Raw genomic sequence first — 55545 nt, 5'->3', positions numbered from 1 at the left:
CTGCCGTCCGGCGGCGGACTCAGCCGGGTCATGGCCCTCAGCGACAGCTCGGGCACCTGCCGGACCACCGAGGGCAAGGTGGTCTGGTTCACCCGCTACGCCGAGGCCCCGCGCACCGCGGCCCTGCTCCCCAGGGCCCCGCTGCCCGGCGTCCGCGCCGCGCGCACCGTCCCCCTGGCGGCGCTCGGGTAACCGCCCCTCCGGAGCGGACCGCCCCACCCGGCCGACGCGGAACGTGCCCCGCGGCACGCATGATCCGCGTCGGCCGGGTACGCGCGGGGGAGGGGAGGGCCGCGTTGCGCGCACCCGCGCGGCGCGGCACGGTCGACGTACCGGAGCATCACGCAAGGAGGCCACTGCCATGCCCATCGCGACGGTCAACCCCGCGAACGGCGAACTGATCAGGTCCTACGACGCCCTCGGCGAGGAGGAGACCGAGCGCCGGATCGCCGCGGCCGCCGACACCTTCCGCCTGTACCGCACCACCTCCTTCGAGCAGCGCGCCGCCTGGCTGAACCGGGCCGCCGACCTGCTCGACGAGGACCGCGACACCATCGCCCGCACCATGACCGTCGAGATGGGCAAGCCCGTCACGGCGGCCCGCGCGGAAGCCGCCAAGTGCGCCAAGGCGATGCGCTGGTACGCCGCGCACGCCGAAGGACTCCTCGCGGACGAGCATCCCGACCCCGACGACGTGCACGACTCCGGCGCCGCGCGCGCCCTGGTCCGCTACCGCCCGCTCGGTGCGGTCCTCGCCGTGATGCCGTGGAACTTCCCGCTCTGGCAGGTCGTGCGGTTCGCCGCCCCCGCGCTGATGGCGGGCAACACCGCGCTCCTCAAGCACGCGTCGAACGTGCCGCAGACCGCCCTCTACCTGGAGGACCTCTTCCACCGCGCCGGATTCCCGGCGGGCTGCTTCCGTGCCCTGCTGATCGGCTCGGGCGCCGTCGAGACCGTCCTGCGCGACCCCCGGATCGCCGCCGCCACCCTCACCGGCAGCGAACCGGCGGGCCGGGCCGTCGCCGCCACGGCCGGTGACGAGGTGAAGAAGACCGTGCTGGAGCTGGGCGGCAGCGACCCCTACCTCGTGCTTCCCTCGGCGGAGGTGGCGAAGGCCGCCGCCACCGCCGTCACCGCACGCGTCCAGAACAACGGCCAGTCCTGCATCGCCGCCAAGCGGTTCATCGTCCATGCCGACGTGTACGACGAGTTCGCGGAGGCGTTCACCGCCGGGATGCGCGCCCTGACCGTCGGCGACCCGCTGGAGGAGGCCACCGACATCGGGCCGCTCTCCACCGAACAGGGCCGCGCCGACCTGGAGGAACTCGTCGACGACGCCCTCGGGCGCGGGGCCGAGGCGCTGTGCGGCGGGCGCCGGCCCGACAAGCTGGGCGGGGGTCTGGAGAACGGCTGGTTCTACGAGCCCACCGTGCTGGCGGGCATCACGACCGCGATGCGCGTCCACCGCGAGGAGACCTTCGGACCGGTCGCCACCCTCTACCGGGTCGCCGGCCTGGACGAGGCGATCCACCTGGCCAACGACACCCCCTTCGGCCTCAGCTCCAACGTCTGGACCCGCGACGCGGGCGAACAGGAGCGCTGCGCCCGCGACCTGGAGGCGGGCGGCGTCTTCTTCAACGGGATGACCGCCTCGCACCCGGCCCTGCCCTTCGGCGGGATCAAGCGCTCCGGTTACGGCCGGGAGCTGGCCGGGCACGGTATCCGCGAGTTCTGCAACGCCACCACGCTCTGGTACGGGCCCGAAGCGTCCTGACGGCGTTTCCCGACGGGACGGCCCGGTGCCGCCCGCCCTTCCCGTCGGGTCGGCCCTTCCCGTCGGGGCGGCTCAGTAGCGCAGCGCCGCGGCGATCCGCCCGTGGTCCGTCAGCGAGCCGTCCTCGACGAACACCACGTCGGCCCCGGCGTCCAGGGCGGATTCGACGAGTTCGTCGACGATGTCCTCGCGGACCCGGTCGTCGGTGCTGCGGGTGGTCCCCTCGTCCACCGGCTCCAGATGCTCGTCGGTGACCCGGACGACCGTCCGGAAGTGCTCCTCCACGGCCACCAGGCCCGCCCGGCCCTCCCGGACGGCGGCCCACACCTCGTCCAGCCCGCCCGCGAAGGCGTGCGCGCCGCGTGCGCGGTCCAGCCGGGACGCGACCTCGGCGGCCGCCTGCCGGGCGCCCTCCGCGAGGGCGGGGCCCAGCTCCCGGAGCACTTCGGCGGGCGGCAGGTCGGCCGGCGCCCCCTTGGTCACGCGCCCGGCGGCCGCACCGGAGGCGGTACCGACCTCGTCCAGCAGGGCGAGGGCCGGTGCGAGGCCCATCAGGTACAGCGGACGCGGATCGTCGGCGAGCACCGTACGCAGCCTCTCGTCCACGTCCCGGAAGAAGGTGCGGGTCTCCTCGTCGCTGAAGGTGCTCGGGGTGTCGCCGATCCGCTCCTCGCGCTGCGGGTTCGGCGGCTCCTGCGGGGCGGTCAGCGGGAAGCCGCCCGTCTCCTCCGGCCGGATGCCGTCCCGCGTGCCGAGCCACAGGGTCGCGTGGTCGGCGGCCAGGGTGAGCACCCGGAACGGCCGGGTCTGGGCCTTCGCCGCGACCAGGTTGCGGGTGAGGAAGCTGTCGCTGAACACCACCCGCTCGGGGGCGACGCGCGGCAGCCGCCAGATCTGGTACTCCTCGGTGGTGGCGAGGACGAGCAGGGAGTCCAGCGCCCCGCGCGGATCGACCTCGGCCGCCGCCCGCTCCAACTGGGCCCGGAGCGCGGCCCGGACCTCCCTGCCGACCCGGGGGTCGGCCTCCAGACGGTGGGACGCCTCCGCGACGAGGTTCCGCAGACGCACCGGGTCCTGGGCGTTCTCCGGGGCCGTGCGGTGGGTCGGCATGGTGAGGGACAGGACCGGATAGGGCCGGGGCGTCCGCAGCTCGCGCAGCACGTCGGCGGTCAGGGCGTCCGTGTCCATCGTCGCTCCCAGGGCTCGGCCCGCTCCCGTGTGAAGCGGATACCTCAACGAGTCAATTCATACCTTTTGATCCTAATATGGGCGAGTTGGTGATCACGGATTGCGGAGGTGCGCGCGATGTCCACGCTCACGGTGTGGAAGTTCCGGACGGCCGACGGGGCGGACGACGTCGAGGAGGCGCTGAAGTCCCTCCAGAAGGAGGGGCTGGTCACGATCCTCGACGCCGCGGTGGTCAGTTGGCCCGAGGACCGGGCCAAGCCCCGGACCAGGCAGCTGCTCAACCTCGTCGGCGCCGGAGCCCTCAGCGGCACCTTCTGGGGCATGCTCTTCGGGCTGATCTTCCTGATGCCTCTGCTGGGAGCCGCGATCGGCGCGGCCGCCGGTGCGCTCGGCGGGAAGCTGGCGGACGTCGGTATCGACGACGAGTTCATCGCCGAGATCAAGGAGAAGGTGACCCCCGGCACGTCGGCACTGTTCCTGCTCACCCGGGACGAGGTGCCCGACCGGATCAGCGCCCGGCTCCCCGGCGACGGAGCCGAACTGCTGCACAGCAACCTCGACACCGAGCGCGAGGCGAAGCTCCGCGACATCTTCGGCGACGAGACGGCGTGAGCGGGCGGGCGCCCGAGCACACCCCGGCCCATCTCCCTCCCTTGCGTCTCCTCTCTTCTCCTCCCCTTCCCTGATTGGACGGACCGTCCGTGACAGCGAACCTCCCCGCGCGCACCCTGGCCCCCGTCGTGGCGGTCGTCCTCCTGGCCGTCGGCGCGGCGGCCTGCGGCTCCGACACCCAGCGGCGCGGGCACCGACCGGGGCGTGCGCACCCTCACCCCCGAGTCGCACGGGCCGGGCGAGGCGCACGCGTCGCCCGAGACGAGCGCGTCGCCGTCGCAGTCCGCGAGCCCGCGCACCCAGCGGAGCTTCGCCGCCTCGGTCTCCGCCGAGTCCGAACGCGTACGGCAGGAGGCCGCGAAGCGGCTCGACGGCGTCGGGGGCCGGGGGAACGCGGTCGCCGACGTCTCCGTCAGCGGCCTGCCGGTGACCGCCTCCGAGGAGGTCCGCAGCGCGCGGGTCCGGGTCACCAACTCCACCTCCAGGCCCGCGTTCTACGCCGTGAAGGTGGAGTTCGTCGGCGCGGACGACCAGGTGCTCGACACGGTCGTCGTGGGCGTCGAGGACGCGCCGCCGGACCGCACGGTCGACGTGCAGGCCAACAGCCGCAAGGCCGCCGGGGTGAAGAGCACCCCGCGGGTCGCCCAGGCCGAGCGCGGCTGAGGGAGGACGTCCCATGAGCGCGGCCGACGCGGTGACCGACTCCCTCCAGAATCTGCGCGCCCAGTTCGCCGGCGTACGGGAGGGCAGACCGGCGGACTACATCCCCCAGCTCGCCCTCGCCGACCCCGACGCCTTCGGGCTCGCCCTGGTCAGCATGGACGGCCACCGCTACAGCGCGGGTGAGGCGGAGGTCCCCTTCACCCTCCAGTCCGTCTCCAAACCGTTCATCTACGCCCTCGCGCTGTCCCTGCTCGGCCTCGACGAGGTGAGCCGCTGGGTGGGCGCCGAACCGAGCGGCGAGGCCTTCAACGCCATCAGCCTGGAACCCGGCACGGGCCGCCCCGCCAACGCCATGGTCAACGCGGGCGCGATCGTCACCACCGCACTGATCCCCGACGCCCCCGGCGACGACGCCTTCCGCCGCATCCTGCACTGCCTCGGCCGCTTCGCCGGACGCGAACTGGACGTGGACGAGGAGGTGTTCCGCTCCGAGTCGGTGACCGGGGACCGCAACCGGGCGCTGGCGTACCTGATCCGCTCCACCGGCACCATGCCCGTGGACCCGGTGCTCGCGGTCGACCGCTACTTCCGGCAGTGCGCGATCCGCGTCACCGCGCTCGACCTCGCCACGATGGCCGCGACGCTCGCCTACGGGGGAGTGAACCCGGTCACCGGCGAGCAGGTCGTCTCCGCCGAGGTCGCCGCCCGGGTGCTCGCCGTCATGGCGACCTGCGGCATGTACGACGGCTCCGGCGACTGGCTGCTGCGGGTGGGGCTGCCCGCCAAGAGCGGGGTGTCCGGCGGCCTCATCGCGGTGGGTCCCGCCCGCTTCGGGGTGGCGACGTACAGCCCGCCGCTGGACTCCACCGGCGGATCGGTCCGCGGCCACGCGGCGCTGGAGACGATGTCGCGGCGCTACGGGCTCCACCTCATGCTCAACCCCGCGCTCCCCGGGTCCACCGTCACCCTCGTCACGACCGCGGACGACCTGCCCTCCGCGCCCTCGGCGGGGCACGAGCGGGTCCTGCACGAACAGGTCGGTGTGGTCGTCGCCCAGGGGTCCATCGACTTCACGGCCGCCGAGCGCGTGCTGTACGCGCTGGACGAGTCCGGCCCGGACGGCGGCCCGGTCGTCCTCGACCTGCACGACGTCACGTCCGTCGACTCCGTCGCCCTGGCGATGCTGCTCACCGGGCTGGCCCGCCTCGTCAACGACGGGCGGCGCGCGGCGGTCGTCGACCCGAACGGCCTGCTGGGCGCGATGGAGCTGGTACGGGAGCGGACCGGCCAGGACCTGCCACGCCACGCCACCCGCGTCGAGGCGGTGGAGGGCAGCGCGCGGGCCCTGGCCGGGGAGGGCTGAGGGCAGGGGACTACCAGATGGCGTCGACCCACTCCGGGTGGTCGATGAACGGGTTCCGGTTGTGCTGGAACTGGTCGAATATGACGTCGTTGCGGCGCTTTTCGAAGGTGTCCGGCGGGTCCTCCTGGCTCCACTGCTTGAGGACGGACAGCTTGCCCATCTTCGGCGCGGAGCCGTTGTTGACCTGGTCGTTGGGTTCGAGGTCGGCGAAGGAGTCGTTGCCCTCGTAGCGGACGGCCATGTAGAGGATCATGCGGGCCACATCGCCCTTGACCGCGTCGCGCGGCTCGAAGGAGTCGCCGTCGGTGAAGTTGCCGGGAGCGCCGCCCACCGCGCTCCCGCCGCTGTCGAAGTCCTTGTTGCCCCGGGCGGAGTTGACCTGGACGTCCTCCGGCCGCAGATGGTGGATGTCGGTGCCCGGACCCGTGGAGGTGCCGAAGTCGCCGTGCGACTTGGCCCAGACGTGCTCCCGGTTCCACTGGCCCGAGCCGCCGCCGTTGTCGTTCTTGGACTGCGAGCGCCCGGTGTACAGCAGGATCACGTTGGACGTGTTCGCGGGGTCCTGGTCCGTGGCCTTCAGCGCGTCCCACACCTGGCCGTAGGAGAGCCTGGTCTGGTCGCTGATGATCGTGTGCAGGGCCGCCTTCAGCTCCTCGCCGGTCTTGCCGACGGCGTCCTGGTAGTAGGTGTCGTCGAGGGCGGCGGAGGTGGCGGTGTACGGGGCCGGGGCGGGGGCCCCGGCCGCCGGCGCGGCGGCCGCGGTGCCCGCGAGCACGGTGGCGGCGGCAGCCACGGCCAGCAGCGGACGCGCGGAGAACGAATGACGACGGGACATGTGGGGTGTCCTCTCCGGAACGCGGGCGCCGCGACGAGACCCTGCGGGGTGTCCTCACGGCGGCCTGGCGGGAAGTGGTCGCCGGGAGCGTCGCACACGCAGCGTGCCGTAGGTGTGAACAGCGTGTACCCATCATGTGCAAGTCAAGAATCGGACTCCGCGGCCCGCCATGCCCTCGGATGCGGCCGGGTACCCGCCGGGCGAGAATGACCGAAAGGACGAGGAGGAGGCGGCATGAGCGAAGAGTCCGAATCCCTGGCCGGGCCCCTGGCCGAAGAGCAGGCGCGCGGGGTCACGCCCGACCGGCTGCTGCACACCGGGGCGAGCGACGAGCCGACCCCCGAGGACGTGGTGCTCGCGTCCGGCCGGGACGTGACGCCCGAGACGCTGGAGTGGGCGCGGCGCAAGCTGGCGGAGGAAGGCCGGTCGGCCCTGGACCGGCGCCTGCCCTGACCGGGGCCCGCGGCGGCCCCGTCCGCACGGTTCCGGGAACGGGCCGCGGGAGAGCGGCGGGCGCGCGGTTCGCGCAGGTGGAGGCGGCCGAAGGGGCCGGGAGCGGGGTGGGGCGCGCCCGGCCCCCTCGGCTAGCCTGAGCCCCCTATGAACCGCTTGACGATCCCCCAGGGCACGTTCGACCTGGCCCGCTTCCCCGATGACCCGCGCGACCCGCTCCGCGCGTGGGACGCCGCGGACGCCTACCTGCTGAGGCACCTGGCGGACCCCGGGACGGGCCCTCTCGGCCTCGCGGGCACGGTCGCCGTGCTCGGAGACCGGTGGGGCGCCCTCACCACCGCCCTCGCCGGACACCGGCCCGTCCAGATCACCGACTCCTCCCTGGCCCGGCGCGCCACCCTCGCCAACCTCGCGCGCAACGGCCTGGACGCGGACACCGTACGGCTGCTGTCCTCCCGCGACACCCCTCCGGACCGGATCGACGTCCTGCTGGTCCGGGTGCCCAAGTCGCTGGCGTTCCTGGAGGACCAGCTGCACCGGATCGCCCCCGCCGTCCACCCCGGCACCGTCGTCATCGGCACCGGCATGGTCAAGGAGATCCACACCTCCACCCTGAAACTCTTCGAGCGGATCATCGGCCCCACCCGCACCTCCCTCGCGGTCGGCAAGGCGCGGCTCATCTTCTGCGCGCCCGACCCCGCCCTACCGCCTGCGCCGAGCCCCTGGCCCCTGCGCTACGCGCTGCCCGCCGACGTCGGCCCCGCCTCCGGGCGGACGGTCGTCAACCACGCCGGGATCTTCTGCGCCGACCGCCTCGACATCGGCACCCGCTTCTTCCTCAAGCACCTCCCGGTCCCCGAGGGCTCCGCCCGCGTCGTCGACCTGGGCTGCGGAAACGGGGTCCTCGGCCTCTCCGCCGCGATCGCCGCTCCCGGGGCGCACATCACCTTCACCGACGAGTCCTACGGCGCCGTCGCCTCCGCCGAGGAGACCTTCGGCGAGAGCGCACCGGAGGGGGCGAGCGCCGACTTCCTGGTCGGTGACGGGCTCGACGGCCTCGCCCCGGGCAGTGTGGACCTGGTGCTGAACAACCCGCCGTTCCACTCCCACCTGGCGACCACCGGCGCGACCGCCCGCAGGATGTTCACCGGGGCGCGCACCGCGCTGCGCCAGGGCGGCGAGCTCTGGGTCGTCGGCAACCGGCACCTCTCCTACCACACCCACCTGCGCCGGATCTTCGGCAACTGCGTCACCGTCGCCGGTGACCCGAAGTTCGTGGTCCTGCGGGCCGTCAAACGCTGACGCCCCACCAGGGCCTCCCCGGCCCTTCCAGATTCTTGCAACACGTTCTACTGTGTGCGCCGCCGGACACGGGCGACGCGGAAGCGAGACTCTGGAGGGGCCGTGCACCTCGAATACACGCGTGAGCAGCAGCAGTTGCGCGCCGAACTACGGACGTACTTCGCGGCCCTGGTGCCCGACAACGCCTACGCCCGCTACGCGCGCCCCGCGGCGCAGAAGCGCTTCTACCGCGAGACGGTGCGCAGACTGGGCGCCGACGGCTGGCTGGGCGTCGGCTGGCCGAAGGAGTACGGCGGCCGGGGGCTGACCCCGATGGAACAGTTCATCTTCTTCGACGAGGCCGCCCAGGCCGGCGTACCCCTGCCGCTGATGGCCCTGAACACCGTCGGCCCCACGATCATGCGCTACGGCACCGACGAGCAGAAGGCCCACTTCCTCCCCGGCATCCTCGCCGGGGAGATCGACTTCGCGATCGGCTACAGCGAACCGGACGCGGGCACCGACCTCGCCGCGCTCAAGACCCGCGCGGTGCGCGACGGGGACGAGTACGTCGTCGACGGACAGAAGGTCTGGACCACCAACGGCGACACCGCCGACTGGGTCTGGCTCGCCGTGCGCACCGACCCCGGCGCCCCGCCGCACCAGGGCATCACCCTGCTGCTCGTCCCCACCAGCGATCCCGGCTACTCCTGCACCCTGATCAACACCCTGGCCTCGCACGACACCACCGCCAGCTACTACGAGAACATCCGGGTCCCGGTCTCCCGCCGCGTCGGCGAGGAGAACAAGGGCTGGCGGCTCATCACCAACCAGCTCAACCACGAACGCGTCACCCTCGCCGCCCACGGCACGATGGCGGTCCGCGCCCTGCACGACGTCCAGCGCTGGGCCGCCGACACCAAGCTCACCGACGGCCGCCGGGTCATCGACCTCGGCTGGGTCCGCACACTCCTGGCCCGCGTCCACGCCCGCCTCGACGCGATGAAACTGCTCAACTGGCAGATGGTCACCGCCCTCCAGGACGGCACCCTCACCCCCCAAGACGCCTCCGCCGTCAAGGTCTACGGCTCCGAGGCCCGCCGCGACGCCTACGCCTGGCTGATGGAGGCCGTCGGGTCGGCGGGCGCACTGAAGGAGGGCTCGGCGGGCGCGGTACTCCACGGCGAACTGGAACGCGGCTACCGCTCCGCCGTGATCTTCACCTTCGGCGGCGGCAACAACGAGATCCAGCGCGAGATCATCTCCTGGATCGGCCTGGGGATGCCCCGCGTGAGGCGGTGACCTGCGCGGCCGGGCCCCGCCCGCCCGGCCGCCGGGAGAGAGGGATTAGGGTCGGGCGTGACCGCCGAGCCGGTCCCCACCGTCCCCCTGAGCGTCCCATCCCCGAGGAGCCCGTGCGTTGTCGCCCCCATCCGGCCTGGTCGCGGGCATGGAACGCCATCAGGTCGCCTTCTACGTCGGGGCCCTGGCAGCGGGCGGGGCGCTGGGCCTGGCCGCACCCGGGGCCGGGCCGGGGCTGGAACACGCGATCAACCCCGTCCTGGCGGCCCTGCTGTTCGTGACGTTCCTCCAGGTGCCCGCCGCCGAACTGGTCCGCTCGCTCAGGGCCGGACGTTTCCTTGCGGCCGCGTTGGTGGTGAACTTCGTGGTCGTACCGCTGGTGGTGGCGGCCATGTTCGCCCTCCTCCCGGACGACGAGGCCGTACGGATCGGGGTGCTGCTGGTGCTGCTGACCCCCTGCGTCGACTACGTGATCGTCTTCTCCGGCCTGGCGGGCGGCAGCGCGCAGCGCCTCCTCGCCGCGACGCCGCTGCTCCTGATCGCGCAGATGGTCCTGCTGCCCGGCTATCTGTTCCTGTTTCTGGGACCGGAGCTGACCGACGTCGTGGAGGCGGGCCCGTTCGTCGAGGCGTTCGTCGTCCTGATCGTCGTCCCGCTCGCCCTCGCGTGGCTCACCCAGGCGTGGGCCGCCCGCCGCCCGGCCGGGCGCCGGACCGCCGACGCGGCCGGCACCGCGATGGTGCCGCTGATGTGCGCCACGCTGCTCACCGTGGTCGCCTCCCAGGTGCCGGGGCTCGGCGACGCCGGGGACCTGTCCGACATCGCCGGAGTGGTGCCGTTCTACGCGGCCTTCCTCGTGGTGATGGCCTTCGCCGGGCTCGCGGTCGCCCGCCTCTTCCGCCTCGGCGCCCACGACAGCCGGGCCATCGTGTTCACCGGCGCGACCCGCAACTCCCTGGTCGTCCTGCCGCTCGCCCTGGCCCTTCCCGACCGGCTCGCGGTCGCTGCGGTCGTCGTGGTCACCCAGACACTGGTCGAGGTGATCGGCATGGTGGTCTACGTCCGCGCCGTCCCGAGGCTCGTCCCGCTCCGCGACTGACCCGCGCGCACCGCCGCGAGATCCGGTCGCCGCGCCCGGCGAGCGCGGTGTCCGGCACCTGGCGGGTGCCGGACCCGGGTTCGCGCCGCCCCGCCGCGTACCGGCTCCGCCGTGAGGCGGCCATACTGGACGGGCCGGGGAGGGCGCGAAGGCGGAGCGCGAGCGGCGGGACTACGGGGGCGGGACACGGCAGATGGCGGACACCAGGCTGATCCAGAGCCGGTACCGGCTGCTCGAACTCATCGGACGCGGCGGCATGGGCGAGGTGTGGCGGGCCCGCGACGAGTCGCTGGGCCGCCAGGTCGCCGTCAAGTGCCTCAAGCCCCTGGGGCCCCAGCACGACCAGGCCTTCACCCGCGTCCTGCGCGAACGCTTCCGCCGCGAGGCCCGGGTCGCCGCCTCCCTCCAGCACCGGGGCGTCACCGTCGTCCACGACTTCGGCGAACACGACGGGGTGCTGTACCTCGTGATGGAACTGCTCGACGGGCAGAACCTGAGCCAGCTCCTGGAGGAGAACGAGCAGCACCCGCTGCCCGTCGACCATGTCGTCGACATCGCGGAACAGGTCGCCGACGCGCTCGGCTACACCCACCGTCAGGGCATCGTCCACCGCGATCTGAAGCCCGCCAACATCATGCGGCTGACCGACGGCACGGTGAAGATCTGCGACTTCGGCATCGCCCGCCTCGGCCGCGACATCGGCATGTCCTCCCGCCTCACCACCACCGGCATCGCCATGGGCACCCCGCACTACATGTCCCCGGAACAGATCAGCGGCAAGGAGGTCGACCACCGCAGCGACCTCTACTCCCTGGGCTGTGTGCTGTACGAGATCGCCACCGGGGTACCGCCGTTCGACCAGGAGGACGCCTGGGGCGTCCTCGTCGGCCACCGCGACACCCCGCCGCGACCCCCGCGCACCCACCGCGCCGAGCTGCCCCGCTTCCTCGACCGCGTCGTCCTCGACCTGCTCGCCAAGACCCCCGACGAGCGCCCCGCCGACGCGGGAGACCTGCGCCGCCGCATCGTCCTCGGCCGCAGCGGCGAACAGCCCGTCCCCGGGCCGCTCACCTTCGATACGGGCGTCGCGCGCGAAGCCGCCCTTCCCGCCTGGACCCGCACCATGACCCCCGGGCGCCGGGCCGCGTCCCCCGCGCGCCGGGGCGCCGGGCCGCTCGGCCCGGAAGCGGGTCTGACGGGGCGGTGGACCGCGGCGAGGGCGCACGGGGAGCCCGGCCCGGTCACCACGGAGCCCACCACGGAGCCGGAGGAGGGAGAGGGCGGGACGGGTGCGGTGGGGGTCGCCCTCGGCCGGACGGGGCGGGCCGAGGAGGCCTTGCGCGCGTTCGGCCAGGCCGCCGCGGGCCGCGCACGCACCCTGGGCCCCGACCACCCGGAGACGCTCGCCGCCCGGGAGGAGACCGCGAACGCCCTCGGACAGCTCGGCCGGCACACCGAGGCCCACCAGGTGTACGAGGCCCTGCTCGCCGTTCACGAGCGCACCCTGGGCCCCGACCACCCCGACACCCTGCGCTGCCGCCACAACCTGGCGTACAACCTCGGCCGGCTTGGACGGCCCGAGGAGGCCTGGCGGGCGGCCCGCGAGGTCGCCGAGGCCCGTGCCCGGCTGCTCGGCCCGCTGCACCCCGACACGCTCGCGACCCGCTGCGAAGCGGCCCACGCCCTGGGCGCTCTGGGCCGTCACGCGGAGGCGCTGGAGACCTACCAGGACGTGGCGCACGCCCGCGCCTCCGCCCTCGGGGACGACCATCCCGACACCTTCGCCGCCCGCTACGAGACCGGCATCAGCCTCGGCCGCCTCGGCCGCCACGCCGAGGCCCTGGAGCTGTACCGGTCGCTGGTGGAGGACCGCACCCGCACCGCGGGAGCGGCCGATCCGGAGACCCTGCGCGCCCGCCACGGCCTCGGGGTCAATCTGGGGCGGATGGGCCGCTGGGAGGAGGCGCTGTCCCAGGCCCGCCAGGTCTGCGCCCTGCGGGAGCGCACCCTGGGCCCCGACCACCCGGACACCGTGGTCAGCCGCCGGGAGGTCGCCGTGGGCCTGGGCTGGCTCGGCAGGTGGGACGACGCCCTCGTCGCCTACCGTCAGGTCGCCGAGGCCCACAGCCGCGCGCTGGGCCCCGGGCACCCCCGGACGCTGGCCGCCCGCAACGACGAGGCGCACTGCCTGGAGCGCCTCGGGCGCTCCCCGGAGGCCGCCGAACTGCACCGCTCCCTCGCCGCCCACCGAGCCCGCAACGCCGCCCCGCCCGGCTGAACCGGCCGACGCCTCGCGGCGCGTGCCGCGACCCGTTGCCCGGCGTGCGTGTCCCGGCCGGTGCGGCTGTCCCTGGCCGCGGCGGCGGGCGGCGTGTTACGAAGGTGCATGCCCGCACCCCGCTCCGCCTCGCCCCAGGTCCCCGCAGGCCGGTCGCCCGCACACGACCGCTACGACGCCGTCATCGTCGGCGGCGGTCACAACGGTCTGGTGGCCGCCGCCTACCTCGCCCGTGCCGGACAGTCCGTCCTCGTCCTGGAGCGCCTCGGCACCACCGGGGGAGCGGCGGTCTCGACCCGCCCCTTCGCCGGGGTCGACGCCCGGCTCTCGCGCTACTCGTATCTGGTGTCCCTGCTGCCGGGCAAGATCGTCCGCGATCTGGGCCTGGACTTCGCCGTACGCAAGCGGAACTTCTCCTCCTACACTCCCGCCGTGCGCGACGGACGCCCCACCGGGCTGCTCGTCGCGGGGGAGGGCACCCGGGAGTCCTTCGCCGCGCTCACCGGCGGCGAGCGCGAGTACGCGGCCTGGCAGCGGTTCTACGGCATGACACGGCACGTCGCGGAGCGGGTCTTCCCCACGCTCACCGAGCCGCTGCCCGCCCGGGACGCGCTGCGCCGGCGGATCGACGACGCCGAGGCCTGGCGGACGCTCTTCGAGGAGCCCATCGGTGTGGCCGTCGAGGAGAACTTCACCGACGACCTGGTGCGCGGGGTCGTCCTCACCGACGCCCTGATCGGCACGTTCGCCGACGCGCACGACCCGTCCCTGGTCCAGAACCGGTGCTTCCTCTACCACGTGATCGGCGGTGGCAGCGGCGACTGGGACGTCCCCGTGGGCGGCATGGGCGCGCTCACCGACGCGCTGGCCGGGGCCGCCCGCGCGGCGGGCGCGGAGATCCGCGTACGGCACGAGGCGACCCGTATCGAGACCGACGGCGCCCGCGCCGAGGTCACCGTCTCCACGCCGGACGGCGAGCGCACCGTCGCCGCCCGCCGGGTGCTGGTGAACGCCTCCCCGCAGGCCCTGGCCGCCCTCCTCGGCGACACCCCGCCGCCGCCCGCCGAGGGCGCCCAGCTCAAGGTGAACATGCTGCTCACCCGGCTGCCCCGGCTCCGCGACCGGGCCGTCGACCCCCGGCAGGCCTTCGCCGGTACGTTCCACATCGCGGAGGGGTACGGGCAGCTGGCCGACGCCTACCGCCAGGCGTCGGCGGGACGGCTCCCCGCGGCCCCGCCGTCCGAGATCTACTGCCACTCGCTGACCGACCCCTCGATCCTCGGCCCCGAACTGGCCGCGCGCGGCTACCAGACCCTGACCCTGTTCGGCCTGCACACCCCGGCCCGGCTGTTCGCCGCCGACAACGACACGGCGCGTTCGGCGCTCCTGAGGGCGACCCTCGCGGAGCTGGACGCCCACCTGGAGGAGCCGGTCACCGACTGCCTGGCCCTCGACGAGAACGGCGAGCCCTGCATCGAGGCGAGGACCCCGCTCGACCTGGAACGGGACCTGCGGCTGCCCGGCGGCCACATCTTCCACCGCGACCTCTCCTTCCCGTACGCGGCGGAGGGCACCGGGCGGTGGGGCGTGGAGACCGCGCACGCAGGCGTCCTGCTGTGCGGGGCGGGCGCGGTGCGCGGCGGCGGGGTCAGCGGGGTCCCCGGGCACAACGCGGCGATGGCGGCGCTGGGGCGCTGAACGGAGGCGGGCCCGAGGCGCCGGGCCGCCGCGCCGCACGGGCCCGCGCCGCACGGGCCGCGTCGCGTCCCCGGTGCGGCGCGATGGCCGACGGGACCGTTCAGTCCGCCGACCGCACCCAGCCCGCCGCCTCGATCCGCCCGGCGTCCCGGGGCCGTTCCGCGTCGAAGACTGTACGGCCCCCGTCCTGCACCCGCAGGGCGTCCACGTACGCACCCCGGCCCACGTAGCGTTCGTCGGTGGTACAGCGCCAGCGCAGCCGGACCTTCCGGCCCCGCCAGGGCGACAGGTCCGCCTCCAGCCGGTGCCAGACGCGGCCGGACCAGCCGGAGACCGAACCCGTCGGGTGCGGCTGGGGGTCGGGGCGGTGGTGGCCGGGGCCCGGCCGGGAGGTGGTGAACGGCACGGGGCGCCAGTCCCCGCCGCCGGTCCCCTCCGACACCTCCAGGAAGAGGTGGTCGACGGCCGGTTCGGTGTCCCACCACAGCGCGCAGTCCAGCCGGGCCCGGTCGGAGCCCAGGCGCAGGGCGGGAAGCGTCAGGGTGGCGGTGGACGCGCTCGCCATCCCGGAGAACCAGGCCGTGCGCCCCCGCTCGGGCCGGACCGGGACGGCGCGGGCCAGCTGGTTCGCCGTCGCCACTCGGGGAGCGCTGCCCGTGCGCCAGTTCCGCACCGGGTGCACGGAGTTGCCGAGCACGACGAGGAAGGTGTCGGTCGACGGGTCGAGCACCAGGCTGGTACCGGTGAACCCGGTGTGGCCCGCGGTGCGGGGTGTGGCCATCGCCCCCATGTACCAGTGCTGGTAGAGCTCGAAGCCCAGGCCGTGCTCGTCGCCGGGGAAGGCGGTGTTGAAGTCGGTGAAGAGCAGGTCGACCGATTTCTCGGAGAGGACGCGGGCACGGCCGTAGACCCCGCCGTTGAGCAGTGTCCGGGCCAGCACCGCGAGGTCCCAGGCACAGGAGAACACCCCGGCGTGGCCCGCCACTCCGCCGAAGCCGAAGGCGTTCTCGTCGTGGACCTCGCCCCACACCAGACCGCGGTCCAGTCCCGACCAGGGCGGCCGGGAGTCCTCCGTCGCCGCGATCCTCGGTTTCCAGGAGGCGGGCGGGTTGTAGCGGGTGCGGCGCATCCCGAGCGGGGCGGTGATCTCGTCGTGGAGGAGGGCGTCCAGCGGGCGGCCGGTGAGCTTCTCCAGGATCAGCTGGAGCGAGATGAGGTTGAGGTCGGAGTAGAGGTAGGCGGTGCCCGGGGCGGACACCGGGACCTCGTCCCACAGCATCCGGAGCTTGCCCTCCCGGGTCGGCTCCTCGTACAGCGGAATCCAGGAGCGGAACCCCGAGGTGTGCGTGAGCAGCTGACGGACCGTGATGTCCTGCTTGCCGCCGCCGGTGAACTCCGGGAGGTACGACAGGACCGTCGCCTCCAGCGCCAGCGCGCCCCGCTCGATCTGCTGCACCGCCAGGATCGACGTGAACAGCTTGGAGATCGAGGCCAGGTCGAAGACGGTGTCCTCGGCCATCGCGATCTGCCGGTCCGGCGGGAACTCCACCCCGGTGTCGGTCTTCTCGTCGTACGACGCGTAGCGCACCGCCTTGCCGATGGGCCGGTGCAGTGCCACCGTGCCGCCCCGCCCGGCGAGCAGCACCGCGCCCGCGTACCAGGGGTGCTCGGGGGAGTCGGCGAGATACGTCTCGGCCTCCCGCACCAGGTGGTCCAGCGGGCCCTGGAGCAGTCCGGCGCGGGCGGCGCTGCCGCGTCGCAGCGTCGGCCGGTGCGCCCCTGGTCCCATACCCGCTCCCGCTTCCGTGCCCGCCGCGCCGTCCGCCGTGCCGCCGGCCGCTCCCGGGCGGACCCCGCCCGCCGCGGCCGCGAGCGGGAGGGGCGTCAGCGCGAGCGCCCCGCCCAGAGCCAGTATCCCGCCGCCCAGCCGACGGCGGCCGATCCCGCCCGTCGTCGGTACGCCACCGCTCGCTGCCCCGGTCATCCGCGACCCCTTCCCGCGTGAAAGTAACTTCCGGGCGTTCGTCGAACGCTGAAAGTTCCTGCCGTCGCCCGAGGTTACTGTCACCTCCGCCCTCCCGTACGCCTCCCGGCCCGCAAAGAATCTGACGTTCCATCAGAAAGTCTCTTCCCTCCGCCACGCCGCTGCGGCATCCTGCCGCCCATGGAGACCGAGCTGAGCCGGCGCCTGGGCATCGAGCACGCGATCTTCGGCTTCACGCCGTTCCCCGAGGTCGCCGCCGCCATCACCAGAGCCGGGGGGTTCGGCGTGCTCGGGGCCGTTCGCTACACCGCGCCGGACGACCTCGCCCGCGACCTCGACCGGCTGCACGAGCACGCCGACGGCAAGCCCTACGGCCTCGACGTGGTCATGCCCGCCCGGAAGGTCGAAGGGGTCACCGAGGCGGACGTCGAGGCGATGATCCCCGAGGAGCACCGCGGCTTCGTCCAGGACCTCCTCACCCGCCACGGCGTCCCCGAACTCGCCGAGGGGGAGGTGTCCGGCTGGCGCATCACCGGCTGGATGGAGGAGGTCGCCCGGAGCCAGCTCGACGTGGCCTTCGACTACCCGGTCAAGCTGCTGGCCAACGCCCTCGGTTCCCCGCCCGCCGACGTCGTCCGACGGGCCCACGGCCACGGGGTCCTCGTCGCCGCGCTGGCCGGGAGCGCCCACCACGCCCGCCGCCACGCGGAGGCCGGCATCGACGTCGTCGTCGCCCAGGGGTACGAGGCGGGCGGCCACACCGGGGAGATCGGCTCCATGGTGCTGGTGCCCGAAGTGGTCGAGGCCGTCGCCCCGTTGCCCGTGCTCGCCGCCGGAGGCATCGGCAGCGGGGAACAGGTCGCCGCCGGGCTCGCCCTCGGCGCCCAGGGCGTCTGGCTCGGCTCGCTCTGGCTGACCACCGAGGAGGCCGACCTGCACTCGCGCGCCCTCACCGCGAAGCTCCTCGCGGCGGAGTCCGGCGACACCGTCCGCTCCCGCGCCCTCACCGGCAAGCCCGCACGCCAGCTCCGTACCGCGTGGACGGACGCCTGGGACGACCCGGCCGGACCCGGCACCCTGCCGATGCCGCTCCAGGGGCTGCTGGTCGCCGAGGCCGTGTCCCGCATCCAGAAGTACGAGGTCGGGGAGCTGCTGGGCACGCCCGTCGGGCAGATCGTCGGCCGGATGACCAGCGAACGCAGCGTCCGGGCCGTCGTCGACGACCTCACCCGCGGCTTCGAACGGGCCGTCACCCGCATCAACCGCATCGCCGGAAGGAGCGCCACATGAACCAGCCGCCGAACGGATTCTGGGCCCAGGCCGCCGCCGACCCCGGCCGCACCGTCCTGATCGCCCCGGACGGCGAGGAGTGGAGCGCGGGCCGCCTGCACGCCGACGTCAACCGCATGGTCCACGGGCTGCGCGCGGCGGGGCTGCGCGAGGGGGACGCGTTCGCCGTCGTGCTGCCCAACGGCGTCGAACTCCTCACCGCCTACCTCGCCGCGTCCCAGGCCGGTCTCTACCTGGTCCCCGTCAACCACCACCTGGTCGGCCCCGAGATCGCCTGGATCGTCGCCGACTCCGGTGCCCGGGTGCTGATCGCCCACGAGCGGTTCGCCTCCGCCGCGACCGCCGCCGCCGACGAGGCGGAGCTGCCGGTGAGCCACCGCTACGGAGTGGGCGCCGTCCACGGCGGCCGCCCCTACGCCGAACTCCTCGACGGGCATCCGGGCACCCCGCCGCCGGACCGCTCCCTCGGCTGGGTCATGAACTACACCTCGGGCACCACCGGCCGCCCGCGGGGCATCCGCCGCCCGCTGCCCGGCAAGGAACCCGAGGAGACCTATCTCGGCGGATTCCTCGGCATCTTCGGCATCCGGCCCTTCGACGGCAACACCCACCTGGTCTGCTCGCCGCTCTACCACACCGCCGTGCTCCAGTTCGCGGGCGCCGCCCTGCACATCGGCCACCCGCTCGTCCTGATGGACGGCTGGAACCCCGAGGAGATGCTGCGCCTCATCGAGGCGCACCGGTGCACCCACACCCACATGGTCCCCACCCAGTTCCACCGGCTGCTCGCGCTGCCCGAGGAGGTCAGGGCCCGCTACGACGTCTCCTCCATGCGGCACGCCATCCACGGGGCGGCCCCCTGCCCCGACCACGTGAAACGGGCCATGATCGAGTGGTGGGGGAGCTGTGTCGAGGAGTACTACGCGGCGAGCGAGGGCGGCGGGGCGTTCGCCACCGCCGAGGACTGGCTGAAGAAGCCCGGCACCGTCGGCAAGGCCTGGCCGATCAGCGAACTGGCCGTCTTCGACGACGACGGCGACCGCCTCCCGCCGGGCGAACTGGGCACCGTCTACATGAAGATGAGCACCGGAGGCTTCAGCTACCACAAGGACGAGGACAAGACCCGCAAGAACCGCATCGGTGACTTCTTCACCGTGGGCGACCTCGGCGTGCTGGACGCGGACGGCTATCTCTTCCTCCGCGACCGCAAGATCGACATGATCATCGCGGGCGGTGTCAACATCTACCCCGCCGAGATCGAATCCGCCCTGCTCACCCACCCCGCCGTCGCGGACGCGGCCGCCTTCGGCGTCCCGCACGCCGACCGGGGCGAGGAGGTCAAGGCCGTGGTGGAGCCGGCCGAGGGCCACGAACCGGGCGACGCGCTCGCCGCCGGGATCCTGGCCCACTGCGCGGAGCGGCTCGCCGGGTACAAACGGCCGCGCTCCCTCGACTTCATCGCCACCATGCCCCGCGACCCCAACGGCAAGCTCTACAAACGGCGCCTGCGCGAACCGTACTGGGAGGGCCACCAGCGGCACCTTTAGCCACAGCACGGGTCCGGGCGGCCCGCCTCCTCCCCCTCCGCCCGCGCTCCTGCGTCCTTCCTCCTTCCGTACGGGCCATGGGCCTGCCGTACGCGCTCCGCCGCTCCTCCCGGGCCTTCCCGGCCCGCTGCCTCGGCAGCCGGGGTACCGCCCGGCGGTGTGCGGGGGAATGGTGAGGGGTTGGCGCACGGCCTCCCGGGTCCCGGCCGAGCGGCGGATACTCGTGGGCTGCGACGTGGCGCCCGCCAACCGGCGTGTGCCGAAAGCGAGATGGGAGACCGATCGAGAATGAAGACACTCATGTCGCGCAGAGTCCGGGTGGGCGCGCTCGCCCTCTCCGCCGCTGTGGCCCTGTCTCTCGGCGCCCTGGTTCCCACCGGCGCGACGGCGGCCCCGACGCTCGCCGACGAGATCCCGCACCCCATGAAGGCGGGCCCCACCTCGGTCGCCTACGTCGAGGTGAACAACCACAGCATGACGAACGTCGGCAAGTACACGCTGTCCAACGGCGACAACGTCTTCGACGTGGCCGTGATCTTCGCCGCCAACATCAACTACGACACCGGTGCGAAGAAGGCCACCCTGCACTTCAACGAGAACGTGCAGCGCGTCCTCGACAACGCCGCCACCGAGATCCGCCCGCTCCAGAACAAGGGCATCAAGGTCGTCCTCTCCGTCCTCGGCAACCACCAGGGCGCCGGCTTCGCCAACTTCCCGTCCCAGCAGGCGGCCGCGGACTACGCCGAACTGCTCTCGGACGCCGTGAACCGGTACGGGCTCGACGGCATCGACTTCGACGACGAGTACGCCGAGTACGGCAAGAACGGCACCGGCCAGCCCAATGACAGCTCCTTCGTCCACCTGGTGACAGCGCTGCGCGCCAACCTGCCTGACAAGATCATCAGCCTCTACAACATCGGCCCGGCCGCCGCCCGCCTCTCCTACGGCGGCGTGGACCTGTCCACCAAGTTCACCTACGCCTGGAACCCGTACTACGGCAGCTGGCAGGTGCCCCGTATCGGCCTGCCCAAGTCGCAGCTCTCTCCCGCCGCCGTCCACATCGGCGCGACCTCACCGAGCACGGTCACCGGCCTGGCCCGCCGTACCGTCACCGAGGGCTACGGCGTCTTCCTGACCTACAACCTCGACGGCAGCGACCGCAGCGCCGACGTCTCCGCCTTCACCAGGGAGCTCTACGGCCAGGACGCGGTCTACAAGCCGTAGCCGCGCCGCGCCCGCGACCGAGTCCGTGTCCGTGTCCGTGTCCCGCCGTCGTGTCGAACCCGGCGGCGGGATCCACGGGAACCGGCCGGGCCCGGGGTCCGTGCGGCGGGAAGCTTCACGGGAGCGGATGCCGTGCACGGCCCGATCCGGACGAGGTGACGGCGGGCCTCATCACGGACGTCGTCCGGCAGTTCACTCCACCGGGGCCGACGCCGTCCGGAGCGCGGGACGCAGTTCGTCCAGGACCGCCCGCACCGCCGCCCGTGGCGGCGTGCCGCGCCGGAGCGCCGCGGTGATGGTGCGGGAGACGGGGGTCGCGAGCTCTCTGGTGGCCACCTGATAGCGGGTCGTGTGCGCGGCCAGCGCGGGCAGCAGTGCGACCGCGAGACCGGCCTCGACATGTTGCAGGGTCAGGGTGTAGTTGCTGAACCGGCCCACGATCCGGGGCTCGAAGCGCGCCTGGCGGCACAGTCGCAGCGCCAGGTTGGCCATGTAGGACTGCGGGATGTCGAAGGCCCACGGTTCGTCGGCGAACGCCGCGAGATCCACCGGCCCGCGTCCGGCGGCCGGATGCCTGGGCGGCAGCACCAGCAGGACCGGGTCGGAGTCCAGGGGGACGAGGTCCAGGTCGGGGCCGAGGGGCAGTTCGCCGAAGTCCGTGGTGGTGATGACGAGGTCGGCGTCACCGACGCGCAGGGCCGGGACGCTCTGGTGCGGTTCCAGTTCCATGAGCTGGACCTGAAGATGGGGATGGCGGGACGCGAGCCGCTGCGCGGCGGGCAGGGCCATGGTGTGTACGGCGCTCTGGAAGGCGCCCAGCCGTACGAGGCCGGAGGGCTCCTCGCCGAAGCCGCGAAGCTCCGCCTCCACACTGTCCATGTGGTCCAGGAGCGCCCGCGCCCGCTGCGCGAGGATCACTCCGGCCGAGGTCAGCCGGACCCGGCGCCCGGTGCGCTCGATCAGCTGGGTCCGGGTCTCGCTCTCCAGTACGGAGAGCTGCTGGGACACGCTGGACGGGCTCAGGCTGGCTGCCTGGGCCACCGCCCTCACGGTGCCGAGGGTGTCCAGCTGCGTGAGCAGCCGCAGCCTCCAGGGATTCATCACCTCGCCAGCCTAGGCCGCGATCCCTATGTGCCCTGTGCGGCTCCGCCGAACAGGAGAGCAGGAAATGTTTGATGGACGCGGCGCTCGCCGCCGCCCTACCGTCGCCGGCATGGCTATCCCGACATCCGCCACAGAGTCCGACGCCCGCACCTTCTGGGCGCACGCCGACCAGCATCTGGTCCGTTACGGAGGAAGCTTCACCCGCGAGATCATCGAGCGCGCCTCGGGGAGCTTCGTGTACAGCGCGGAGGGCAGGAAGATCCTCGACTTCACCTCGGGGCAGATGAGCGCGATCCTCGGGCACTCCCACCCGGCCATCGTGGAGACGGTGCACCAGCAGGTGGCCACCCTCGACCACCTGTACAGCGGGATGCTCAGCCGTCCGGTCGTGGACCTGGCGCGGCGGCTGGCCGAGTCCCTGCCCGCGCCGCTGGAGAAGGCGCTGCTGCTGACCACGGGCGCGGAGTCGAACGAGGCCGCGATCCGGATGGCCAAGCTGGTCACCGGCGGACACGAGATCGTTTCCTTCGCCCGGTCCTGGCACGGCATGACCCAGGCCGCCGCGTCCGCCACCTACAGCGCGGGCCGCAGGGGCTACGGGCCGTCGGCTCCCGGCAACTTCGCCATCCCGGTGCCCAACGCCTACCGCCCCGACTTCACCACGCCCGAAGGCGTCCTCGACTGGCGCCGCCAGCTCGACCTCGCCTTCGACCTCATCGACGCCCAGTCCACCGGCAGCCTGGCCGCCTGTCTCGTGGAGCCCGTGCTCAGCTCCGGCGGCGTGATCGACCTTCCGCCCGGCTATCTCGCGGCGCTGAAGGAGAAGTGCCGGGAGCGCGGGATGCTGCTGATCCTCGACGAGGCCCAGACCGGCCTGTGCCGTACCGGGACCTGGTACGCCTTCGAGCGGGACGGGGTCGTCCCCGACATCCTGACGGTCTCCAAGACCCTGGGCGCGGGGCTGCCTCTCGCCGCGGTGATCACCAGCGCCGAGATCGAACAGGAGGCGTACGACCGCGGTTTCCTGTTCTTCACCACCCATGTGTCCGATCCGCTGGTGGCCGCCGTCGGGCTGACGGTGCTCGACGTCCTCGCGCGGGAGCGTCTCGACGAGCGGGCCCGGGACCTCGGGAGTCATCTGCGCGGGGGGCTCGAGGAGCTGATGACGCGCCATCAGGTCATCGGCGACATCCGCGGACGCGGTCTGCTCATGGGCCTGGAACTGGTCACCGACCGGGGGACGAAGCAGAGCCCGGACGAGCTGGGAGCCCGTGTGACCCGTCGCTGTCTCGAACTGGGTCTCCACATGAACATCGTGCAACTGCCCGGCATGGGCGGTGTGTTCCGCATCGCGCCACCGCTGACCGCGACCGAGGAGGAACTGTCCCTCGGCCTGTCCATCCTGGACACCGCCATCGGTGAGGTGAGCCCGGCCGGCTGACCCGGGTTCCACGGGTCCTCACGAGCGCGACGCCCCGGCCCCGGCCGCCCGCCCCGACGGGCCACCCGGCGGCCGGGACTCGGCGGCCGGCGACTTAGGGGACCGACGCCCACAGCGGCCCAGGAGGCGGCTGCTCAGAGCCGCCCCGCCGCCACGATCCGCCGCAGGAACCGGCGGGTCCGCTCCTCGCGGGGCGCGCCGAACACCTCCTCGGGAGTGCCGCGCTCCAGCACCACCCCCGCGTCCAGGAAGCACACCTGGTCGGCGACCTCCCGGGCGAAGGCCATCTCGTGCGTGGCGATGACCATCGTCATGCCCTCGTCCTTCACCTCCCGCACCAGGCCCAGCACCTCGCCCACCAGCTCCGGGTCCAGGGCCGCCGTGATCTCGTCCAGGAGCAGCAGCCGGGGCCGTACCGCCAGGGCCCGGACGATCGCCGCGCGCTGCTGCTGCCCGCCGCTGAGCCGGTCGGGGTACTCGTCCGACTTCGCCCCGAGCCCCAGCCGCTCCAGCAGCTCCCGGGCCTCCTCCTCGGCCCGGGACCGGGACAGGCCGTGGACACGGCGCGGGGCCAGCGTGATGTTCTCCAGGACCGTCAGATGCGGGAAGAGGTTGTACGCCTGAAACACCACCCCGATCCGGCGGCGCACCGCGTCCGCGTCGGCCCGGGGGTCCGTGATCTCCTCGCCGTCCAGCCAGATCGCCCCGTCGTCCACCTCCTCCAGCAGATTGGCGCACCGCAGCAGTGTCGACTTCCCCGACCCGGAGGCCCCGATCAGGGCGGTCACCGAGTGCGGGGCGACCTCCAGGTCCACGTCCCGCAGTACCAGTGACGTACCGAAGGACTTGCGGACCGCCTCCATCCGCAGCACCGCGGCCGCCTGCGCCGCCGTACTCATACCAGTCCTCCCTGCGCCCGCCGACGGTCCATCCGGGCCGTCACCCAGTCGGTCAGCCGGGTCATCGGGATGGTCAGCGCGACGAAGACCAGGCCCGCGACGACGTACGGCGTGTAGTTGAAGTCCTTGCTGGCGATGATCTGCGCCGCGTACACCGCGTCCACGGCCCCGGCGATGGAGACCAGACCGGTGTCCTTCTGGAGCGACACCAGGTCGTTGAGGAGCGGCGGCACGACCCGGCGCACCGCCTGCGGCAGAACGACGAAACGCAGCGCCTGCCCGCTGCTCAGCCCCAGCGAACGCGCCGCGGCCCGCTGCGAGGGGTGCACGGACTCGATGCCCGCCCGGAAGACCTCCGCGACGTACGCCGAGTAGGTCAGCACCAGCGCGGCGCCGCCCAGCAGTACCGGGTCGGTGGTGACCCCCTCCAGGCGCAGCGCCGGCACCCCGAACACCACCATGAGCAGGCAGATGATGAGCGGCAGCCCCCGGAAGAAGTCCGTGTAGGCGGTGGCCAGCGCGCGGACCGGGAAGAACACCGGGCCGCGCAGGGTGCGCGCCACCGCCAGCAGCAGACCGGACACCAGCACCGCCGCGCCGCACACCGCCAGCAGCCGCAGGTTCAGCCACAGCCCCTCCAGCACCTGCGGAAGGGCGACGCGCGCGTAGTGGGCGGAGAAGAACGTCTCCTTGGTACGCGGCCACCCCGGTGAGCCGGTGATGAGCGCGAACAGCACCACGCCCACGACCAGGGTGCTGGCCGCAGCGATCGCGGTGGCCCGCCGGGTACGGGCCCGGCGGTGGCGTTCGCGGGCGAGACGGCGCTCGGAAGGTCTGTAGCCGTCCTCGACGGCGGGGGTCTGGTCCGCCGTCACTTGAGGACCGGGGCGTCGACGGCGTCGGAGAGCCACTTCTTCTCCAGGGCGGCCAGCGTGCCGTCCTTCCGCAGCGCGTCCACCGCCCCGCTCACGCAGGAGACGAGCGTGCTCTGCTTGTCCAGGACCAGACCGAACTGCTCGGGCTTCGCGGCGGAGCCGGGGAACTGGCCCACCACCTCGGCCTCGGGCACCTCGGCTCCGGTGATGTAGAACGCGGTCGGCAGGTCCACCACGATGGCGTCCACCTGGCCGGTCTTCAGCGCCGTCTTCGCGAAGTCGTTGCGCTGGTAGACGGCGGGCCGCTCGGCCGGCTTCACCAGGTCCTCGATGAAGTCCAGGCTGGTGGTCCCGACCTGGGCGCCCAGCTTCACGTCCTTGAGGTCGGCCACGCTCCTCGCCCGCGCCGCCTTGGACGACGCGAGCGCGACGACGGCCTGGCGGACGTCGTAGTAACCGGACGAGAAGGCCACGGCCCTCTTCCGCTCCTCGCTGATGGAGACCTGGTTGATGTCGAAGTCGAACTTCTTCGCCCCGGGCGCGAACGCGCTGTTGAACGGCGTGTGCTGCCAGAGGACCGCGTCGCGGGCGTACCCGAGCTCCTCGGCCACCGCGTACGCCACCGCCGACTCGAAGCCCTTCCCGTTGGACGGCTCGTCGTCGGCGAACCAGGGCGCGTAGGCGGGCTTGTCGGTGCCGACGGTCAGCTTCCCGGGCACCTCGGTGGGGAGCGTGCCCGACGTGCAGGACCCGGACGCACCGGCCTCGCCGGACGCCCCCTTCTCCTCCGCTTGCGGGGCGCACCCCGTCAGGGCGGCGCAGAGGGCGAGAGCGGAGCAGGCGGCGGTGACCAGGGAACGGCTGACGAGAGGCATAGCGGGAGACTGGCAGCGCCCGGGGCGTTCTGTCGAGATTTTCCGGCGGCTGTCCGCATCGTGGGAACGGGTGTTGCGGCGGTGTGAACAGCGACGCCCCTCAGGGCCGGGGGACAGCGCGCTCACCGTGCTCCCGGTCCGGACCGGGATGGTGCGCTCACCGCGTTCCCGTCCGGACCGCGCGCTCACCGCGTCCCGGGCTCCCGCAGGTCCACGATGCGGCGGATCTTGCCCACCGAACGCTCCAGCGACTCCGGGTCCACGATCTCCACGCCGACCGACACCCCGATCCCGTCCTTGACCGCCGCCGCGATGTCCACAGCCGCCTTCTCCCGGTCGGCGGCCGTCGCGTCGCCCCGCGCCTCCGCCCGTACCGTCAGCGCGTCGAGCCGCCCCTGCCGGGTCAGCCGGAGCTGGAAGTGCGGGGCGAGACCGGGTGTCCGCAGCACGATCTCCTCGATCTGGGTGGGGAACAGGTTCACCCCGCGCAGGATGACCATGTCGTCGCTGCGGCCGGTCACCTTCGCCATCCGCCGGAAGGTCCGGGCCGTGCCCGGCAGCAGCCGGGTCAGGTCCCGGGTGCGGTAGCGGATCACCGGCATGGCCTCCTTGGTCAGCGAGGTGAAGACCAGCTCCCCCTCCTCGCCGTCCGGCAGCACCTCGCCCGTGAGGGGGTCCACGACCTCCGGGTAGAAGTGGTCCTCCCAGATGTGCGGCCCGTCCTTCGTCTCCACGCACTCCTGCGCGACGCCGGGGCCGATCACCTCGGAGAGCCCGTAGATGTCGACCGCGTCGATGGCGAACCGGTCCTCGATCTCGCGGCGCATGGCGTCCGTCCACGGCTCCGCACCGAAGATCCCCACCTGGAGGGAGGTGGACCGGGGGTCCACGCCCTGCCGCTCGAACTCGTCCAGCAGCGTCAGCATGTAGGACGGGGTGATCATGATGATCTCGGGCCGGAAGTCCTGGATCAGCCGCACCTGGCGCGCCGTCATCCCGCCGGAGGCCGGGATCACCGTGCACCCCAGCCGCTCCGCCCCGTAGTGCGCCCCGAGACCGCCGGTGAACAGCCCGTATCCGTAGGCCACATGGACCTTGTGGCCGGGGCGCCCGCCCGCCGCCCTGATCGACCGCGCGACCACGTCGGCCCAGGTGTCCAGATCCCGTTCGGTGTAGCCGACGACGGTCGGACGCCCCGTCGTCCCGCTGGACGCGTGGATGCGGCGGACGTCCCGCTCCGGCACGGCGAACATCCCGAAGGGGTAGTTGTCCCGCAGATCGGCCTTCGTGGTGAACGGGAAGCGCGCCAGGTCCCCCAGCGTGCGGCAGTCCTCGGCCCGCAGCCCCGCACGGTCGAACGCCGCACGGTAGAAGGGGACGTTGGTGTACGCGTGGTGGAGCGTCGTCCGCAGCCGCTCCAGCTGCAAGGCTTCCAGTCCGTCCCGGCCCAGCCGTTCCGCCGCGTCCAGCATGGCCGTCATCGGGGCCCCTTCCCTCCGCGTCGATGGGCGATCGGGCGACCACCGGACACCCGGGGCCGAACGATCATTCGGTGGATCTTCCTGGGAGCAGTAATTCAGCCGGCCGGGGCCGCTGGCAAGAGGCGCGCGCGGAGCGCGGACGGCCCGCTCCGAACCGCCCACGCGTCAGCCCGCCGCGAAGCCCGGTGCGGACGCAGCCGACTGCCTGTTTGGATGGCCCCATGCCGATCTTCTCCGCGTACGACACGACCCCGCTCGCCTGCCACCTGGTGGGGGAGGGCGAACCGCTGATCTGTCTGCCCGGCGGGCCGATGCGGGCGAGCGCGTACCTCGGTGACCTCGGGGGCCTCGCCGCCCGGCGGCAGCTCGTCCTGCTCGACCTGCGCGGCACCGGTGACTCCGGCGCACCCGACGACCCCGCCGCCTACCGCTGCGACCGGCTCGTCGACGACGTGGAGGCGCTGCGCGCCCACCTGGGACTCGACCGGATCGACGTGCTCGCCCACTCGGCGGGCGCCGACCTCGCCCTGCTGTACGCCGCCCGCCACCCGGACCGGCTGCGCACCCTGACCCTCGTCACCCCCAGCGCCCGGGCCGTGGGGGTCGAGGCCACCGACCAGGACCTGCGCGAGGCGGCCGAGCTGCGCCGGGACGAGCCCTGGTACCCGCAGGCGCGGTCCGCGCAGGAGGCGCTTCTGGCCGGAGGGCCGTTCGCCGAGCTGTGGCCCCGGGTCCGGCCGCTCATGTACGGCCGCTGGGACGAGACGGCCCAGGCGCACGCGGCGGCCTCCGCCGGACAGACCAACGCCGAGGCCCGGGGGCACTACGCGGCGGCGGGCGCCTTCGACCCCGCCGCCACGACCGCCGCCCTGCGCGAACTGGCCGTACCGGTGCTGGTGCTGGCCGGGGAGTACGACGGCCACCCGAGCCCGGACCGGGCGGCCGAGCTGGCCGCGCTCCTCCCGCTCGCCGAATTCACCGTCCAGCGCGGCGCGGGCCACTTCCCGTGGCTGGACGACCCCGGCGTCTTCGCCCGTACCGTCGAGGCGTTCCTGGCGGAGCTCCGCTCGTTCGGCCTCTCCTGAGGGGCCGGCGCGCGAGGTGAGCGGGCGGACCGCGCGCCGCCCTCAGCCGTCGGTGCCCGCCGCCACCGTCCTCGCCCACCGGTAGTCCGCCTTGCCGCTGGGCGAGCGCCGGATCTCCTCGGTGAGGACCAGGGCGCGCGGGACCTTGTACCCGGCGAGCCGGGTCCGGCAGTGCGACTGGAGGGCATCGAGGTCCAACGCGGGAGCGTCAGGCCGGAGTTGGACGACGGCGGCGACCCGGCTGCCCCACCGCTCGTCGGGAACGCCCGCGACCAGCACGTCATAGACGTCCGGATGGGACTTCACCGCCTGCTCGACCTCCTCCGGATACACCTTCTCGCCCCCGGTGTTGATGCACTGCGAGCCCCGGCCGAGCACGGTGACGACGCCGTCCGCGTCCACGGTCGCCATGTCACCCAGCAGCACCCACCGCTCCTCACCCTTGCGGAAGAAGGTCTCGGCGGTCCTGGCCGCGTCGTTGTAGTAGCCGAGAGGTACGTGGCCCCGCTGCGCGATGCGGCCCGGCCGGCCGGGGGAGACCGGCTCGTGGGTCACCGGATCGACCACGGCCGTACGGGCGTTGACCTGCACCCGGAAGCCCCTCTCGGGCCCCGCGTCGGCGGTCGCCGTGCCGTTGAAGCCGGACTCGGAGGAGCCGAAGTTGTTCAGCAGCGTCACCGTCGGTACGAGCGCCTGGAACTCCGCCCGCACCGAGTCCGACATGATCGCCCCGGAGCTGGAGACGGAGAAGAGCGACGAGCAGTCCGTCCCGGCGAGCGGCCCGTTGAGACAGTCGATCAGCGGACGCAGCATCGCGTCGCCCACCAGCGAGACGCTGGTGACCTTCTCCCGCTCGATGGTCCGCAGCACCTCCTCGGCCACGAACTTGCGGTGGATGACCACGCGCTGGCCGAAGTTGAAGCCGATGAAGGCGGTCAGGGTGGAGGTGCCGTGCATCAGCGGGGGGGTGGGGAAGAAGGTGATGCCGTCGCCGCCCGCGGCGACCCGCTCGGCCAGCTCCCGCGGACGTCCCACCGGGTCCCCGGTGGGCGCCCCGCCGCCGAGTCCCGAGAAGAACAGGTCCTCCTGACGCCACATCACGCCCTTGGGCATACCGGTCGTGCCTCCGGTGTAGATGATGAACTGGTCGTCCGCCGAGCGCGGCGCGAAGCCGCGGTGCGGGGAGCCGGACTCCTCGGCCTCGGCGAACGGCACGGCCCCGGGCCCGGGAGCGGGCCGCCGCGGTGCCGCCCCCACCCGGATCAGATGGCGCAGCCCCGGGGCCCGCGGGGCGGCCACCGCCACCCGCTCGTCGAACTCGCCGTCGAAGACCAGCGCCGCGAGGTCCGCGTCCCGGTAGAGATAGACCAGCTCATCGGCCACATAGCGGTAGTTGACGTTCACCGGGACGACCCGGGCCTTGAGCGCGCCCAGGACCGTCTGGAGGTACTCCACCCCGTTGTAGAGGTGCAGCCCCAGGTGCTCGCCCGGCCGCACGCCCGCGTCGATGAGGTGGTGGGCGATCCGGTTGGCCGCGCTGTCCAGCTCCGCGTAGGTCAGCCGTCGCTCCGCGCCCGTACCGGGGTGGTCGATGTACAGGAGTGCCTCGCGGTCGGGCACCACGTCCACGACCGACTCGAACAGGTCGGCAAGGTTGTACTCCACCGTTCCTCCTGACCCCGGACGACTGGTGACTCGGCCGTCATTAGAGCGCCGGAGGGCACAGGTGGGAAGAGGCGGCGCCCAAGGAATCTGACTGACTGTCAGAAAACTATTGAACTGCGTCCCGGGCTCCTGCAACCTGTTCCAGGTCTGGACGACAGGAGGCGGTCATGAGCGGTACGGAACACCTCACCGTGCGGCGCGAAGGCGCCACACTGGTGCTCACCCTCGACAGACCACGGGCCAGGAACGCTCTCTCGCTGCCGATGCTCGTCGGCCTCTACGACGGCTGGAGGGAGGCGGACGAGGACGACACGATCAGATCCGTCGTCCTGACCGGCGCGGGCGGCGCGTTCTGCGCGGGCATGGACCTCAAGGCGCTCGCGGGCGACGGGATGGAGGGCGAGGAGTACCGGGAGCGGATGACCGCCGACCCGGACCTGCACTGGAAGGCGATGCTGCGCCACCACCGCCCCCGCAAACCGGTGATCGCCGCCGTCGAGGGACCCTGCGTCGCGGGCGGCACGGAGATCCTCCAGGGCACCGACATCCGCATCGCCGGGGCCACCGCCACCTTCGGACTCTTCGAGGTCCGCCGCGGCCTCTTCCCCATCGGCGGTTCCACCGTCCGGCTGCCCCGCCAGATCCCCCGCACCCACGCCCTGGAAATGCTCCTCACCGGCCGCCCGTACACCGCCCAGGAAGCCGCGGCCGTCGGACTCGTCGGCCGGGTCGTCCCGGAAGGCACCGCGCTGGAGGAAGCCCTCACCGTCGCCGAGCGCGTCAACGCCTGCGGGCCGCTCGCCGTCGAGGCCGTCAAGGCCTCCGTCTACGAGGGCGCCGAACTCACCGAGAGCGAGGCCCTGGCCGCCGAACTGAAGCGCGGCCGACCCGTGTTCGCCACCGAGGACGCCAAGGAGGGCGCCCGCGCCTTCGCGGAGAAACGCCCGCCCGTCTACCGACGCGCATAGAAGTGCGGGCGCACAGCACCCCGACCCGACCCGGCAGTCCTTGCCCGCCTGCGGTGCCTGCCGGGCCGCGGCAGTCCCGAACCAAGGAGGCAGCAGCCATGCCCGACGTCCTCAGCGCCCCGCTGGTGGTCGAATTCCCCTTCACCCGCTCCCTCGGGCCCGTCCAGAGCGCCTTCCTCACGGGACTGCGCGAACGCACCGTCCTCGGCGTCCGCACCGACGACGGCACGGTCCTCGTCCCGCCCGTCGAATACGACCCCGTCACCGCGAACGAACTGCGGGAGCTGGTCGAGGTCGCCCCCACCGGGACCGTCACCACCTGGTCCTGGAACCCGTCGCCGCGCCCCTACCAGCCGCTGGACACCCCCTTCGCCTGGGTGCTCGTCCGCCTCGACGGTGCGGACACCGCGCTCCTGCACGCCCTGGACGCGCCCGGCCCGGACGCCGTGCGCACCGGGATGCGCGTCCGTGTCCGCTGGGCCGCGCGACGCACCGGCGCCATCACCGACATCGCCTGCTTCGAACCGTACGAGGGCGAGCCCGGCCCCGCCGAACCCGTCCCGCACACAGGGGAGTTCACCGAACCGGTCACCGGCGTCGTGGTCCCCGCCCGGCTCGACTACGTCCACACCCCAGGCCGCGCCCAGAGCGCCTACCTCAAGACCCTGGAGGAGCGCCGCACCGTCGGCGAGCGCTGCCCGTCCTGCCGCAAGGTCTACGTGCCCCCGCGCGGGGCCTGCCCCACCTGCGGGGTCGCCACCGCCGAACAGGTCGAGGTCGGCCCGCGCGGCACCGTCACCACGTTCTGCATCGTCAACATCAAGGCCTCCCACACGGCGAACCTGGACATCGAAGTCCCCTACGTCTACGCCCACATCGCCCTCGACGGCGCGGACCTCGCCCTGCACGGCCGCATCGCCGGGATCCCCTACGACCAGGTGCGCATGGGCCTGCGCGTCGAGCCCGTCTGGGCCGCTCCCGGTGAGGGAGCCCGCCACGTGGACCACTACCGGCCCACCGGGGAGTCCGACGCCGACTACGACACGTACAAGGAGCTGGTGTAGATGCGGGACGTGGCGATCGTCGCCTTCGCCCAGAGCGCGCACCGGCGGCGCACCGACGAACTCTCCGAGGTCGACCTGCTGATGCCGGTCCTCCACGAGGTGCTGGGCGCGACCGGCCTGAAGGCCAACCAGATCGGATTCACCTGCTCCGGCTCCGCCGACTACCTCGCCGGGCGGGCCTTCTCCTTCACCATGGCGCTCGACGGGGTCGGCGCCCACCCGCCGATCTCCGAGTCCCACGTCGAGATGGACGGGGCCTGGGCGCTGTACGAGGCGTGGGTGAAGATCCTCACCGGCGAGGCGGACACCGCCCTCGTCTACTCCTACGGCAAGTCCTCGCCCGGCCAGGTCCGCGACGTCCTCACCCGGCAGCTCGACCCCTACTACCTCGCCCCGCTCTGGCCGGACTCCGTCTCCCTCGCCGCGCTCCAGGCCCAGGCCCTCATCGACGCGGGGGCCACCGACGAAGGAGCCCTCGCCGAGGTCGCCGCCCGCAACCGTGAGGCCGCCGCCGGCAACCCCCGCGCCCAGCTCACCGGCGACGTGCCCGCGGGCGACTACCTCGTGCATCCGCTGCGTACCGGCGACTGCCCGCCCATCGGGGACGGCGCCGCCGCCGTGATCCTCGCCGCCGGGGACACCGCCCGCGCCCTGTGCGCGCGGCCCGCCTGGATCCGGGGCATCGACCACCGCATCGAGGCCCACAGCCTCGGCGTCCGCGACCTCACCGACAGCCCCTCTGCCCGGCTCGCCGCCGAGCGCGCCGGAGCCTTCGAGGGGCCCGTCGACACCGCGGAGCTGCACGCCCCGTTCACCTCGCAGGAGGTCGTCCTGCGCAGGGCCCTGCGGCTCGGGGACGACGTCGTCGTCAATCCCTCCGGCGGGGCGCTCGCCGCCAACCCGATCATGGCCGCCGGACTCATCCGGCTCGGTGAGGCCGCCGCCCGCATCCACCGCGGCGCGTCCGACCGGGCGCTGGCCCACGCCACCTCCGGCCCCTGCCTGCAACAGAACCTGGTCGCCGTCCTGGAAGGGGAGAGCGCTCATGCCTAAGGAGCCCGTCGCCGTCGTCGGCATCGGCCAGACCAAGCACGTCGCAGCCCGGCGCGACGTCTCCATCGCCGGACTCGTCCGCGAGGCCGCCGTCCGTGCCCTGGCGGACGCCGCGCTGACCTGGAGCGACGTCGACGCCGTCGTCATCGGCAAGGCCCCCGACTTCTTCGAGGGCGTCATGATGCCGGAGCTCTACCTCGCCGACGCCCTCGGCGCCGTCGGAAAGCCGATGCTCCGCGTCCACACCGCCGGCTCGGTCGGCGGCTCCACCGCGCTCGTCGCGGCGGGCCTGGTCGCGGCGCGCGTCCACCGCACCGTCCTCACCCTCGCCTTCGAGAAGCAGTCCGAGTCCAACGCCATGTGGGGCCTTTCCCTGCCCGTCCCCTTCCAGCAGCCGCTGCTGGCCGGCGCGGGCGGCTTCTTCGCCCCGCACGTGCGCGCCTACATCCGCCGCACCGGCGCCCCCGGCACGGTCGGCTCCCTCGTCGCCTACAAGGACCGCCGCAACGCGCTGAAGAACCCCTACGCGCACCTCCACGACCACGACATCACGCTGGAGAAGGTCCAGTCCTCGCCCATGCTCTGGGACCCGGTCCGCTACTCCGAGACCTGCCCCTCGTCCGACGGGGCCTGCGCGATGGTCCTCACCGACCGGGCCGGGGCGGCCCGCGCCCCGCACCGGCCCGCCTGGGTGCTCGGCGGAGCGATGCGCAGCGAGCCGACGCTGTTCGCGGGCAAGGACTTCGTCTCCCCGCGCGCCGGCCAGGACTGCGCCGCCGACGTCTACCGCCAGGCCGGGATCACCGACCCGCGCCGGGAGATCGACGCCGCCGAGATCTACGTACCGTTCTCCTGGTACGAGCCGATGTGGCTGGAGAACCTCGGCTTCGCCGACGAGGGCGAGGGGTGGAAGCTCACCGAGGCGGGCGTCACCGAACTCGACGGCGACCTGCCGGTCAACCCCTCCGGCGGGGTGCTCTCCACCAACCCCATCGGCGCGTCCGGCATGATCCGCTTCGCGGAGGCCGCCCTCCAGGTGCGGGGCACGGCCGGGGAGCACCAGGTCGAGGGGGCCGCCCGCGCGCTTGGGCACGCCTACGGGGGAGGGGCGCAGTTCTTCGCCATGTGGGTGGTGGGCGCCGAGCCGCCGGCCGGCTGAGTCCGGTGCCCCGGCCCCCGGGATGCGCTTCTCAGGGCCACAGCAGTCGGCGTTCCCAGCCGTCCCGCGTCGCGTGGTAGCTCAGCCGGGTGTGGTCGCGGTTCCGGTCGCCCTGCCAGAACTCCACGCTGGTGGGCCGCACCCGCTGGAGCCTCCAGCCCGGCGGTACGAGACCGGGGTCCCGCTGGACGCGCCCGGCCGCCTCCCGGACGGCCCTCTCCCGCTCGACGGGGTCCTCCAGCGGGGTGCTCTGCCGCCCGAGCAGCGACTCGGCCCTGGCCCGTGGGCCCCGGGCCAGGAAGTCGGCCGCGCTCTCCTCGGGGCTCGCGGCCGTCACCGGGCCGCGCACCCGGACCTGCCGGGCGAGCGGGGACCAGTAGAAGGTCAGCGCGGCGAACGGCCGCTGCGCCAGATCACGGCCCTTGACGCCGCCCGCGTCCGAGGCGAACGCCCAGCCCTCGGCGGAGACGTCCTTGAGGATCAGGGTGCGGGCTGTCGGATCGCCGTCCGCGCCCGCCGTCGACAGCGTCATCGCATGTGGTTCGCGGACCCCCGACCGCAGGGCGTGCAGGAGCCACTGGGTGAAGAGATCCACGGGGGAGTCCGGTGCGTCCTTCGGGTCGAAGGAGGGCAGCTCCCCGTCGAACACCTCGATGCCGCGCAGGAGTTGCCGCAGGCCGTCCATGGGATCCCCCTACCTCGTTCTAATGTTTATGGCCGAGATGAACATTAGTCCATCGCTGTGCGCCGCCGACCCGGGCCCGGCTCGGCGGCGTGAGCCCGGACACGTACCATGGCTGCATGTCCTTCCTCCGCCGCCGTAGCGCCGCCACACCCGCGGGCCCGGACTTCGACGTCCTGGCCATGGACCCGGGGGACTGGCCCGGCAACCTCGGCGCCGGTCTGCTCCCCGCCCCCGACGGCAGCTGCCAGGGCGTCTTCCTCCGCTACGACCTGTACGGCGGCCGCGGCCCCGCCATGATCATCGGCAACCTCCCGGCCGGATCGCCCGCCAGGGAGACCGAGGAGGGGCAGGTCCCCTTCGAGGTGGCCCAGCTGCTGCTCGCCCTGGAGAACGACGAGCCGGTCGAGGTCGTCAGCTCCGAGGACGTCCCCGTGATGCAGGGCGACAACCTGCTCATCGTCCACCGCGTCAAGCTCTCCGAGAGCCGGATCGCCTGTGTGCAGTTCGACCGCAGCGACGGCGTCCTGGTGACCATCGCCAGCTGGGACCGGCCGATCACCGACGACCTGTACACCCTCCTCAAGCCCCTGCCCGCGGAGCTGTTCCAGCAAGGCTGAAACGTATCTGCATAGGCCTGCCGCATATGCCGCCCGGCCCCGTCGTGGACGTACCACGACAGGGCCACGCTCCCCGGGTCGACCGCCCGCCCGGCTGGCGCGGCCCCTCCCCGGGGTGCGGCCGCGGCCCTACGGCGTGGCCCCGGCCACCCGGACTACCCCCGGCCGCACTACCCCTGGCCGCTCGCCGCCCCGGCCAGCAGCCGGGTCACGCGCGCCGCGGAGGTGCCGGGGCCGGTGGGCCCGCTCAGTCGCGGGGGAGCGCCGTGGCCGCGCCGCAGATCCTCCTCGCGGTAGCGGCGGCAGCCCCGGTGCCAGACCAGGATCCCCGCCAGCCAGTGCTTCAGCTCCAGCACATAGCCCGCCAGGATCTCCCGCGCCTGGGCGTCCAGGCCGAAGTCGTCGTACAGCACGGGCAGTTCCACCTCGGCGACGTGCAGGAACTGCCGCAGCCGCGACGTCATCAGGTCGTGCACGATCGCCACGCCCGTCGGATAGTCCACCCCGAAGAAGTTCTGCACCACCAGGACCCCGTTGTGCACCTCGCCCTCGTACTCGATCTCCTTCTGGTACGAGAACAGGTCGTTCAGCAGACACGCGTAGTCGGCCGCCGCGTTCTCCAGGGAGCGCATCGGACCGCTGCGGTAGACCTCCTGGGGGACCTTCCGGCCGTGCCCGAGCCGGCACAGGCTCATCGTCAGGTCCGAGCCGAACGTCGCCCGGCGCATCTCCACGTAGTCCACCGGGTCGGGCACGCGGTTCTGCGCCTGGTTCGCCAGCTCCCACAGCCAGCTCTCGGTCATCGACTCGACCGCGGTCCGGAAGGTCCGCCGTCCCGCCTCGTCCATGGGGGCGGCCGTCCGGTGCCACAGGTCCCCCAGACTCCGCTCCAGGGCGTTCACCGGCTCCGGCGTGCCGCCGTTGTCCAGCGGCATGAACAGCGACAGCCGCTCGTTGGCGAGCCGCGCCCCCGCCAGGTCCCGGGTGCGCCCGTGCACCACCGGGAACCAGTCGTCCCCGTACGTCCCCCAGGCCAGCCACCCCGAGGACAGGTCGAGTCCGTCCGGGGTGGCGTCCGGGTGGATGCCCGCCGCGCACAGCGGCAGGTCGATCGCCACGATCCGGTCCTCGTCCCAGATGTGCGAACCCGGAACACCGGGCTGTGCCTCCAGGATGCCCATCCGCCGCGCCCACTCCACCAGCCGCACCCGGGCCCCCTCCAGATGCGGGCTGAGCGTCGTGCCGAACGGGAGGTCGAAGGCGGGCAGCAGCGAGGGGCCCACGTGCTGGTAGGGCACATGGCTCTGTCGGCGGGCCCGCGCGGTCTCCGAACGGAGGGTGAACCTGACCGAGGCGGCGGACCCGGCGGCACCGGGCACGGCCTCGCCTTCGCCGCCGCCGTTCATGTAGCGGCTGGAGCGCAGGTGCCATGCGTGGCCGCCGGACTGCCAGTCCTGGAGCCCCTTCACATACGCGAGGACGGCGGCGCTCTCCGCGGGGTCGAGGCCCTTCTCGGCGCAGAGCGGCCCGAGTTCGGTCAGGGCGGTGTTCTCGAACTGCTGGAGCCGTGAGGTCAGCAGGTCGTTCACGGCCTCGGCGGCCTCCTGCGTGGAGCAGCCGAGGAACTTCTCCAGCACCAGCACACCGTTGCTGTTCTCGCCCTCCTCCTCCACCTCGCGCTGGTAGGAGAAGAGGTCGTTGCGCAGGTGCACCGCGTCGGAGAAGGCGTCCCGCAGGACGCGCAGCGGCCGGGCCCCGGCGACCACCGCGGGCACCTCGGCGTCGGCCGCGTACTCCACCAGACCCGCCGACCAGGGCGCGCCACCCACCTTCCGGCGCATCTCGATGTACTCGACGGGGTTCGCCACGCGGCCCTCGTGGATGTTGGAGAGCTCCCACATCGACTCGTTCAGCAGGTTCTCGGTCGACTCGGCGAACCTGGCCCGCCAGGCGTCCGACATCGAAGGGACCGTGCGGGCCCACAGATCCGCCAGCCCCGCCTCGACCGGGTTCTCCGGCTGCGGGACCGGAGCGTCACGGGCCATCGGCATGAAGGCCGGAAGCCGGTCCAGATAGCGCTTGGCCCCCTCGCGGTCGGGGGTGCGCTTGAACAGTTCCAGGAAGTGGTCGTCGAAGAAGAAGACCCACACGTACCAGTCGGTGACGAGTGAGAGCGCCTGCGCCGAGCAGTCGGGGTGGGTGTGGGCGCACAGCAGGGCGTAGTCGTGCGCCTCCAGGTCCTTCTCCTCCCAGACGCCGGACCCCTCCAGCATCCCCATGGAGCGGGCCCACTCCCGGGTGTGCGTGCGTGCCGCCTCCACGTGAGGGTTGAGCCGGGCCGGATACGGAACGTAGAAGTCCGGCAGTGAGAAGGGCTGTGCCATGTGCGTCAGGCCTTTCCAGAAGCCTCCGCGCGGTGGCCGCGCGGACCGGTGGTGTCCGCGCCAGCACTACCCTGCGGCCATCCGGGGCACGCACGATGACCACTAGTCACATGATCGGCACGCTAGTGATATCGGCTCAGTAGGCGGAGTCGACGTTGTCGATCGAGCCGTAGCGGTCGGCGGCGTAGTTGGCGGCGGCGGTGATGTTGGCGACCGGGTCGGTGAGCTTCTTCGGGGTGCCCTTGACGTGGTAGGCGTCGAAGGTGGGCTGGATCACCTGGAGCAGACCCTTGGAGGGGATGCCGTTGCGCGCGTTGATGTCCCAGTCGTTGACGGCGTTCGGGTTGCCGCTGGACTCGCGCATGATGTTGCGGTGCAGGCCCTCGTAGGAACCGGGGATGTCCTTCTTCTCCATGATGTCGAGCGACTCGCGGATCCAGCCGTCGAGGTTGTTCGCGTACTGCTTCGGCGAGACGGCCTTGCGCTCGGCGGAGCGGCCCGCTGCCTGCTTCTCGGAGCGCTCCTTCGCGGCGGCCCGCTCGGCGGTGGCCTTGCGGTCGGCCACGGCCTTCTTCGCGGCGGCCTCCTTCGCAGCGGTCTTCTTCGCGGCGGTCTGCGCGGCCGCCTTCTTCTCCGCTGCGTCCTTCGCGGTGGGGATGCCCGCGGCGGCGACCGGCTCGACGGCCACGGAGGAGTGCGCGGCGGCGGGCGGCGTGTCGCCCTGCGCGCTGGTGGCGGCTATGGCGGAGACGGAGCCTGCCGCGACGAGTGCGGCGGTGGCGAGCTTGTGCGTACGGGTGATGCGCAGGGTGGAGATGCGGGGCATGCGTGAGCTCTTCCTGATGGGGGACGGGCTGCGCGGCCTTCGCGCCGCGTCGGCTGAGCCCGAGGTGTCGGCCGCGGCCGCCGGTGGGCGTTCGTCGCTGGCTCGTGCTCGGTGCTTGCCGGAATCCATGGTTAGCGGCGTCCGGTACAGGAAGCAATGACCGTCATTACTACGCTTCGTCGTGGAATGCTCGATTATGGGCCACTTGAGCGTCCGGTTACGCCGAACGGGCCGGGCGGCATCCACTAACGGAGGTCGTACGTGACGTGGGTCTCGTGGCGGGCCTCACCCGCCAGGGCCGTGGAAGCGACGCCGTGTCATCGCGCGGACACGCTGATATGCGCGTGCGCGGAAGCGTGGACGCGCGGGCATACGGTCACGCGGCACGGGCGGATAGGGGGAACAGCGCGCTGCGGGAGCCGGTGCTTCGGCACCGGCTCCCGCAGCGCGCTGTTCCCCGGCACGGTGGCCCATCCCGGCGGCACCGTGATCCCCCGGCAGGCGATCGGCCGGAGGGCTCGCGGCGCATGCGGCCGCCCCGCACCGAAGGCGGTGCGGGGCGGCGGCTGTCACGCCCGGGGTCAGCGCGTGCCGACCGCCGCCCGCACGGCCCGTCGCGCCATCGCGCAGTCGTCGTGCAGCCTGCGCAGCAGCAGCCGCTGCTCCTCGCCAGAGGAGAGGCCGCCGGGACGTTCCTGCGCGGAGCCCACCGGGGGCGCCTCGCGCATGGTGCGCTGCACCGCGGTCTCGTAGTTACGGATCTCCCGGGTCAGCACCAGCATCAGATTCACCAGGAACGCGTCCCGCGCGGCCGGGCCCCTGGCCTGCGCCAGCTGGCTGATCTGGCGCCGCGCCACCGGGGCGTCCCCGAGCACCGTCCACAGCGTCGCCAGGTCGTACCCCGGGAGATACCAGCCGGCGTGCTCCCAGTCGACCAGCACCGGCCCGGTCGGCGACAGCAGGATGTTGGAGAGCAGCGCGTCACCGTGGCAGAACTGCCCCATGATGGCCTGTTTGCCGCCCGCGTGCGCCAGACCGTGCAGCAGCTTCTGGAGGTCGCCGAGATCGCGGTCGGTGAACAGCCCCAGTTCGTGGTAGCGCGCGATCCGGGAGGCGTAGTCGAGCGGCGCCTCGAACAGTCCGGGCGGCGGCCGCCAGGTGTTCACCCGGCTGATGGCGCCCAGCACGGCGCGGATGTCGGCCCGCGGCGGCGCCTCGGTGGGGTGCCGGGTAAGGGCCGCGACCCGGCCGGGCATTCGCTCGATGACCAGCGTGCAGTTCTCCGGGTCCGCCGCGATCAGCCGGGGCGCCCGTACCGGAGGACGGTGCCGGACGAACGCGCGGTACGCCGCTATCTCGTGCCGGAACCGCTCCGTCCACGCGGGGGAGTGGTCCAGTAAACACTTCGCCACGGCGGTGGTCCGCCCGGTCATTCCGACGATCAGGACCGAGCGGCCGCTGCGCCGCAGCACCTGCACCGGGTTGAATTCGGGGCAGATGCGCTGCACGGAGGCGATGGCCATCCGCACCTGCGCGCCCTGCGGGCCGGACAGGTCGATCCTTCCGCTGAGCGGTCCGGTCCCCGCTCCCGGGGCCCGTCGGGCCCGGCCGCCCGGACCCGGCGCCGCGGCGCCGGGGTGGGGGGCGAGATAGGGCCCGCCGCCCGCGCCCATCGGGCGCAGCGGACGGGGCGGGGCGGACACGGAGGACGATGCTGTGTACATGGGCGAGACAGATCCCTTCGTGCGCCGACAAGGTACGTGCGCCAACCCGGCCGACGGCCGTTCGGCACCCTGGGGAGTACCGAGGGCTGCCGGGCGGGGTGGCGCTTTCCTACCTGACAACGGGTCACGGGTGGCAGACCATCTGGCGGACCCTGGCGAACCCTGGCGAATAGTCCCGGCGCACCTGACAGGGGGTTAGTGTCAAGTCAGCCGAGAACCTGGGGGCTTGACGTGACCGGAGAACCCAACACCCGTCTTTCCGACCTGTTCGGCCTGGCCGGCTGGTCCAAGGGCGAACTCGCGAGAATGGTGAACCGGCAGGCGGCGGCCATGGGCCACCCGCAGCTGGCCACCGACACCTCACGGGTCAGGCGCTGGATCGACATGGGGGAGTCCCCCCGTGACCCCGTGCCGAAGGTGCTGGCAGCTCTGTTCACCGAGCGGCTCGGCCGTGTCGTGACCATCGAGGACCTCGGGTTCGGCCGACGCGGGCGTGTGGGGAAACGGCGTGACTCCGGGACGGAACACAATCCCGATCAACTGCCGTGGGCGCCCGAACGGACGGCAGCGGTCCTCACCGAATTCACGGGAATGGACCTCATGCTCAACCGTCGCGGCCTGGTGGGTGCGGGCGCCGCACTCGCCACCGGCTCAACCATCGCAAGGCCCATGTACGACTGGCTGCACAGCGCTCCCGCTCCGGCGGCCGACGCGCCATGCACCCACGGCCCCCTGCACGCGGACACCGCCGGTTTCGACCGGTACGAGGCCGCGCCCGTCGGCTCGGACGAGATCGAGGCCCTGGAGCACTCGGTCGAGGTGTTCCGCGCCTGGGACGCCTCCCGCGGCGGCGGGCTCCAGCGCAAGGCTGTCGTGGGGCAGCTCAACGAGGTGGGCGGGATGCTCGCCTACCGCCACCCCGAGCACCTGCAACGGCGGTTGTGGGGCGTCGCCGCCAACCTGGCCGTACTGGCCGGGTGGATGTCGCACGACGTCGGCCTGGAACCCACCGCCCAGAAGTACTTCGTCATCGCCGCCCACGCGGCCCGGGAGGGCGGCGACCGGCCGCGCGCCGGTGAGGCGCTGTCCCGGGCGGCCCGCCAGATGGTGCACCTGGGCCGCCCCGGCGACGCCCTGGACCTGATGAAGCTCGCCACGTCCGGCTCCGGCGACGAAGCTCTGCCGCGCACCCGGGCCATGCTGCACACCATCGAGGCCTGGGCACAGGCCGCGATGGGCCGCGGCCAGGCGATGCGGCGCACGCTCGGCGAGGCCGAGGAGCTGTTCGTCTCGGACAAGGGCGACGTGCCGCCGCCCAGTTGGATGCAGATGTTCGACGAGGCCGACCTGTACGGCATGCAGGCGCTGGCCTTCCGCACCCTGGCCGACCACGACCCGGGCGCCGCGGTCATCGCTCAGCGCCACGCCAAGCGGGCCCTGGAGCTGCGGGTCAGCGAACGCCAGCGCTCCAGGCTCTTCGACCACATCTCCCTCGCCTCGGCCTGCTTCATCGCCAACGACCCCGAGCAGGGCGGCCGTTACGCCAGGCTCGCCCTGGTGTCGATGGGGGAGACCTCCTCGCACCGCACCTGGGACCGGCTCCGCGAGATGTACCGGCTCACCGGGCAGTTCGCGGGGCACGCCAAAATCCAGGAGCTGCGCGAGGAGATCGAGCAGGCGATGCCGCCGAGCCAGAAGCAGACCGGCAAGGGGACCCGGATCTGACCCGGGCGAGGCCGCGGGGGTCCCGCACGGGACGGACCGGTCAGGGGGCCCGGAGCATCCGGAGCGGATGAACCGGGAGGACGAGGACGGGATGCCGTAACGCCGTCGTACGGCGCTCCCTCACGCCCCGACCCGGGTCACGCCCCGACCCGGGCCACCAGCACACACGCGTCGTCCAGACGCTCGCTCCCGCCGAACTCCTCGACGACGCTCCGTACGCACTCCTGTGCCGTACGGGCCGCGGCGAGGCGGGGGGCGAGCTCCAGCAGCGCCTCCGGGCCCGCACCCCGGTCGCTGCGGCGCGTCAGGCCGTCGGTGTGCAGGACGAGCACGTCGCCGGGGAGCAGCCGCACCTCGTCCTGCTCGAAGGCGACCGTGGAGGCGGCGCCGAGCAGCACCCCGTCCGCCGCGGGCAGCTGCCGTCCCGACCCGTCGCGGAAGAGCAGCGGGGCGGGGTGTCCGGCCTGCGCCCAGGACAGGACCGAGCCGTCCGGGTCGAAACGGCAGCACAGGGCGCTGCCCAGGGCCGGCTGCATCGAGGACGCGAGCAGCTGGTCGAGGTGTCCCATCAGCGGGCCCGGCTCGATACCGGCGACCGCCATGCCGCGCAGCGCGCCCAGGATCATCGCCATCGCGGAGGTGGCGGGGATGCCGTGCCCGGTGAGGTCGCCGACGGTCAGCAGGGTGCGCCCGTCCGGCAGCTGCATCGCGTCGTACCAGTCGCCGCCGATGAGCCCGCTGGAGGCGGAGGGGAGGTAGTGCGCGGCGACGTCCAGAGCGGCCCCGGTCCCCTGGTGCGGCAGGCGGAGCGGTCCGCGCCACGGCGGCAGGACGGTCTCCCGGAACTCGACCGCCATCCGGTGCTCGGTCCGCTCGATGTGCGCCTCGCGCCGCACCGACGCGCCGCTGCCGTCGGCCGTCCGCTCGCCGCGCCGCAGCTCGCTGACGTCCCGGATCACCGCCCACATCGAAGCGGTGCAGCCCTGGGCGTCGAGGACCGGCTCACCCGCCATGTGCAGGGTGAGCATCCCCCCGTCGGGGCGGATGATCCGGAACTCGCCGTCCATCGGCCGCCCGTCGACAAGGCAGCCCGTGACCATGGCGGTCAGCAGCGGCTGGTCGTCGGGCACCAGCACCGCAGGCAGGTCGTCCAGGGAGAGCGGCGGCGAGCCGGGCGGCCTGCCGAAGATCTCGTACAGCTCGTCGGACCAGCTGACCTCGTCGGTGAGGAGGTTCCACTCGGCGCTGCCCACCCGGCTGAGCGGGGAGCCGGTCCGCGGATCGTCCGGCTCCAGGTCGTCGGCGCGTGGGGCGGGGGCCTCGGCCCGCTGGGCCGGGAGACCCGCCCTGAGCTGTCCCAGATGCTCGTCGAGGTTGTCCAGGTGGTGCACGGCCAGCTCGTACAGCGCGCGCTGCCAGCGCGACTGGGGATCGTCCTCGTGGAACAGGACAGCGTCCCGCCGTACGGCGTCCACGTCTCCGCGCAGCCGGCGCGCCCGGTCGATCAGGGCGTCCACGGCCTCGTCGGCGGGGGGCTGTGGTGCGGGGTGGTCCGCGAACTGGGGGGTCGGCATCTCGTACTCCGATACAGGCGCGGCGCAGCCGGTTCTGAGGGGTGGGCCGCTACCGACTGTCGCACAGGCCGCAGCGGCTCGTAAGAGATTTGGCAACACTCGATACGGTGTTGCTCCTGGCATGTGCCCCCGGCTGAGCGGGGCGGTGACGGACCGAACGGGCTTTCGCCCGAGGTGAGTTGCGGTGCCCGCGCGAGCCGGTTCCGCCGCCGGGCGCGAGATGTGGCCACAGGGTCCGGATCGCATCGGCGGAGGCGGGTTCCCGGGAACAGCCGGGGATGGTTTATCGTTCATCTATACGTGGATGTGAGGGGCCACGCCCCGGCCCGCTCCCCGGCTTCGCCGGTGAGCCGGACAGCCGGAGCCCGGGACCGCCTTCCCCCGGGGCGACCCGGCCCGCACACCCGCGCTCAAGCCGCCCCGGCTGGATTCCCCCGATCCGGCCGGGGCTTCCCCTTTCCCCGCCACGGCCCGCCGAGCCGGAGCAGCGGGCCATGGCCACGGGGGTCATACCGTCTCGTGGAGGTCCTTCGCGTACTGCTCGATGGCCCGCCGGTACTCCCGTACGTACGGGTCCTCGCTGGTCGAGGCGGTCAGTTCCAGGAGCAGCCGCATCGCCTCGTGATGCTCACCGGTGTTGTACAGGGCCATCGACAGGAACGTCCGCAGCGCACCGTCCTCCGGGAACTCCTCCACGCCCCGGCGCAGCGTCTCCACCGCCTGCCCGTACCGGCCCAGCACCCGGTAGGTACTGCCCAGCCCGAGCAGCGCCCCGCGCCGGTTCCGGCTACCGAGTTCCGGCTTCGCCAGGCAGCGTTCGTAATACGGCACCGCCTCGGCCTCCAGCCCCAGCACGTCGTGGATCACCGCCGTCCGGTAGGCCACCTCGGCGTCGTCGGGGTACTGGGCGGTCAGAGCGAGAAGCCGCTCCCGCGCCTCCTCGGGGCTGCCCTCACCGCGCAGCCGCTCCGTCTCGTCCAGCAGGTCCGTCTTCGTCTGTGCGCTCATGCGCACATCGTCGCAGGCCGCGGGGGACGGACGTCGACGGACGTCCGGGAGTTTCGCGGTCCGGCCGCCCGGTGCGTGTGGTCCGGCCGGTCGGGGGCATCTGTCCGCCATGACTGCAGAGGCGAGTCCCCAGGCGCGGCAGGGGACATGGGTACGTGTGCTGGTCCGGATGGCTGTCCTGTCAGCGGTGCTGCTGGGACTCGTGGCCTTCTCCGTCTTCCTCGCCAAGGTGACGCTCACCCCCTCACCGGCCTCCGAGGACCTCGTCACGTCCAATCTGCAACCGGGCCGTTCGCTGCGTCAGTACGCCGAGGACTACACCTTCCTCGCCGCGTGCAAGCAGGCGGGCGGCAATGTGCTGCTGGGAGTGCCGTTCGGCATCCTGCTCCCGTTCTTCGTCCCGCGCCGGATGCGGATGATCCGTATGACGCTGCTGACCGCCGCGGCCATGGCGATCGTCGAACTCATCCAGGGGGCCCTGGTCACGGGGCGCGCCTTCGACATCGACGACGTCATCCTGAACACGACGGGAGCCCTGCTGGGCTACCTGGTGCTGGGCCGCCGCCTCAGCCACCGCTATTACGTGTACACCGACGACTCCGCCCCGGCCGCCGCGGACCGGGACCGGGAGCCGACGCCGGAGCGGGCGCGGATGGAGAAGACGGAGAAGCCGCAGAGGGCGCGGAAGCCGCAGGGGGAGCGGAAGACGCCCTTCGCCCGGCAGACCGGGCCGAAGGGCGAGGGCGAGTCCCGGCGCACGCCGCGTCCCGCAGCCCGGCCGAAGTCCCGGCCGACGTCCGAGTCCGGACCCGAGGACCGTTCGCCGAGGGGCGGCGGCTCCCTGCTCGCCCGGCTGCGCGGGCGCTGACCGGAGGCGCACGGCCTGGCTCGGGCACCCGTTCGGGCCGGGCCGTTTGCGCGTGTCCACGCCTCGGCACACGGTGGGAGGACGTCCTGCGCGCGCACGGCGCACGGACACCCTGCCGAGGAGATGCGACATGGCCGAAGGCCAGTGGAGCCCAGGACGCGCCGAGCGGGACGAGACCGAGTTCCGGCCGGCCTTGGACATCGTCGAGCCCCCGCGTCAGCGACGGCTGACCGTCCTGCTGCGTCTCCTGATGCTGATCCCGCATTTCATCGTGCTGTTCTTCCTGCACATCGCGGCGTTCTTCACCGTCGTCTTCGGATGGTTCGCCGCCCTGGCGCTGGGGCGGCTGCCCGACCCGGTGTTCCGGTTCCTCACCGGCGTCCTCGGGTACGACATGCGCGTCTCGGCGAGCGACATGCTGCTGATCGACCGCTACCCGCCGTTCGCCCTGACCCCGCCCGCCGACTACCCGGCCCGGATCGAGGTACGGCCCACCCCGCTCAACCGGCTCGCGGTCCTCTTCCGCATCTTCCTGATGATCCCGGCGGCGATCGTGCAGAGCCTCGCCGTGTACGGGTGGTGGGCGCTGGGGTTCGTCTGGTGGGTGATCACCCTGGCCCTGGGGCGGATGCCGAAACCGCTGTTCGAGGCGACGGCCGCCACCCTGCGCTACCGGATGCGGTTCACCGCGTACGCCATGATGCTCACCCCGGCCTACCCCAAGGGCCTCTTCGGTGACGACGCGTTCACCGCGGAGCGGGAGGCGCGGCGCTCCTCGACCCGCCCGCTGGTCATGAGCGCGGCCGCGAAGTGGCTCGTGGTGCTGTTCCTGGTGCTCGGCCTGGCGGGCAACGTCACCTCGTCCGTCACCACGTCCTGGTCCGACGAGCCGAAGGACGACACCCGCCTGGTCGAACCGCTGGCACCCTAAGGGCTGTGCCGTAGGGCTGCCCCCTCGTCGCCGGGCGGCTCCGCCGCGCGGGCGTAGCGCCGGGCCAACCCCGCGACGGCGTCCCGGAACTCCTGCGGACCGACGATCTCGAAGTCGGCGTCGAATCTGCCGACGGCGGCCGCCAGGCCCACCCACGACCAGGCGCCCAGGACCAGGCGGCAGCGGTCCGGGCCCAACTCCTCCACGACCCCGTCCCGGAGGTGTCCGGCCACCACGGACGCGGGCAGGGCGAGGACCGCCTCGCCCCGGCAGGGCCACCCGCCGGGGCCGTCGGAGCCCCGGAACCGCGCGGCGACGAAGGCGGCCACGTCCCCTCCGGGCACCTCGCGCGGGGTGAAGCGGGGACCGGTGGGGGCGCGCGGAACGATCCGGTCCACTCGGAAGGTGCGCCAGTCCGCCCGGTCGAGGTCCCAGCCGACGAGATACCACCGCCCGCCCCAGGTGACGAGGTGGTGCGGCTCCACCCGGCGCGGCCGCGCGGTACCCCCCTCCGCCTCGTCCCGGGGCGGCGCGTACGCGGGGGAGTGGTCGAAGCGCAGCACCTCGCAGGCGTGGACGGCCGCGCTCAGCTCCATCAGGACCCGGGGGTCGGCCTGCGGTCCGGGCCGCCTGTCCGCGGGTTCCACGGCGGTGATCCGCAGGGCGTCCAGCCGGTGGCGCAGCCGGGCGGGCATCACCTGCCGGACCGTGGTGAGCGCACGGGCCGCCGCCTCACCGATCCCGGCCCCCGTCGCGGCAGCGGTGCGCAGCGCCACCGCCAGGGCGACGGCCTGGTCGTCGTCGAACAGCAACGGCGGCAGCCGCGCGCCCGCGTCCAGCCGGTAGCCGCCGTCGGGTCCCTTCACGGCCGCGATCGGATAGCCGAGTTCACGCAGCCGGTCGACGTCCCGGCGTACCGTGCGCGCACTGACCCCCAGCCGCTCGGCGAGCGCCTGCCCCGGCCAGTCCCGGCGTGCCTGGAGCAGGGAGAGCAGCGACAGCAGGCGCGCGGAAGTTTTCGGCATGCGGTCAGTATGCGACGGAGTGGAGGACACTCCCTGTCCTCTTCTCCTGGAAGAGTGGATCTCGAACCGGACAACGAGAACCCCCGGAAGGACCCGATCACCATGGCCTCCACGCCCACCCCCGACTCCTCCGCCTCCCCCAGCTCCTCTGCCGCATCCGTCTCCTCCCTCGACGGCGAGCGGGCCGAGCTGCTCGCCTCGCTGGCCGCCGCCCGGTCCGCCCTCACCGCCACCGTGCGCGGTCTCGACGACGAGCAGGCCGCGCGGCGCCCCACGGTCAGCGCGCTGTGCCTGGGCGGACTGGTCAAGCACGTCACGGCCACGGAGACCGGCTGGCTCAACTTCGTCACTGAGGGCCCCTCGGCGATGTCCTTCGCGCTGCCCGACGGGGTCACCTGGGACGACCTGATGGCCGGGACGGCCCGGGAACTCCCGCAGTGGGCGATCGACCGGGACCAGGAGTTCCGGATGCTGCCGGGCGAGACGGTGTCCGGGATCCTGCACGACTACGAGCAGGCCGCCGCCCGCACCGAGAAGATCGTCGCCGCGGTCCCCGACCTCTCCGCCGCGCACCCGCTGCCCGACGCGCCCTGGAACGAGCCCGGCGCGGCCTGGAGCGTACGCCGGGTGCTGGTCCACCTCGTCGCGGAGACCGCCCAGCACGCCGGGCATGCGGATATCCTGCGCGAGAGCATCGACGGCCGGCAGTCGACCTGATCCCCCGGGAGCGCGACCGATGACCGTCCTCGACAACCGGGCGCTCAACCGCGCCACCCTCGCCCGGCAGCTGCTGCTCGACCGCGCCGACCTGCCGGCCGTGGAGGCCGTGGCCCATCTCTGCGGCCTCCAGGCCCAGGAGCCGCAGGAACCCTTCACCGGACTCTGGTCGCGGCTCACCGCCTTCGATCCGGCGGCCCTCTCCGAGCTGCTGACGTCCCGGGCCCTGGTGCGCACCCATCTGATGCGCCGTACGGTCCACCTCGTCACCGCCACCGATGTCCTCGCCTGGCGGGCCCGTCACGACGCGATGCTGCGGCAACGGGTGCTCGGCGTCTACCGGGACGAGCTGAAAGGCGTCGACCTCGATGAACTGTCCCGAGAAGCGCGGGAGTTGATGGCCGACGGCCAACCCCGTGCAACGGCTGAGATCGTCCGGGAACTGACTCCCCGCTGGCCGGGGCCGGGGGCGCGGCCCCTCGGTGAGGTGGTCGTCGCCGCCCTCGTGCCGATGGCCCAGGCGCCACCCCGGGGGCTCTGGCGGACCAAGGGCGGGGTGCGCAACGTCGCGCTCGCCTCGTGGCTCGGCCGCCCGGTCGACCCGCCCGCCCCCGAGGGCGCCGACCCGGTCGGCCGGGCGCTGGTGCGCCGCTATCTGGCCGCCTTCGGCCCCGCCGCCACGGCGGACCTGCGGGCCTGGTCCGGCCTGGCCGGGCTGCCCGGCGCGGTGGCCGCCGTCCGGGGTGAACTGGTCAGCTTCCGCGACGAGCGCGGCCGGGAGCTGCTCGACCTCCCCGACGCGCCCCGCCCGGACCCCGGCACTCCCGCGCCGGTACGGTTCCTGCCCGCCTTCGACAACGCGATCCTCGGTTACCAGGAGCGCGGCCGGATCATCGACGACGCCCACCGGGGCCTCTCGGTCGCCGGTGAGCGCGTGGTGCTGGTCGACGGCCGGACCGCCGCCACCTGGACGGTCGCCGAGGGAGTCGTCAGCGTCGCGCCGCTGCGGCCCTTCTCCAGGGCCGACCGTGCGGAGGTGGCCGAGGAGGGCCGACGGCTGGCCTCGTTCCTCTCCGACGGCGGGAGTGACCGCGTCCGCGTGGCGTCCTCACCGCACTGACCGCCACCGGGTGCGCGGAATCGGGACACGAGAGCCGGGCGGGGCCGAAGGGGCCCGCCCGGAGCCGCCCGCGTCTGCGCGCGCTACCGGAACTGGCCTATTTAGCGCCGGAGATGGACTGAAACCACCCGGCGCGGGTCACATGCAGAGCATGACGTCCAGCGACGTAACCACGGAACCGGCCGCCCCGAGCGGCGAGAAGAAGCGCGCCGTCCGCCCGCCCCGGGGCCTGCTGAAGGCCCTGGGCATCTGCGCGGTCATCCTGGCGCTGCTGTTCACCGGGAGCAGGCTCAGTCTGCTGCCCGGCCTGGACGACCTCTTCGGGCAGGAGACCCGGGACCGGTCGGGCCCCGCCGTGCTCAAGTCGATCCAGGACATGAGCGCGTACGAGGCCGCCTCGGGCAACTTCCAAGTGGTCGTCGACCTGGAGAAGGACACCAAGTTCCTTCCCGACGCGGTACGCGGCACCCGCACCCTGTTCGTCGGCGCGGGGACCGTCGGCGCCTCCGTCGACCTCGGCAAGGTCAGCGAGAGCGGCGTCGTCATCAACGAGGCCCGCACCACGGCCGAACTCCGGCTGCCGCGCGCGGTGCTGGACAAGCCCGCCCTGGACCCCGACCGCTCCTACGCGGTGTCCAAGCAGCGCGGCCTGCTGGACCGGCTCGGCGACCTCTTCTCCGACAACCCCAGCAGTGAACAGGCGGTCAACCAGCTCGCCGTCAAGCACATAGCGGAGGCCGCGAAGGAGAGCGGGCTGACCGCCCGCGCGGAGAAGAACACCGCCGACATGCTGAAGGGACTGCTCGGCTCTCTCGGCTTCGAACGCGTCACGGTCCGCTACGGCGACGACCAGGGCTGATCGCGCTCCCAGGGCGGCCCGCACCGGACATCCGGAGCGGGCCGCCCTTGACGTGCACGCGTCTGTCGGTATGGTCTAGGCCAAGTGCAAGGCCTTTCCGGTCACCCCTCAACAGGGTTGTCCGGCAATGGACTTGCAGACCTTCGCGCCACTTGGCCCCACACTCGCGAGGTCGCTCCGCCCACGCCGGGTCCCCCACGACCCGCCACCGCGCGGCACGGCCTCATGTGAAGGAGAAGCATGCACGCGAAAAGGAAGTCCGCGCTCGCCATCGGCGCCATGCTCGCCCCGGTCCTGGCCCTGAGCCTCCCGGCCAGTTCCGCCAGCGCCCACGGCTACATCTCCAACCCGCCCAGCCGGCAGGCACAGTGTGCCGCCGGAACGGTCAGCTGCGGATCGATCACCTACGAGCCGCAGAGCGTCGAGGGCCCCAAGGGCCTCACCAGCTGCAGCGGCGGCAACAGCGGATTCGCCGAGCTGGACGACAACTCCAAGGGCTGGGCCGTCACCCCGGTCAACCGCTCCCAGCAGTTCGAGTGGAAGCTCACCGCCCGCCACTCCACCAGCACCTGGCAGTACTTCGTGGGCGGCGAGAAGATCGCCGAGTTCGACGACGGCGGCGCGCAGCCCGGCGCCACCGTCACCCACCAGGTCGACTTCGGTAACAAGACCGGTCAGCAGAAGGTGCTCGCCGTCTGGAACATCGCGGACACCTCGAACGCCTTCTACGCCTGCATCGACGTCAACGTCAGCTGAGCGGCCAACCCGCTCCGCGACACCGCGCCCCGGACCGGCCTCCCGCCGCTCCGGGGCGCGGTGCTGTCCGCGCGCACGGGCGCGGGCCGTCCGCCCGGACAGGCACGGGCGGTGTGTCGGACCCGCCCCCGCCCGTCGGGACGGGCCAGGGTGGACGGATGAACAGCGCAGAGATGCTCGCCGAGGCCTTCGACCGTGTCCGGGAAGCGGTCCACGCCGCGGCCGAAGGACTCCCGCCCGACGACCTCAACGCCCGCCTCGACGAGGAGGCGAACTCGATCTCCTGGCTGATCTGGCACCTCACCCGGGTCCAGGACGACCACGTCGCCGACGCGGCCGGGACCGGACAGGTCTGGCTCACCGACGGCTGGGCCGACCGGTTCGCCCTGCCCCTCGACCAGACGGCGACCGGCTACGGGCACACCGGCGACGAGGTCGCCGCCGTCCGCGTCGACTCGGCCGACCTGCTCCTCGGCTACTACGACGCCGTGCACCGACGCACCCAGGAGTACGTCGGCGGTCTGGACGGGCACGCCCTGGACCGGATCGTGGACGAGAACTGGTCGCCCCCGGTGACCCTGGGCGTCCGCCTGATCAGCGTCATCGCCGACGACCTCCAGCACGCGGGCCAGGCCGCCCTGCTCCGCGGAGTACGGGAACGGGCCTGAGGCCCCGGGCCCGTCGTACGGGCCCGGCCCGGCGCACCCGTGCATCCTCCCAGCGGCGGTGTCATACTCGGAAACAGTCCGACAGACAGGCTTGTCCTGGTCCGAAAGGCGCGTGTCATGAGCTGGGCATCGTGGACGACCAGCGGTGTCTTCGCGGGAACCGGCGGAGTACGCACCGTGGAAGCAGGAATCCTCACCGGTGATCTCACGGTGCATACGACCTGGTCCGAGGGGCAGGCGGCGGTGGCCGTGCAGTACAGCGGGTCATCGGACTGGTTCACCCTGACGGGCAGCCCCGTGCCGTGCCCCTCCGAGGAGGAGAGCCGCACCTTCCACCAGAGCGTGGTCGAGGCGGTGCGGACCGGCGCCGGGGCCACCGTCCCGCCCGCCACCGCACCGCCCTCACCTGCCCCGTAACGTCCCCGCCGTCTCGCGCACCCCTAAGGGCTGTCCCGAAATCCCTGGCGGGCGCACGACGACAGCTACGGCACCTCGCCGCGTTGTCGGGACGTCCGAATACATCCAGTATTCGGACGTCCCTCCGCCTTGCGATGCACCGCATCTGACGCCGCACGCTGATACACCAGGGATGACGGGACAGCCCTTAGAGTGATCCGCACACGGGTCCGTTCCGCCGGGAGGGGACGGGCGGGACACGCGGGGCGAGGGGCGGGGCCATGGGGCGCGGGCGGACGACGAAGGCCAAGAAGAAGCGGCCCTTCTGGGTGGAGCTGCCGCTCCTGATCGGCATCGCCCTGGTTCTGGCCCTGTTGATCAAGACCTTCCTGCTCCAGGCCTTCTCGATCCCGTCGAACTCCATGCAGAACACCTTGCAGACGGGCGACCGGGTCCTCGTCGACAAGCTCACCCCCTGGTTCGGATCGGAACCCGAGCGCGGCGAGGTGATCGTCTTCCACGACCCCGCGGACTGGCTGGGCGACATGCCGGTCAGCGAACCCACCACCGTGCGCAAGGTGCTGAGTTTCATCGGTCTCATGCCCTCGGCCGAGGAGAAGGACCTCATCAAGCGGGTCATCGGCGTCGGCGGCGACACCGTGGAGTGCTCCGGCACCGGACCCCTCAAGGTCAACGGCACCGCCCTGGACGAGCCGTACGTCTTCCCCGGCAACACCCCGTGCACCGACGACGCGGGCGGCCGCTTCAAGGTCACCGTGCCCGAGGGCAGGCTCTGGGTGATGGGCGACCACCGCCAGGCCTCGGAGGACTCCCGCTACCACCAGGACGACAGCACCAAGGGCATGGTGCCGGTCGACGAGGTCGTCGGGCGCGCCGTGGTCATCGCCTGGCCGGTCGACCGCTGGAACACCCTGCCCGTACCGGACACCTTCGACAAGGTGCCGAGCGCGGCCGGACAGCCGGACCCGGTGGCCGCACCCGTGCCCGACCCGGCGGGGCTCGCGCTGGTCGTCGCCGCGCCCCTGCTGGTGATGCGCCGCCGGACCGGTCGCTGACCTCGCATTTGCCGATCCGGCAAGGAAGTTGGCCCCGCGCGGAACCGGGGCGCACCATGCCGCCATGAGCCACCACCACACCGAGCAGTCCGCCCCCGGGCACCGGCACGACGACGAGGACACCGAGCGGTTCTTCACCCAGGAGTTCTGGGAGGACCGCTACCGCGAGGGCAACGCCTGGAGCGGCAACCCCAACCCGGTCCTCGTCCAGCACGTCACACCCCTGACACCCGGCACGGCCCTGGACGTCGGCAGCGGCGAGGGCGCCGACGCGATCTGGCTCGCCACGCGCGGCTGGAGGGTCACCGGCGCCGACTGGTCCTCCACCGGTCTGGAATCCTCGGCCCGTACGGCGGCGGCCGCCGGTGCGGACATCGCGGAGCGGATCACCTGGCGGCAGGCCGACGTCCGCACCTGGGACCCTGCCCCCGAGCGCTTCGACCTGGTCTCCGCCCAGTTCATGCACCTGCCCCGCACCGACCTCCATGCCCTCCACCGCAGGCTCGCCGCCGCCGTGCGGCCCGGCGGCACCCTCCTCGTGGTCAGCCACCACCCGGCCGACCGCGACCCCTCCGTCGGCCGGCCCGGCAGCGCGGACCTCTTCGCCACGGGGGAGGAGATGGCGGCCGTACTCGACCCCGCCGCATGGGCGGTCGTCGAGGCGTCCGCACCGGAACGCGTCGGCCCCGGCCCCGACGGCCGGGAGACCGTCCTGCGGGACGCGGTGCTCCGCGCCGTACGCAAGGACTGACCACGCCCGCGCGGACGCGGTGGTCCTCAGCCGGGCGCGAAGGTCCGTACGTAGCGCCGCTGCCAGGGCGTCTCCACCGCCCGCGGGTGATAGCCCCGGCGGACGAACGCCACCGCGTCCGCCGGGGGCACCCCGTCGAGCACGGCCAGGCAGGCCAGCGCCGTCCCGGTCCGGCCCACCCCGCCGCCACAGGCCACCTCGACCCGCTCGTCGGCGGCCCGGTTCCACACCTCTTCGAGGAGGACCCGGGCCGCCTCCCGGTCCGCCGGAAGCCGGAAGTCCGGCCACCGCAGCCACCGCGACTCCCACGCGGCCGGGGGCGGGACGCGGCCCAGCAGGTACACGCCGAACTCCGGCTCCGGGCCTACGGGCAACGGCCCGCGCAGCCCCCTGCCACGGACCAGCCGTCCGGAGGGAAGGGCCAGGACGGCCGGATCACCGGCGTTCCACTGCTCGCTCACCCGGCCCATCCAAGCACCCCGCCCGCCACGCCGGCTGCCGGTTCGCCGGACGCTCAGGCGGCGACCGGCACCGGCGCGTCCGCGGCCTCCGCCTCCCCGGCCGGGTCCGCCGTCCGGCGCGCCCCCTTCAGCACGACGACCAGAGCGGCCGCGACCAGCGTCCCGGCGGCGATCGCCAGCAGGTACAGGAACGGCTGACCGATCAGCGGCACCACGAAGATCCCGCCGTGCGGAGCGCGCAGCGTCGCGCCGAAGGCCATCGACAGGGCACCGGTCACCGCGCCGCCCGCCATGACCGACGGGATGACGCGCAGCGGGTCGGCGGCCGCGAACGGGATCGCGCCCTCGGTGATGAACGAGGCGCCCAGCACCCAGGCGGCCCGGCCGTTCTCCCGCTCGGTCTTCGTGAACAGCTTCTTGCGTACGGTCGTGGCGAGCGCCAGCGCCAGCGGCGGGACCATCCCCGCCGCCATGACCGCGGCCATCACCTTCAGACTGCCCTCGGTCGGGTCGGCGAGACCGCCGACCGCGAAGGCGTACGCCACCTTGTTCAGCGGCCCGCCCATGTCGAAGCACATCATCAGCCCGAGGACGACACCGAGGATCACCGCGTTGGAGCCGGAGAGACCGTTCAGCCAGTCCGTCAGCGCGCTCTGCAACGACGCGATGGGCTTTCCGACCACGATGAACATCAGGAAACCCACGGCGGCCGACGCGATCAACGGGATCACCAGCACCGGCATGATGCCGCGCAGCGTCGCGTGGACCGGCACCCGCTGGATCGCCATCACCACCGCACCGGCCAGCAGACCGGCGACCAGACCGCCGAGGAACCCGGCGTTCACGGTCAGCGCGATGGACCCGCCGACGAAGCCCGGCACCAGCGCGGGCCGGTCCGCCATGCCGTACGCGATGTATCCGGCCAGGACCGGCACCAGGAAGGCGAACGCCGCCGAGCCGATCTGGTTGAGCAGTGCCGCCCAGCTGTCGGCCTCGCCCCAGACGAAGTGGTCGGCGACCGACTTCGCGTTCGCTATCTCGTATCCGCCGATGGCGAAGGACAGGGCGATCAGCAGCCCGCCCGCCGCGACGAACGGCACCATGTAGCTGACGC

48 protein-coding genes and 2 pseudogenes (2 of these 50 only partly in view) are annotated in these 55545 nt (G+C 73.0%); 32 read left to right on the top strand and 18 right to left on the bottom strand.

Annotation, left to right across the window (positions count from 1 at the left end):
* Positions 1-192, top strand: the final stretch of a protein-coding gene (locus ACIRRU_RS19735; RefSeq protein ID WP_403682102.1) for an ATP-binding protein. 267 nt of this gene lie to the left of the window's left edge; the window shows 192 of its 459 coding nt (coding positions 268-459); its start codon lies beyond the left edge, outside the window; its stop codon occupies positions 190-192.
* A gap of 169 nt (positions 193-361) precedes the next feature.
* A complete protein-coding gene (locus ACIRRU_RS19730) occupies positions 362-1774 on the top strand; it encodes an NADP-dependent succinic semialdehyde dehydrogenase (RefSeq protein ID WP_403682100.1) in 1413 nt (470 codons plus the stop codon).
* Between the two features lie 72 nt (positions 1775-1846).
* On the opposite strand, the gene ACIRRU_RS19725 is transcribed toward ACIRRU_RS19730, so the two are convergent.
* Positions 1847-2962: a chemotaxis protein gene (locus tag ACIRRU_RS19725; RefSeq protein ID WP_403682098.1), complete on the bottom strand. Its 1116-nt coding sequence runs from the start codon at positions 2960-2962 to the stop codon at positions 1847-1849.
* A 117-nt stretch (positions 2963-3079) separates the two neighbouring features.
* Between ACIRRU_RS19725 and ACIRRU_RS19720 the strand changes: the two genes are divergently transcribed.
* The 3 genes and pseudogenes from ACIRRU_RS19720 to glsA all read left to right on the top strand — a co-directional run bounded on the left by ACIRRU_RS19720 (position 3080) and on the right by glsA (position 5600).
* On the top strand, positions 3080-3574 hold the full coding sequence (locus tag ACIRRU_RS19720) for a DUF1269 domain-containing protein (RefSeq protein ID WP_403682096.1): 495 nt from the start codon (positions 3080-3082) through the stop codon (positions 3572-3574).
* Between the two features lie 89 nt (positions 3575-3663).
* A pseudogene (locus tag ACIRRU_RS19715) lies at positions 3664-4237 on the top strand (hypothetical protein).
* Between the two features lie 13 nt (positions 4238-4250).
* On the top strand, positions 4251-5600 hold the full coding sequence (gene glsA, locus ACIRRU_RS19710) for a glutaminase A (RefSeq protein ID WP_403682093.1): 1350 nt from the start codon (positions 4251-4253) through the stop codon (positions 5598-5600).
* 10 nt (positions 5601-5610) lie between these two features.
* Here glsA and ACIRRU_RS19705 read toward each other — a convergent pair whose 3' ends face one another.
* On the bottom strand, positions 5611-6435 hold the full coding sequence (locus ACIRRU_RS19705) for an endonuclease I family protein (RefSeq protein ID WP_403682091.1): 825 nt from the start codon (positions 6433-6435) through the stop codon (positions 5611-5613).
* A 234-nt stretch (positions 6436-6669) separates the two neighbouring features.
* On the opposite strand from ACIRRU_RS19705, the gene ACIRRU_RS19700 reads away from it, so the two are divergent.
* The 6 genes from ACIRRU_RS19700 to ACIRRU_RS19675 all read left to right on the top strand — a co-directional run bounded on the left by ACIRRU_RS19700 (position 6670) and on the right by ACIRRU_RS19675 (position 14546).
* Complete coding sequence (locus ACIRRU_RS19700; protein ID WP_403682089.1) at positions 6670-6888, top strand: hypothetical protein; 219 nt, start codon at positions 6670-6672, stop codon at positions 6886-6888.
* 147 nt (positions 6889-7035) lie between these two features.
* Complete coding sequence (locus ACIRRU_RS19695; protein WP_403682087.1) at positions 7036-8190, top strand: methyltransferase; 1155 nt, start codon at positions 7036-7038, stop codon at positions 8188-8190.
* Between the two features lie 102 nt (positions 8191-8292).
* A complete protein-coding gene (locus ACIRRU_RS19690; RefSeq protein ID WP_403682084.1) occupies positions 8293-9471 on the top strand; it encodes an acyl-CoA dehydrogenase family protein in 1179 nt (392 codons plus the stop codon).
* Between the two features lie 148 nt (positions 9472-9619).
* Entirely contained in the window at positions 9620-10570 is a 951-nt protein-coding gene (locus ACIRRU_RS19685) for an arsenic resistance protein (protein WP_403682134.1), read from the top strand.
* Between the two features lie 193 nt (positions 10571-10763).
* Positions 10764-12848 (top strand): tetratricopeptide repeat protein, encoded by a 2085-nt coding sequence (locus tag ACIRRU_RS19680; protein ID WP_403682081.1) that lies wholly within the window; start codon positions 10764-10766, stop codon positions 12846-12848.
* 108 nt (positions 12849-12956) lie between these two features.
* Positions 12957-14546, top strand: a complete 1590-nt coding sequence (locus ACIRRU_RS19675; protein ID WP_403682078.1) for a phytoene desaturase family protein — start codon at positions 12957-12959, stop codon at positions 14544-14546.
* A 100-nt stretch (positions 14547-14646) separates the two neighbouring features.
* Here ACIRRU_RS19675 and ACIRRU_RS19670 read toward each other — a convergent pair whose 3' ends face one another.
* On the bottom strand, positions 14647-16530 hold the full coding sequence (locus tag ACIRRU_RS19670; protein ID WP_403682076.1) for a serine hydrolase: 1884 nt from the start codon (positions 16528-16530) through the stop codon (positions 14647-14649).
* 180 nt (positions 16531-16710) lie between these two features.
* Between ACIRRU_RS19670 and ACIRRU_RS19665 the strand changes: the two genes are divergently transcribed.
* From ACIRRU_RS19665 to ACIRRU_RS19655, 3 genes are all read left to right on the top strand, one after another.
* Entirely contained in the window at positions 16711-17820 is a 1110-nt protein-coding gene (locus ACIRRU_RS19665) for an NAD(P)H-dependent flavin oxidoreductase (protein WP_403682074.1), read from the top strand.
* On the top strand, positions 17817-19367 hold the full coding sequence (locus tag ACIRRU_RS19660) for an acyl-CoA synthetase (protein WP_403682071.1): 1551 nt from the start codon (positions 17817-17819) through the stop codon (positions 19365-19367). The genes ACIRRU_RS19665 and ACIRRU_RS19660 overlap by 4 nt, the downstream gene beginning before the upstream one ends.
* A 288-nt stretch (positions 19368-19655) precedes the next feature.
* Complete coding sequence (locus ACIRRU_RS19655; protein ID WP_403682069.1) at positions 19656-20591, top strand: endo-beta-N-acetylglucosaminidase H; 936 nt, start codon at positions 19656-19658, stop codon at positions 20589-20591.
* 192 nt (positions 20592-20783) lie between these two features.
* Here the strand turns inward: ACIRRU_RS19655 and ACIRRU_RS19650 are convergent, their stop codons facing one another.
* Positions 20784-21692 (bottom strand): LysR substrate-binding domain-containing protein, encoded by a 909-nt coding sequence (locus ACIRRU_RS19650; RefSeq protein ID WP_403682132.1) that lies wholly within the window; start codon positions 21690-21692, stop codon positions 20784-20786.
* 112 nt (positions 21693-21804) lie between these two features.
* Between ACIRRU_RS19650 and ACIRRU_RS19645 the strand changes: the two genes are divergently transcribed.
* A complete protein-coding gene (locus tag ACIRRU_RS19645) occupies positions 21805-23136 on the top strand; it encodes an aspartate aminotransferase family protein (protein ID WP_403682066.1) in 1332 nt (443 codons plus the stop codon).
* A gap of 134 nt (positions 23137-23270) precedes the next feature.
* On the opposite strand, the gene ACIRRU_RS19640 is transcribed toward ACIRRU_RS19645, so the two are convergent.
* The 4 genes from ACIRRU_RS19640 to paaK form a co-directional block, all read right to left on the bottom strand.
* Complete coding sequence (locus ACIRRU_RS19640; protein WP_403682063.1) at positions 23271-24035, bottom strand: amino acid ABC transporter ATP-binding protein; 765 nt, start codon at positions 24033-24035, stop codon at positions 23271-23273.
* Positions 24032-24910 carry an amino acid ABC transporter permease gene (locus ACIRRU_RS19635; RefSeq protein ID WP_403682060.1) on the bottom strand — a complete coding sequence of 293 codons (879 nt, stop codon included), beginning with the start codon at positions 24908-24910 and terminating at the stop codon, positions 24032-24034. Before ACIRRU_RS19635 ends, ACIRRU_RS19640 begins: the two co-directional genes overlap by 4 nt.
* Positions 24907-25785, bottom strand: coding sequence for an ABC transporter substrate-binding protein (locus ACIRRU_RS19630; protein WP_403682057.1), 879 nt, complete (start codon positions 25783-25785; stop codon positions 24907-24909). The genes ACIRRU_RS19635 and ACIRRU_RS19630 overlap by 4 nt, the downstream gene beginning before the upstream one ends.
* Before the next feature lie 185 nt (positions 25786-25970).
* Positions 25971-27266 carry a phenylacetate--CoA ligase PaaK gene (gene paaK / locus ACIRRU_RS19625; RefSeq protein WP_403682054.1) on the bottom strand — a complete coding sequence of 432 codons (1296 nt, stop codon included), beginning with the start codon at positions 27264-27266 and terminating at the stop codon, positions 25971-25973.
* Between the two features lie 221 nt (positions 27267-27487).
* Here paaK and ACIRRU_RS19620 point away from each other — a divergent pair.
* A pseudogene (locus ACIRRU_RS19620) lies at positions 27488-28321 on the top strand (alpha/beta fold hydrolase); the annotation flags it as partial.
* 72 nt (positions 28322-28393) lie between these two features.
* Here ACIRRU_RS19620 and ACIRRU_RS19615 read toward each other — a convergent pair.
* Entirely contained in the window at positions 28394-30016 is a 1623-nt protein-coding gene (locus ACIRRU_RS19615; RefSeq protein ID WP_403682051.1) for an acyl-CoA synthetase, read from the bottom strand.
* 167 nt (positions 30017-30183) lie between these two features.
* Between ACIRRU_RS19615 and ACIRRU_RS19610 the strand changes: the two genes are divergently transcribed.
* From ACIRRU_RS19610 to ACIRRU_RS19595, 4 genes are all read left to right on the top strand, one after another.
* Positions 30184-30984, top strand: a complete 801-nt coding sequence (locus ACIRRU_RS19610) for a crotonase/enoyl-CoA hydratase family protein (RefSeq protein WP_403682048.1) — start codon at positions 30184-30186, stop codon at positions 30982-30984.
* A gap of 98 nt (positions 30985-31082) precedes the next feature.
* On the top strand, positions 31083-32048 hold the full coding sequence (locus tag ACIRRU_RS19605; RefSeq protein ID WP_403682045.1) for a Zn-ribbon domain-containing OB-fold protein: 966 nt from the start codon (positions 31083-31085) through the stop codon (positions 32046-32048).
* Positions 32049-33101 carry a thiolase domain-containing protein gene (locus ACIRRU_RS19600; protein WP_403682044.1) on the top strand — a complete coding sequence of 351 codons (1053 nt, stop codon included), beginning with the start codon at positions 32049-32051 and terminating at the stop codon, positions 33099-33101.
* A complete protein-coding gene (locus tag ACIRRU_RS19595; protein ID WP_403682041.1) occupies positions 33094-34260 on the top strand; it encodes a thiolase domain-containing protein in 1167 nt (388 codons plus the stop codon). The genes ACIRRU_RS19600 and ACIRRU_RS19595 overlap by 8 nt, the downstream gene beginning before the upstream one ends.
* A gap of 31 nt (positions 34261-34291) precedes the next feature.
* Here the strand turns inward: ACIRRU_RS19595 and ACIRRU_RS19590 are convergent, their stop codons facing one another.
* Positions 34292-34945, bottom strand: coding sequence for a pyridoxal 5'-phosphate synthase (locus tag ACIRRU_RS19590; protein ID WP_403682039.1), 654 nt, complete (start codon positions 34943-34945; stop codon positions 34292-34294).
* 116 nt (positions 34946-35061) lie between these two features.
* On the opposite strand from ACIRRU_RS19590, the gene ACIRRU_RS19585 reads away from it, so the two are divergent.
* On the top strand, positions 35062-35562 hold the full coding sequence (locus ACIRRU_RS19585) for a hypothetical protein (protein ID WP_363205292.1): 501 nt from the start codon (positions 35062-35064) through the stop codon (positions 35560-35562).
* 170 nt (positions 35563-35732) lie between these two features.
* Here the strand turns inward: ACIRRU_RS19585 and ACIRRU_RS19580 are convergent, their stop codons facing one another.
* The 3 genes from ACIRRU_RS19580 to ACIRRU_RS19570 form a co-directional block, all read right to left on the bottom strand.
* Positions 35733-37946 (bottom strand): germacradienol/geosmin synthase, encoded by a 2214-nt coding sequence (locus tag ACIRRU_RS19580; RefSeq protein WP_403682036.1) that lies wholly within the window; start codon positions 37944-37946, stop codon positions 35733-35735.
* Between the two features lie 136 nt (positions 37947-38082).
* Positions 38083-38772, bottom strand: a complete 690-nt coding sequence (locus ACIRRU_RS19575) for a transglycosylase SLT domain-containing protein (protein ID WP_403682034.1) — start codon at positions 38770-38772, stop codon at positions 38083-38085.
* A 581-nt stretch (positions 38773-39353) separates the two neighbouring features.
* Positions 39354-40496 (bottom strand): aminoglycoside phosphotransferase family protein, encoded by a 1143-nt coding sequence (locus ACIRRU_RS19570; protein ID WP_403682032.1) that lies wholly within the window; start codon positions 40494-40496, stop codon positions 39354-39356.
* Positions 40497-40727: 231 nt separating this feature from the next.
* Between ACIRRU_RS19570 and ACIRRU_RS19565 the strand changes: the two genes are divergently transcribed.
* Complete coding sequence (locus tag ACIRRU_RS19565) at positions 40728-42221, top strand: hypothetical protein (RefSeq protein ID WP_403682029.1); 1494 nt, start codon at positions 40728-40730, stop codon at positions 42219-42221.
* 137 nt (positions 42222-42358) lie between these two features.
* On the opposite strand, the gene ACIRRU_RS19560 is transcribed toward ACIRRU_RS19565, so the two are convergent.
* Together ACIRRU_RS19560 and ACIRRU_RS19555 are read right to left on the bottom strand one after the other, a co-directional pair.
* Positions 42359-43795, bottom strand: a complete 1437-nt coding sequence (locus ACIRRU_RS19560) for a PP2C family protein-serine/threonine phosphatase (RefSeq protein WP_403682027.1) — start codon at positions 43793-43795, stop codon at positions 42359-42361.
* A gap of 507 nt (positions 43796-44302) precedes the next feature.
* Complete coding sequence (locus ACIRRU_RS19555; protein ID WP_403682025.1) at positions 44303-44803, bottom strand: tetratricopeptide repeat protein; 501 nt, start codon at positions 44801-44803, stop codon at positions 44303-44305.
* Positions 44804-44972: 169 nt separating this feature from the next.
* On the opposite strand from ACIRRU_RS19555, the gene ACIRRU_RS19550 reads away from it, so the two are divergent.
* Both ACIRRU_RS19550 and ACIRRU_RS19545 read left to right on the top strand, forming a co-directional pair.
* A complete protein-coding gene (locus ACIRRU_RS19550) occupies positions 44973-45671 on the top strand; it encodes a VanZ family protein (RefSeq protein ID WP_403682022.1) in 699 nt (232 codons plus the stop codon).
* A 130-nt stretch (positions 45672-45801) separates the two neighbouring features.
* Positions 45802-46602, top strand: coding sequence for a DUF4389 domain-containing protein (locus ACIRRU_RS19545; RefSeq protein WP_403682020.1), 801 nt, complete (start codon positions 45802-45804; stop codon positions 46600-46602).
* Here the strand turns inward: ACIRRU_RS19545 and ACIRRU_RS19540 are convergent.
* Positions 46599-47627 carry a helix-turn-helix transcriptional regulator gene (locus ACIRRU_RS19540; RefSeq protein ID WP_403682018.1) on the bottom strand — a complete coding sequence of 343 codons (1029 nt, stop codon included), beginning with the start codon at positions 47625-47627 and terminating at the stop codon, positions 46599-46601. The two genes, ACIRRU_RS19545 and ACIRRU_RS19540, sit on opposite strands and share 4 nt — an antisense overlap.
* A gap of 102 nt (positions 47628-47729) precedes the next feature.
* Here ACIRRU_RS19540 and ACIRRU_RS19535 point away from each other — a divergent pair, with 102 nt between their 5' ends.
* The 8 genes from ACIRRU_RS19535 to ACIRRU_RS19500 all read left to right on the top strand — a co-directional run bounded on the left by ACIRRU_RS19535 (position 47730) and on the right by ACIRRU_RS19500 (position 53970).
* On the top strand, positions 47730-48344 hold the full coding sequence (locus ACIRRU_RS19535; protein WP_403682130.1) for a DinB family protein: 615 nt from the start codon (positions 47730-47732) through the stop codon (positions 48342-48344).
* A gap of 19 nt (positions 48345-48363) precedes the next feature.
* Positions 48364-49464 (top strand): winged helix DNA-binding domain-containing protein, encoded by a 1101-nt coding sequence (locus tag ACIRRU_RS19530; protein WP_403682015.1) that lies wholly within the window; start codon positions 48364-48366, stop codon positions 49462-49464.
* Positions 49465-49615: 151 nt separating this feature from the next.
* Positions 49616-50323, top strand: coding sequence for a DUF4230 domain-containing protein (locus tag ACIRRU_RS19525; RefSeq protein ID WP_363203351.1), 708 nt, complete (start codon positions 49616-49618; stop codon positions 50321-50323).
* Between the two features lie 240 nt (positions 50324-50563).
* Positions 50564-51079, top strand: a complete 516-nt coding sequence (locus ACIRRU_RS19520; protein ID WP_363203352.1) for a lytic polysaccharide monooxygenase auxiliary activity family 9 protein — start codon at positions 50564-50566, stop codon at positions 51077-51079.
* A gap of 158 nt (positions 51080-51237) precedes the next feature.
* Positions 51238-51747 carry a DUF664 domain-containing protein gene (locus tag ACIRRU_RS19515; protein WP_403682011.1) on the top strand — a complete coding sequence of 170 codons (510 nt, stop codon included), beginning with the start codon at positions 51238-51240 and terminating at the stop codon, positions 51745-51747.
* A gap of 117 nt (positions 51748-51864) precedes the next feature.
* Positions 51865-52164, top strand: a complete 300-nt coding sequence (locus tag ACIRRU_RS19510; protein WP_403682009.1) for a hypothetical protein — start codon at positions 51865-51867, stop codon at positions 52162-52164.
* Between the two features lie 260 nt (positions 52165-52424).
* Entirely contained in the window at positions 52425-53219 is a 795-nt protein-coding gene (gene lepB, locus ACIRRU_RS19505; protein ID WP_403682007.1) for a signal peptidase I, read from the top strand.
* Positions 53220-53283: 64 nt separating this feature from the next.
* A complete protein-coding gene (locus ACIRRU_RS19500; protein ID WP_403682005.1) occupies positions 53284-53970 on the top strand; it encodes a class I SAM-dependent methyltransferase in 687 nt (228 codons plus the stop codon).
* 26 nt (positions 53971-53996) lie between these two features.
* On the opposite strand, the gene ACIRRU_RS19495 is transcribed toward ACIRRU_RS19500, so the two are convergent.
* Together ACIRRU_RS19495 and ACIRRU_RS19490 are read right to left on the bottom strand one after the other, a co-directional pair.
* A complete protein-coding gene (locus ACIRRU_RS19495; protein ID WP_403682002.1) occupies positions 53997-54431 on the bottom strand; it encodes a protein-tyrosine phosphatase family protein in 435 nt (144 codons plus the stop codon).
* A 53-nt stretch (positions 54432-54484) separates the two neighbouring features.
* On the bottom strand, positions 54485-55545 hold the 3' portion of the coding sequence (locus ACIRRU_RS19490) for a fructose-specific PTS transporter subunit EIIC (RefSeq protein WP_403681999.1). It continues 979 nt past the right edge of the window; the window shows 1061 of its 2040 coding nt (coding positions 980-2040); its start codon lies off the right edge, out of view; its stop codon occupies positions 54485-54487.

Origin of the sequence: Streptomyces sp. NPDC101181 (assembly GCF_044767975.1) — a bacterium.
GTDB lineage: Bacteria > Actinomycetota > Actinomycetes > Streptomycetales > Streptomycetaceae > Streptomyces.
The sequence above is the reverse complement of the archived record's forward strand: the minus strand, read 5'-3'. Positions and strand labels throughout refer to the sequence as shown.

What these genes read in the sequence shown, in the direction of transcription:
- ACIRRU_RS19540 (WP_403682018.1), bottom strand. Translation starts at nt 47,627, where the DNA reads ATGCCGAAAACTTCCGCGCGCCTGCTGTCGCTGCTCTCCCTGCTCCAG.
- ACIRRU_RS19515 (WP_403682011.1), top strand. Translation starts at nt 51,238, where the DNA reads ATGAACAGCGCAGAGATGCTCGCCGAGGCCTTCGACCGTGTCCGGGAA.
- ACIRRU_RS19630 (WP_403682057.1), bottom strand. Translation starts at nt 25,785, where the DNA reads ATGCCTCTCGTCAGCCGTTCCCTGGTCACCGCCGCCTGCTCCGCTCTC.
- ACIRRU_RS19655 (WP_403682069.1), top strand. Translation starts at nt 19,656, where the DNA reads ATGAAGACACTCATGTCGCGCAGAGTCCGGGTGGGCGCGCTCGCCCTC.
- ACIRRU_RS19545 (WP_403682020.1), top strand. Translation starts at nt 45,802, where the DNA reads ATGGCCGAAGGCCAGTGGAGCCCAGGACGCGCCGAGCGGGACGAGACC.
- ACIRRU_RS19700 (WP_403682089.1), top strand. Translation starts at nt 6,670, where the DNA reads ATGAGCGAAGAGTCCGAATCCCTGGCCGGGCCCCTGGCCGAAGAGCAG.
- ACIRRU_RS19585 (WP_363205292.1), top strand. Translation starts at nt 35,062, where the DNA reads ATGTCCTTCCTCCGCCGCCGTAGCGCCGCCACACCCGCGGGCCCGGAC.
- ACIRRU_RS19550 (WP_403682022.1), top strand. Translation starts at nt 44,973, where the DNA reads ATGGCTGTCCTGTCAGCGGTGCTGCTGGGACTCGTGGCCTTCTCCGTC.
- ACIRRU_RS19645 (WP_403682066.1), top strand. Translation starts at nt 21,805, where the DNA reads ATGGCTATCCCGACATCCGCCACAGAGTCCGACGCCCGCACCTTCTGG.
- ACIRRU_RS19660 (WP_403682071.1), top strand. Translation starts at nt 17,817, where the DNA reads ATGAACCAGCCGCCGAACGGATTCTGGGCCCAGGCCGCCGCCGACCCC.
- ACIRRU_RS19525 (WP_363203351.1), top strand. Translation starts at nt 49,616, where the DNA reads ATGACGTCCAGCGACGTAACCACGGAACCGGCCGCCCCGAGCGGCGAG.
- ACIRRU_RS19730 (WP_403682100.1), top strand. Translation starts at nt 362, where the DNA reads ATGCCCATCGCGACGGTCAACCCCGCGAACGGCGAACTGATCAGGTCC.
- ACIRRU_RS19705 (WP_403682091.1), bottom strand. Translation starts at nt 6,435, where the DNA reads ATGTCCCGTCGTCATTCGTTCTCCGCGCGTCCGCTGCTGGCCGTGGCT.
- ACIRRU_RS19650 (WP_403682132.1), bottom strand. Translation starts at nt 21,692, where the DNA reads ATGAATCCCTGGAGGCTGCGGCTGCTCACGCAGCTGGACACCCTCGGC.
- ACIRRU_RS19605 (WP_403682045.1), top strand. Translation starts at nt 31,083, where the DNA reads ATGCCCGACGTCCTCAGCGCCCCGCTGGTGGTCGAATTCCCCTTCACC.
- ACIRRU_RS19570 (WP_403682032.1), bottom strand. Translation starts at nt 40,496, where the DNA reads ATGTACACAGCATCGTCCTCCGTGTCCGCCCCGCCCCGTCCGCTGCGC.
- ACIRRU_RS19575 (WP_403682034.1), bottom strand. Translation starts at nt 38,772, where the DNA reads ATGCCCCGCATCTCCACCCTGCGCATCACCCGTACGCACAAGCTCGCC.
- ACIRRU_RS19695 (WP_403682087.1), top strand. Translation starts at nt 7,036, where the DNA reads ATGAACCGCTTGACGATCCCCCAGGGCACGTTCGACCTGGCCCGCTTC.
- ACIRRU_RS19600 (WP_403682044.1), top strand. Translation starts at nt 32,049, where the DNA reads ATGCGGGACGTGGCGATCGTCGCCTTCGCCCAGAGCGCGCACCGGCGG.
- ACIRRU_RS19520 (WP_363203352.1), top strand. Translation starts at nt 50,564, where the DNA reads ATGCACGCGAAAAGGAAGTCCGCGCTCGCCATCGGCGCCATGCTCGCC.
- ACIRRU_RS19500 (WP_403682005.1), top strand. Translation starts at nt 53,284, where the DNA reads ATGAGCCACCACCACACCGAGCAGTCCGCCCCCGGGCACCGGCACGAC.
- glsA (WP_403682093.1), top strand. Translation starts at nt 4,251, where the DNA reads ATGAGCGCGGCCGACGCGGTGACCGACTCCCTCCAGAATCTGCGCGCC.
- ACIRRU_RS19670 (WP_403682076.1), bottom strand. Translation starts at nt 16,530, where the DNA reads ATGACCGGGGCAGCGAGCGGTGGCGTACCGACGACGGGCGGGATCGGC.
- ACIRRU_RS19590 (WP_403682039.1), bottom strand. Translation starts at nt 34,945, where the DNA reads ATGGACGGCCTGCGGCAACTCCTGCGCGGCATCGAGGTGTTCGACGGG.
- ACIRRU_RS19665 (WP_403682074.1), top strand. Translation starts at nt 16,711, where the DNA reads ATGGAGACCGAGCTGAGCCGGCGCCTGGGCATCGAGCACGCGATCTTC.
- ACIRRU_RS19535 (WP_403682130.1), top strand. Translation starts at nt 47,730, where the DNA reads ATGGCCTCCACGCCCACCCCCGACTCCTCCGCCTCCCCCAGCTCCTCT.
- lepB (WP_403682007.1), top strand. Translation starts at nt 52,425, where the DNA reads ATGGGGCGCGGGCGGACGACGAAGGCCAAGAAGAAGCGGCCCTTCTGG.
- ACIRRU_RS19510 (WP_403682009.1), top strand. Translation starts at nt 51,865, where the DNA reads ATGAGCTGGGCATCGTGGACGACCAGCGGTGTCTTCGCGGGAACCGGC.
- ACIRRU_RS19610 (WP_403682048.1), top strand. Translation starts at nt 30,184, where the DNA reads ATGAGCGGTACGGAACACCTCACCGTGCGGCGCGAAGGCGCCACACTG.
- ACIRRU_RS19720 (WP_403682096.1), top strand. Translation starts at nt 3,080, where the DNA reads ATGTCCACGCTCACGGTGTGGAAGTTCCGGACGGCCGACGGGGCGGAC.
- ACIRRU_RS19595 (WP_403682041.1), top strand. Translation starts at nt 33,094, where the DNA reads ATGCCTAAGGAGCCCGTCGCCGTCGTCGGCATCGGCCAGACCAAGCAC.
- ACIRRU_RS19685 (WP_403682134.1), top strand. Translation starts at nt 9,620, where the DNA reads ATGGAACGCCATCAGGTCGCCTTCTACGTCGGGGCCCTGGCAGCGGGC.
- ACIRRU_RS19580 (WP_403682036.1), bottom strand. Translation starts at nt 37,946, where the DNA reads ATGGCACAGCCCTTCTCACTGCCGGACTTCTACGTTCCGTATCCGGCC.
- ACIRRU_RS19675 (WP_403682078.1), top strand. Translation starts at nt 12,957, where the DNA reads ATGCCCGCACCCCGCTCCGCCTCGCCCCAGGTCCCCGCAGGCCGGTCG.
- ACIRRU_RS19725 (WP_403682098.1), bottom strand. Translation starts at nt 2,962, where the DNA reads ATGGACACGGACGCCCTGACCGCCGACGTGCTGCGCGAGCTGCGGACG.
- ACIRRU_RS19640 (WP_403682063.1), bottom strand. Translation starts at nt 24,035, where the DNA reads ATGAGTACGGCGGCGCAGGCGGCCGCGGTGCTGCGGATGGAGGCGGTC.
- ACIRRU_RS19560 (WP_403682027.1), bottom strand. Translation starts at nt 43,795, where the DNA reads ATGCCGACCCCCCAGTTCGCGGACCACCCCGCACCACAGCCCCCCGCC.
- ACIRRU_RS19530 (WP_403682015.1), top strand. Translation starts at nt 48,364, where the DNA reads ATGACCGTCCTCGACAACCGGGCGCTCAACCGCGCCACCCTCGCCCGG.
- paaK (WP_403682054.1), bottom strand. Translation starts at nt 27,266, where the DNA reads ATGACGGCCATGCTGGACGCGGCGGAACGGCTGGGCCGGGACGGACTG.
- ACIRRU_RS19555 (WP_403682025.1), bottom strand. Translation starts at nt 44,803, where the DNA reads ATGAGCGCACAGACGAAGACGGACCTGCTGGACGAGACGGAGCGGCTG.
- ACIRRU_RS19680 (WP_403682081.1), top strand. Translation starts at nt 10,764, where the DNA reads ATGGCGGACACCAGGCTGATCCAGAGCCGGTACCGGCTGCTCGAACTC.